This is a genomic window from uncultured Cohaesibacter sp., assembly GCF_963556055.3.
GTDB lineage: Bacteria > Pseudomonadota > Alphaproteobacteria > Rhizobiales > Cohaesibacteraceae > Cohaesibacter.
Genome location: NZ_CAUVYE020000002.1, coordinates 57,672 through 115,342, shown reverse-complemented (window position 1 = coordinate 115,342; position 57,671 = coordinate 57,672). Strand labels below are relative to the sequence as shown.

Sequence of the window (57,671 nt, the reverse complement as noted above, 5' to 3'; positions counted from 1 at the left end):
ATCTTGTAATCTGTGAGCTTATGGTCTTGTCTTGATTGACATCTGCTGCGGATTCAAAAAGCTGTTACTCAGCAGGTTTGATCCTTGACGGCAGTGCCAATTCGGGTTGCATGACTATCGGCTTTGCCGAATCATTCGCTACCTTATTTTGGAGCGGAGGCCTATATAATTTATAGTACAGTTTTGTGACATTGGCTAACTTTATCGAGGGCAGCCTGAACCGTTTTCACCAGCGATAGAGGATCAATCGGCTTCACAATAAAGTCTGAAAAACCGCGTGAGAGGCAGCTTTCTCTGGTTTCTGGCAACGCATCTGCGGTGAAAGCCAACTTTGGGATGAGCCGTTCATGTTGGCTGTCGATGTCCTGCATTTTGTCAAACAGATCCAGCCCATCCATGTCCGGCATGTGAAGATCAACAAGGGCCAGATCAAACAGATGGTCGCAGCGATAAAGGCCCAGAGCCTCCTTGCCCGATGGTGCCACAGCGACGGACATGCCGGCTTTCTCCAGCGCAGAACGGGCAAGCAGAATATTGATCTCATTGTCCTCGACAAGCAGGATTCGGACTTGTTCCGCTTCCGTATTGTTTTCGGGATGAACGGAGCCGTTGTCTTTTGGACAAGCGTCTTGCTCGGACTGGGAGGAGGTTTCCGAAGCGGGGGATGACAAAGTGGGGGGTGTCAGGGCTTCTGAGCCTTTTGTCCGAAGATCGGGATGACCAAGCAGGGCTTGCCTCAGTGAGATCTGTCGCACCGGTTTGACCAGATAGGCGTTGATCCCGCTGTTGCGCATTTGCGGAATGACCCCCCGCTCACCCGGCTCGAGCAGGACGATGCGGCTGCGAGGTTGCGGGCGGGTGAGACGGCCTCCCTGAAGCGGATCAAAACTGGCGATGATCTTCATCGCCTTGTCAGGCTCTGCCCCATTGATAAGCAGATGGTCGGGACAGATTGTCTGTCCGGTTTCCTCCCATTGCCCAAGCGTGAAGCTGTAAAAGGCGACGCCCCAATCCTTGCAATAGGAAAAAAGCGCTCGACGGTCAGCTTCCGTCAAGTCGATACCGACCAGAACCGTGCCTTTAAGGCGCTTTGCAAAATCGTCTCCATGAAGGGGCGCATCAAGGGCCTTGCCGTCCGCATCATCAAGCCAGGAGGCCGGTATTCTGAGGGAAAAGGTAGAGCCCTTTCCCGGCACGCTTTTCAGAAGAATATCCCCCTCCATCATGCGGGCCAGACGCCGCGAGATGGCAAGGCCAAGCCCGGATCCTTCATGCTGTCTTGTCCGGGTGGTGTCAGCCTGCTCGAACTCCTCGAACAGCCGGGACTGAATGGCTTCTTCAATGCCCGGTCCGGTATCCCGAACAGACAGAAGCACGATGGCCGCTTCACCTTCCTGTAAGGGCTCCTCGCAGTGCAAGGCCAGATTGATGGCTCCTTCGGCGGTGAACTTGATCGCATTGCCAACCAGGTTGACAAGGATCTGGCGCACCCGGGCCGGATCGATCAACAGCTTGGCAGGCATGTCAGGGCTGACCCATGAGGCAATGGACAGCCCCTTGTCCTGAGCGTCCGGGGCAAGCAATTCGACCACCTCTTCCATGAGGCGGATGGGCGATGTCCATTCATGGGAAAGGGTCAGTTTTCCCGCTTCGATGCGTGAAAGGTCCAGAACATCATTGACCAGTGCCAGCAAAGCCGTACCAGACTGGCGCAAGGCATTGGTGTAATTGGCTTGCTCATCTGACAGGGCCGTGGACTGAAGCAGATTGGCCATGCCGATAATGCCGTTGAGTGGCGTGCGCATCTCATGGCTGATCGTTGCCAGAAAGCGCGACTTGGCCTCGCTTGCCGCTTCCATCTGCTTGAAGGCGGTGACATCGCGGGCGATCACCAGCCGCATTTCCTTTTCCTTCTGCACCGAGCGCACCAGAGTTTCCGTCCAGCGGAACCAGCGCGGCCCGATCAGGGTGTCAATTTCCCGTTCCCACAAAGGATCGATACCGGGACTATTGCCCTCTGAGGCATCGCTTTCCTGTAGCGTGTCGTTCGGAGCAAAGGGAGAGCGGAGATCGGTCCGGTCGAAATAGGTTGCGAACGGATCATTGCAATAAAGGATCCGGTCTGCGTCATCCAGATGCAGGATGATGTCGCCCTGACGATTGAGCAAGGCCTGATATTTCTGCTCTGTTTCACGCAATTCCCAATTCTGATCCAGCAGGCTTTCGCACGCCATGTCCAGTTGCTGCATTTGGGCGCTGAGCTCAGCTTCCTTTTCGCTGGCCATCACAGGATCGGTGAAGTAGCCCGTTGCAAGCCTTGTGAAAAGAGCACCCGACAAAAGCCACAAGAGCGCACCAATGACGACCCAGACCCCTTGCATGGTCAGGCTGAAGGCACCGAGCGCAAAGCCTAGAAAGGCAATCGGCGCAACAACCGCGTTGCCGTTGCGTCTGAAAAAACCCGATGAATTTTGAGGCTTTTCTTCTTGCTGCATAGAATTATCCGAACATCCGTTTCTTTCTTCTACCACAAGGCTGTGACCAAATTCTTGCCCTCACTGTGATTAATGATTGCAATCCGCATTTGCTCGCATAATGTGAGACTGAGAATCAAGATTTAATCGATGGACTGATCGGAGGATGTGATGAGCATTATGACCCGTATTGAAATAGCTGCCCATGGCGGACCGGAACAAATGGTGCTTGTTGAAAGGGAGATCCCCGCGCTCAAGCCTGGCCAATTGCTTGTGCGTCATGAGGCAATCGGCATCAATTTCATCGACACCTATAACCGCACCGGGCTCTATCCGCTTCCCTTGCCTTCAGGATTGGGCAAGGAAGGCGCCGGGCTGGTGGAAGCGGTTGGTGACGGGGTTACCCGCTTCAATATTGGCGACAGGGTAGCCTACTGCTCCGGCCCGAACGGATCCTATGCCAGTCACAATGTGATCGAGGCGGATACGGCTCTGCTTCTTCCAACGACGATTTCTTCGAAACAGGCCGCGGCTTCCATGCTCAAGGGTCTGACCGTGCAATATCTCATCAGGCAGCTTCATCCGGTCAAGGCGGGGGAAACCGTGCTCTTCCATGCGGCTGCCGGAGGTGTTGGCCAGATCGCAGTGCAATGGCTCAAATATCTCGGAGCCACGGTGATCGGCACGGTTGGTTCAGAGGAAAAGGCCGAACTGGTCAAGGCTCTGGGCTGTGACCACGTTATCAACTATCGCACAGAGACCGTTTCCGAGCGGGTCATGGAAATCACCAAGGGAGCAAAGGTGCCCGTGGTATATGACAGTGTCGGCAAGGCAACCTTTGAAGACAGCCTCGATTGTCTTGCTCCGCGTGGGCTGATGGTCAGCTTTGGCAACGCCTCCGGGCCCGTCGAGGGGGTCAATCTTGGAATTCTGGCAACCAAAGGGTCTTTGATGGTAACCCGCCCCACTCTGGCTCATTTTACACCAAATCGCGAGGAACTGGAAAAAGCGGGTAACGATCTTTTCTCGGTGCTCGCTTCCGGTGGTGTCAAACTGGCGAACCCGACCGAATATGCCCTGGCCGATGCTCCAAAGGCTCACAGCGACCTCGAAGCGCGCAAGACGCAAGGGTCCCTCATCCTCATTCCGTGACGGAAGCTTGCCGGACGCAGCGCTTTTTGATGATGAAAAGCAAGCGCTGCGTCCGCTGCCTGTCATGTGTGCCTCATCAAGTGAGGAAATCCATAGAACGACAGATCATTACAATTAGAGACTGTGTGATTACACGAATTGCACGTCCTTGTCTTACTTGTGCCGATCAGGATGATTACGTTTATTTCCATAAGCCAGTCGACATATGAGGAGAGAGACAATGGCAAGCAAACGTCTGTTCGCATCCGTAATCATCGCCGCCGGCATTCTTGCCGGTCCCGTCAATGCCGCTTCCACTCTGCCAGAACCGGTTCAGGAAGCCTTGGTCACCGCTTTGGAAGATGAATATCACGCCGAAGCCTTTTACGACGCCGTGATGGAGAAATTCGGCAGCGTGCGGCCCTTCTCGAATATCATCAGGGCTGAACAGCTGCATCAACAGGCCCTTATCACAATCATGAAACAATATGGCATGGACATTCCGGCCAATAGCCAGCTCAATTCGGCCGAAATCAGGGCGGCAGTGCCTGCAACCCTGCCTGAAGCATGCAGCATCGGAGTGAAGGCTGAAATCGACAATGCCGGCCTTTATACCGAAAAGCTGATGCCGGCGGTCAAGGATTATGCGGATATCACTCTTGTCTTCAAAAATCTCAGCGACGCATCCCAGCTCAAGCATTTGCCGGCATTCCAGCGCTGTGCCGGTTGAGTTGCATAAGAAAAGGGGCCGTTTCCCGGCCCCTTCATGACTGCTCGGACAGAGCGGAGGAATCAGAAATCTTGCCGATCGCGACCCTTGAAGCGATCTGACTCCTTTATGGAATTTTTCACCATTTTGCCGAAAGCCCTCGAGCGACGGCGGTTTTCCGCGATCGTTTCGGTATTGCGACTGTCTTCCGCCTCAAGCTTGCGCCACCGCTCGACGCGCTCCTTCTCAAGCTCGCCAGTTTCAATCGCTGCCAGGATCGCACATCCCGGCTCGGTTTCATGACGACAGTCGCGAAATTTGCACTGGGTCGCCAGTGCGACGATGTCATCAAATACCTGCTCGATGCCTGTGCTTTTTTCGTGCAGTCGCAAGGCCCGGATACCGGGTGTGTCCACGAGCCATGCGCCATTGATCGTTTGGTGCAGGGAACGGTAGGTCGTGGTGTGCCGCCCCTTGGAATCATCCTCGCGAATATCCCGCGTTGCATCCTCGCGCCCTGTGAGAGCGTTGAGCAGGGTGGTCTTGCCCACCCCGGACGAGCCAACCATGGCAATCGTCTGACCCTTGCCAAAGAATGTTGAAAGGCGCTCGCTGGCGCCGGGGTCCTTGGCATCAATCCCCAAAACATCAAGGCCGGGCAGCAGGCGGGCAGCCCGATCGATATAGCTTTGCGGATCCGCGCAAAGATCAACCTTGGTGATCAGGATAACCGGGGTCACATCCGCGTCTTTGGCCAATGCCAGAAAACGCTCAAGCCGTGCGAGGTTGAAGTCATCATTGCATGAGGTGACAATGAACAGGATATCGACATTGCAGGCGATGATCTGCTCGGACACATCGGTTCCCGCCGCCCGGCGCTTGAGCTCGGATTTAGGGTCGAGCCGCCGCACGATCTGATCGGTATGGTCTGCGATGACCCAATCACCGACACCAAAGGTGGAGGTTGAAACCTTGTGCGGTGTGCGCAAGGGGCGCGTTCCCTTCTCATTCAGGCCCATCACGATGGAGCGTTGAATTTCGGAAACGCGAAACGGGGTGTAGGCATCAAGCTCGTCGAGCGCGAGCTGACCCATGAAATAGGAATTGAATCCGAGATCGGACAGGGTAAGGCCAGCCTTTTTGCTTGGCGCTTTACCTAAGAAATCTTCGAAAGACGTCATTGTCTTGCCTTTTGGACACACTCAAACGGCGGCGCTCACCTTTCGGCAAGCCCGTTGACCCAGGCAAGAGACGAGAGCCTTGGCTCAATCACTCATCGCCCGGAGAATAGTCATGACACTCATAAATACCCTCCTTTCGTGCAATCTGGTTTGTTCCATCACGATGGGCACACCATAACCGAGTTAGCGGCGCTTGTCATGGCTTGATGAGATAAGGAGCACCAAGTTGCCGGATCTGCTGCCAAACCAACACGCATTGCGGCAAGTTTATACAAGGCATGGAAGGATAATCGGAGGCGGACTTTGCAAGCGATCTGCAAAGACAGTCGTCAGGCATCAGGCGCCCAGTCCTCAGGGGCCCAGTCCTCAGGGGCCAGCTCGAAGCCTTCAAAGCGGAAGCCGGGAGCCACCATGCAACTCACCAGAGTCCATGCACCCAAAGATTTGGCCGATTGCCACGCCATGCAGGGAACAATGCCATGGGGGTGTTCGCCAGACAGAATGTCCGGGCCGAGCCGGGTGTGAGAGATCGTCCCGTCCCCATCAGAAATGCTGAGCTGAAGCGGAGCACCAGCCTGCCAGAACCAGGCTTCAACCGCATCCACTCTGTGCCAGTGGGAAACCTCACCCGCCTCAAGCAGAAAATAAATGACCGTGGAGCAGGCCCGCCCATCGCTGGATCGGGTGTCGCGAAAGGTCTCGACAAAATGTCCGCCCTCGGGATGGGGTTCCATCCCGAGGGCGTCGATAATGGCCTTGACCTTGACCGGATCAGATGTCGAGGTTGGCGACATTGAGCGCATTGTCCTGAATGAAGTGGCGGCGCGGTTCGACATCATCGCCCATCAGCTTGGCAAAGATATCGTCCGCGTCATCGGCTTCTTGTACGCGCACTTGCAAAAGTGTGCGTGCTTCGGGATCGAGCGTCGTTTCCCACAGCTGGTCGGCATTCATCTCGCCAAGACCTTTATAGCGCTGCATGGAAATGCCTTTGCGACCAAGTGCATAGACTTCGCCGAGCAGCGAGATCGGGCCGTAGATGGTATAGTCCTTTTCCCGTCGACGCATGATGGTGCCATAGTCGAAATTCTCTTTGATATCCTCACCAAGCTTGTTGAGCTTGATCGCATCGGCGGAATTCAGGAGTGCTAGATCAAGCAGAGCCACTTCCTTGACCCCGCGCACGGTTCGCTCGAAGAGGTAGGACCCGTCTTCCTTGACGTGACCTTCCCAGCCACGTTCCGTTTCCTCGGCCATCCGGTCGAGGCGACGCGAAACTCTGGCGAGCGCTTCCACTTCCGTCTTTTCATTCTCTTTGACCGAAGGTGCGAACAAGCCGCTAATTGCAGCTTGCTCGATAACGGAGCGGTTGTAGCGCGAATGCAGGCTTTCAAGCGCTGTCGAGAAGGTCCGGGATTCATCCAGAAGGGCGCGCAGGTCAAGTCCGGCCCGCTCGATACCCGATCCGGTTGTCAGAACCGCTTCCTCGATACCGGTATTGATCAGATAGTCCTCAAAGGCGCGCTCATCCTTGAGATATTGTTCGGACTGGCCGCGTTTGACCTTGTAGAGTGGCGGCTGGGCAATATACAGATGTCCCTGCTCCACCAGTTCCGGCATTTGCCGGAAGAAGAAGGTGAGCAACAGGGTACGGATATGGGCGCCGTCGACGTCAGCATCGGTCATGATGATGATCTTGTGATAGCGCAGTTTTTCAGGATTGAATTCATCCTTGCCGATGCCTGTTCCGAGCGCGGTGATCAATGTTCCAATTTCCTGGCTCGAGAGCATGCGGTCGAAGCGGGCACGCTCCACATTGAGGATTTTGCCGCGCAAGGGAAGAATAGCCTGATTGGAGCGATGCCGGCCTTGTTTGGCCGAGCCACCAGCGGAATCGCCCTCCACCAGGAACAGTTCGGCCTTGGCCGGATCCCGCTCCTGACAATCGGCAAGCTTGCCCGGCAAGGACGCAATATCAAGCGCTCCCTTGCGGCGGGTCAATTCACGCGCCTTGCGTGCGGCTTCGCGGGCTGCGGCAGCTTCCACAACCTTTGAAACAATCATCTTGCCTTCATTGGGATTTTCTTCCAGCCACTCATTGAGGGCCGTGTTGAGAAGATTTTCGACAACCGGGCGAACTTCCGAGGAGACCAGCTTGTCCTTGGTCTGAGACGAGAATTTCGGATCCGGAACCTTCACGGAAAGAACACATGTCAGGCCTTCACGGCAATCATCTCCGGACGGATTGACCTTCTCACGTTTCAGGAGCCCGGAGCTTTCAGCATAGGATGTGACCTGACGGGTAAGGGCTGCGCGGAAACCGGCCAGATGGGTGCCGCCGTCGCGCTGCGGAATGTTGTTGGTGAAGCACAGCACATTTTCATGATAGCTGTCGTTCCACCAAAGAGCAGCCTCGACGGTAATGCCGTCCTTCTCGGCCGAAACATAGATCGGCTTTTCGATCATCGGCTTCTTGGCCCTGTCGAGCCAGCGCACAAAGGCCTCAAGGCCGCCCTCATAGAGCATTTCCTCGGAAACCTTGTCCGGTCCGCGATTGTCATTGAGCAGAATGCGCACGCCCGAATTGAGGAAAGCCAGCTCACGCAAGCGATGCTCAAGGGTCGCAAAACTAAACTCGATATGGGTAAAGGTCTCAGGGCTTGGAGTGAAAGTGACCTCCGATCCCTTCCTGCCGTTCGCCGGGCCAAGCACCTTGAGCGGCCCGGTTGCGTTGCCATGTTCAAACTCGATGAGATGTTCTTTGTCATCGCGCCAGATACGCAAGACGAGCTTGGTCGACAGGGCATTGACAACAGAAACCCCAACGCCATGCAGGCCACCGGAAACCTTGTAACTGTTCTGGTCGAACTTGCCGCCTGCATGCAGCTGGGTCATGATGACTTCCGCAGCCGACACACCCTCTTCGGCATGGATGTCCGTGGGAATGCCGCGACCATTGTCTGTCACGGTAACCGACCCGTCCACATTCAGCGTCACGGTGACAAGATCGGCATATCCTGCGAGCGCCTCGTCAATGGCATTGTCCACCACCTCATAGACCATGTGATGCAGACCCGACCCGTCATCGGTGTCCCCGATATACATGCCGGGACGTTTCCGCACGGCGTCCAGACCTTTCAGGACCTTGATGGAATCGGCGCCATATTCTGCGTCTGCATTGTGAGGTTTATTGTCATTGTCGCTCATGCGAATCAGTCATCCTTCAGCTACGGCCAACCCCACATTTATACGAGCTTTTTCGCCCTTTTCAACAGCAACCCGCTCCCTTGAGGGGTGATCTGTCCCTGCCTCTGTGGAGAGTTTGGAGAGAATGGGAAATGGTGGGGAATTCCCGATAGAAATGCATCAATTTTGTGCGCTTGCGAGCTTTTCCTGTTCTGCGCGCACATAGGCCAGGATCATGGCAATCTCGGTCTGGGAAAGGGTCTTGATCGGCTCCATTGGCCCATAGGTCCATTGTTTTTGCTCTGCCCCGTAAACCACAGCCTGGATAAAGGCCTGATCGGACAGGCTGTCCTTGTGATAAATGGCGTCTGTCAGAGCCGGGCCGAAACTCGTGCTTCGCCCATTGACCCCATGGCAGCTCAAGCAATTGGCGTTGTATAATCGCAAGCCCTCACGCCGGATCTGCTGGCCATCAAGGCTACCCATCAGCACCGCCTTGTCAGGATCGGAAAAGAAGGAGCGGTTGAAGATCATCAGCAATAGAATCGCAATCGAAACAAGCATGAAGAGCAGGCTGTTTCTGGATTTCGCAAAGGGAAGGCGCCTCTTGCGTTTTGCCATGATCAACCCGAGCCTCCCTTGCCTTGTTCGATATGGGTAATGGTACCACAATCAACATGGAAGCGCTGAGCCCGTTCTCCCAATGGTTTAAAAACGGTATCATCGGTCCCTGTGACGAAGGCCTGACATCCCAGCCGATCCAGCAAATCAAACAGAGCAAGACGGCGGGTCTCATCAAGATGGGCCGCGACCTCGTCAAGCAGAACCAGTGGCGTTCGGCCCCGCCTTTCCGCCACCAGATAGGCATGGGCAAGCACGATGGCAAGCAGCAGGGCTTTCTGCTCGCCCGTCGAACATTTGGCCGCAGGCATGTCCTTTAGCTCATACCGTACGATGAGGTCCGAGCGATGGGGCCCGATCAGGGTCCTCCCCGCAGCCCTGTCACCGGATCGTGATTGGGACAAGAGCATGCGATAATGCTCCTCGCCCTCAATGGCCGGTCTGGAGAAGGCTTCCTGTTCCAGAATGCCATCGAGATCCAGAACCGCGACGGGAAAGGCCGAGCCGGTCTCCGCTCCATAGAGCGCTCGCAAGGATCGATTCAGAAGCGAAATCAATTCGGCTCGCGCTGTGGCAATCGCCGAGCCAAACTCGGCCATTTGCAGTTCGATGCCATCCAGCCAGACATGTTGGTTGGGTGCCTCCTCCAGAAGACGATTGCGTTGCCGCATGGCTTTTTCAAACGCATTGACCCGTGTGCCGTGGCTCTTGTCGATGGCCAGCACCATGCGGTCAAGCCATTTTCGGCGCTCCGATGCAGCGCCAATGAAGAGGCTGTCCATTTGCGGTGTAAGCCAGAGAACTGAAACATGATCAGACAAGCTTTCAGCCGATTTTGCCGCCGCTCCATTGATCCGGATCCGTCGCTGCAACGTGCCGTCGACACCTGGCTGCAAACCTGTTCCCAGCCTTGTCTCCCCCAAGGGTGTGTCGAGCGTTGCGGAAACGGCCCAACTGCCCGGGCCATGCTCTCGTCCGATTTCAGGATAAGCCACGCGCCGCAAGCCTCGTCCGGGTGACAGAAAGGACAAGGCTTCGAGCAGATTGGTCTTGCCCGAGCCGTTCGCTCCGGTCAAAACCACATGATGGCCTGCAAGGGACAGGGACAACGAGGAGTAATTGCGAAAATCTGTGAGAGTAACCATCGAAATCGAAACCCTGTCGATGGGCCGCTCATGAGCCGCCACAGTCTCCGGACAGGATGCCTCGTTCGTCAAAATCATCTCTCCTTGTCTGTCTTTGCCATGGGGACCATAAGGCTGAGGGGTGGCTGGGAAGCCATGACGCGAATCCCTGAAAAGTGCCTTTCAAAAACAATAAGGCATTTCAAGATGAAATGCCTTACCTTTGTTTCAATTGATCAAAGAACGAAAAAGAGCGCTCTCGCCCTAGACGCGCATCGGCATCAGGACATAAAGCGTGTTGTTGTCGCCGTCGTCCTGAATAAGGGTAGGCGAACCGGAATCCGCAAGCCGGAACTGGGCGCTTTGGCTTTCGAGCTGGTTTGTGATGTCCAGCAGATAGCGGGCGTTGAAACCGATTTCCATTGGCTCGGCGTCATACTCGACAGACAATTCATCGGTTGCGGTTCCCGAATCCGGGTTGGAAACCGAAAGGATCAGACTGTTCGGCTCAAGGCTCAGTTTGACAGCCCGACCCCGCTCGTTCGATACGGTCGACACGCGATCAACGGCCTGAGCAAATATCGCATTCTCGATTTTCATGACCCGGTCATTGTTTTTCGGGATCACTTTTTCATAATCGGGGAATGTGCCATCGATCAGCTTCGAGGTCAGAACCACAGGCCCGATTGTTAGGCGGATCTTGGTGTCCGAGAGTTCAACCGCGATATTGGCCTCTGGATCCTCGATCAGCTTTTGCACCTCAGATACGGTCTTGCGCGGCACGATGACACCGGGCATGCCCGCAGCACCGATGGGCGCGGTCAATTGTGCCTGCGCCAGCCTGTGGCCATCAGTTGCCACAGCGCGCAGCAAAGTCATGCCGTCGGTCTCGACGCTGTGCAAATAGATGCCGTTGAGATAGTAGCGGGTTTCCTCGGTTGAAATCGCGAACTGGGTGTGATCAATCAGGCGTTTGAGATCCAGCGCCGGAATCTTGAAGCTGTGCGAAAACTCACCGGCGGTGATATCGGGGAAATCCGTCACGGGAAGAATCTGCAAGGTGAAATGCGACCGACCTGCGCTGATCGCAAGGGCGGTCTGCTCTTCGTTGGTCGTCAAGGTGACTTCCGACCCGTCAGGCAGCTTGCGCACGATATCATAGAGCATATGGGCTGGCACAGTGGTTGCACCACCTACCTCGACCATGGCGGGCGCGGTTTCCAGCACTTCCAGATCCAGGTCCGTTGCCTTGAATACCAGATCACCACCCTCAGCCCGAAGCAACACGTTGGACAGGATCGGAATGGTATTGCGCCGTTCCACAACCCGATGGACATGGTTCAGAGACTTCAGCAGGGTTGCCCGTTCGAGAGTGACTTTCATATCCCAATTTCCCTAACTTCACTACAAAGATCGTACGCGCCCAGCCTGTGGCCGAATGCTTGGCCGACCAAAAATGGTGGGGACGCAACTTTGACCCGTCTGGATGAATATGGCAAGGGGATCGTTCCGAAAATGGCACGATCCCCTCATATTTCTTCCAGTTTTCAGCAGCAAAAGGCCGCTATCCTTAAACCGTATGGCTAACGCGACCGCTATTCGGCGATATTGCGTTTCAGCATTTCGATTTCCTGTTGCAACCCGTTGTCCGAAGCCGCCAATTCCTCGATCTTGCGCACTGCATGCAGAACCGTGGTGTGATCGCGGCCTCCGAAACGACGCCCGATTTCCGGCAGGGAGCGCGGAGTCAGCATCTTGGAAAGATACATCGCGATCTGGCGTGGACGAACGATGGTGCGTGTGCGACGAGAAGACAGGAGATCCGAACGCGACACATTGTAATGCTTGGAGACGACCCGTTGGATGTCTTCGATGCGGATACGCCGCGGCTCCTTGGAGCGGACCAAGTCCTTGAGCGCCTGCTCGGCCATTTCAATGGAAATGGGGGCACCGGTCAGCTGGTTGTGAGCCATCAGACGGTTGAAAGCGCCATCAAGATCGCGGCCATTGGACCGGATGATGCCAGCCACATGGTCGAGAACCAGCTCCGGAATGGTCAGGTTCGGATCCCGACGCGCAGCTTGAGAGGCGCGATCGGCCAGAATGGAGCGGCGCAGTTCTTTTTCCAAAGGCTGCAATTCGCTGACAAGACCGCCTGCAAGGCGCGAGCGAACGCGTTCATCAAGGCTTTCCAGCTCAACCGGCGGACGGTCAGCAGCAACGACAACCTGCCGCGCCCCGTCAATGAGACTGTTGAGCGTATGGCAGAATTCCTGCTGGATCGACTTGCCTTGCAGGAATTGCAGATCGTCGATCAGCAAAATGTCGATATCGCGCAAGGTATCCTTGAAATCGAGCGCAGACTGGCTCTTGAGCGCCTGAACGAAGCTATACATGAAGCGTTCGGCGGTCAGATAGAGAACCTTGGCCGAGGAATTGGATTTCTTGGCTTCCCAGGCAATGGCTTGCAGCAGATGGGTTTTGCCGAGGCCGACAGAGGCATGCAGAAACAGCGGATTGAAGGAAACCGGCTGTCCGGGCTGCGCCATCGCGACCTGTTTTGCCGCTGCATGAGCCAGAGTGTTTGACTGGCCAACAACGAATGTTTCGAACGTAAGACGGGGATCAAGCGGCGAGCCGCCAAGCTGATCCTGGTCGTGGCTCATGGCAATGGTTGCAGCAGGGCGGGTAAACCCGCTGTCCTTGTCGACCACATCGGCCGGTTTGGACTGCACCTTGCTCTGGGCAGGTTTGGGACGAACCGCACCGCGCACGTAAAGATCGATGCGCCGGATCAGTTCACTTTCCTCACGCCAGAGCGCCATCAGCAAGTCGCCATAATGGGACTGGATCCAGGATTTCAAAAATCGGGTAGAGACGGAAAGAATGACAAGACCATTCTGTTCATCTTCGAATTCGACACTGGCGAACCAGCTTGAAAAAAACGTCTTCACCAAGTTCCGCGCGCAATCTCTTTTTGACGCGATCCCATTGTTCTTTGCCCACTTTCACCGAAGGCTCCTCTTTTGGGGAGTCAGCCCCAGGAAAAGCCTGATGAGCCGCCGCACCCACCTTCATCTCAACATTTCCCTTTGTGGCCGTCTGCTGTATTGTCATATTGTTTTTCTAGCCTATTAGCCGCCAAAAACAGCTTTTTCCTTGATAAGTCGCAATTTTGGCGAGTTTTATCTCGCTTCCCTGCATACGACCAGATTGAAATATCAATCCCGAACGACCGAGCCTGGCAATTCGGAAATGTCTTAGCTATCGCCTCAAAACTGCTTCCAGGGTAGACCGGCATGCTTCCATCCGTTGCAACTGGCCCGATGCAACTGGTCATCCAGATCGCCCTCAAATCCTGAAGCGATATTGTAGCAAGGCCCCGACCATATCCTTGTCATCTCGATCGCCGCATGTCGGGAGCGAGCCCCGGAGCGACACAGAAAAAACAAGGCACGATCATTTGCTACATTACGGTCTTCAAGCTCCTTTTTCAGCCGCTTACCAAAGTCGGCCTGCCCCTGCATCGAGGGGTAGGAAAGCCATTCGACCAATAATACTTCCCGTTGCGGGTCATCAAATGTCGGTACCCCGACATAATTCCATTCCGCATGGGTACGCACGTCAATGAGTACCGCTGTGGGATCCTTTGACATCTCTTGCCAGGCTTCCAGCACATCAATGTCACCTGCATAGGATTCCAATTCACTCAAGGACAAACTCTCCTTCTCGGGTGACAATCAAGGCCACCAGATGAAGCTACAAAATATCTTAATCCGTGGGCGCATGTGCAAGGGCTCATCAGAACAAAAGCACAGTCGCATAAGGGCCCGGCGAGCCGTATCTGCCACCTTGCTGCCCACAAGTCCGCCCGGCCCGTACGCGCCGGTTACGAAGTGCAGATCAGGTCTCTTCAGGTTGCTTGCATTGCTTTCAAAAACGCCTGTCCGTTTTTCTCATTCTTTGCAACCACGTCCCTGCAAGAGCGGAGAATACACAGCCCCGTACATGGGTGCAAGATCGATAACCGCAGATTCTTGGCTCGCCAAGCGATCAAAAAAATTCTTCCATTTTGGTAAAAAGTTACTTGACCGGGTTATCTCCTTGCGACTCCTCAGATTCTGTCACCAAACGTTTATATTATGCAAAAGAGTCCCAGCCGATTTTTTTTTATCGCTTGAGATCTTGACCCCGGAGAGAATCGCATTTCGAAAATTTGGAAAAACCAGAATGTTTGTAAGATATTGAAAAACAATGATTTTTCAAATTGTGATCAAAAGGGGAACAAGATTTGCTCCGCCGATTCTCTCTATCCGTATTAGTGACAGTTATATGACGGCCGAACCGGTTGGCCCAAAAAAACCCGGCTTGGCCGGGCTTTTCATGAAAGGGCAATGTCCGATCTAGGCGGCAATTTCCTTGACGCGTTTGCTCAGACGGGAAATTTTGCGAGAAGCGGTGTTTTTATGGAAGACACCCTTTGCAACAGCGCGCATCAGTTCGGACTGAGCTTTACGCAGGGCGTCGGAAGCAGCGGACTGATCACCGGATTCAATCGCTTCTTCAACGAAACGCAGATATGTGCGAACGCGTGTGCGGCGTGCTTTGTTGATCGCGGTTTTACGTGCAATTTTACGGGTTGCCTTTTTGGCAGAAACTGTATTGGCCATGGAGCCTATCCTTGTTTTCCATGCAGACCGCTCTGGTCTGCTCATGCCGCTACATCACATCAGCCCTCAATACTGAACAGGCCAGGAAGGACGAGCAGCCAACCTAACAAAACGGGGTTGCGTTTTGCTTTCTCGAAGTGTCGGTCTGTCTTGTCGCCGTGAAAGGCGCATGGACCACACCGACAGCAAAAGGCGGCACATGACGAGCCGCCTATTGAACCGGCCTTATAGTCAAACTTGACAGAGGCGTCAATAGAAATGAGTCGCAAAACCGGTTACACCTTGCAGGACGAAAGGCATTTTCATCTTGACGGGCAGGCTCTGTCAGCGCCTGTCCGCTTCGGAGACCGAAAGCCGCATGTCCTTGAGGAATTCCCCCAGACTTTCCGTGATGAACTGCACATGGCTCGTTTCCTCTGCACCCGCTTCCCAATTTTCGTGAAAAACGTCGCGCGTGTGGCTTGGAACAACCAGAATGGTCTTCATGCCGAGCTCATGAGGGATCTTGAGATTTCGCGGCAGGTCCTCGAACATGGCGGCCCTTCGGGGGGCAAGACCGGTCTGCGCCAGAAGCTTGTCATAAGGTGCCCGGTTGGGCTTGGGATCAAGATCCGCCCAGACGATATCGAATATGTCGTGAAATAGCCCGGTTATGCCGAGGCGTGCAGCAACCTTTTCCGCATGATCCTGTGTCCCGTTGGTAAGGATGTAGCGCTTGCCGGGAAGCTGACGAATACCTTCGGCCAACAGGGGATCGGGCGGAACCCTGCTATGGTCGATGTCATGGACGAATTCAAGAAAGTCATCCGGCTGGATATGATGCTCGACCATCAGACCACGCATGGTCGTGCCATACTTGATATAATAATCGTGCCTTAACTGAGAGGCTTTCTCGGTCTCAAGATCCAGCAGACGGGAGACAAATTCATTCATCTTGACTTCCATCTGCTTGAACAGATCGACGTGACGCGGGTAAAGCGTATTGTCCAGATCGAAAATCCAGCAGTCAACGTCTGAAAACTCACTCAGAGGGGGTTTGCCATAAAGCAAATCGGATTGCATTCGGGGCTCCGGTTGTCATTGGATCATACGGCCTTGAAGGGACCGAAGAACAGGCGGGTCACGATGTCATGAACCGCGCGGCGGGTCAGGATCGCCATAATGTGAGGGATCATACAAAGCCCGACAAGAGGTGCATAAGGCACGTTTGGTTGTTTTTCAAACGAAAAAGACTGGATTTTTGCGGTTTGTCAGGTTCCTCGACAAGACTTCCTTCCAAGACCCGATTTCTTTGTAGAGGCGAAAACACTTGTCAATTCTGCTGGTTCGGGCGATTAGTTGGGTACGGCCTTGTTCTCGCTAACTTGGAAAACCCGATTATGGACAAGACCCGAACCTTGGAAAACAGAGCGTGTGCGTATGGTCATCGAACCTGATGAGACGAACAAGGCGGTATCCTCAGCCGCACCTGAATCCGACGAAATGCAGCCTGCGCGATCTCTTGAGAGGCCTCGGGATCGCGCACCGGCCTTCGGCTTGTCGCTTAAACTTCTCATCCTCACTCTTTTGTTTGTCATGTTGAGCGAGATTCTGATCTTTGTCCCTTCCATTTCGAAATTTCGCCATGACTGGTTGACCCGTAAGCTGGAGTTGACCGAGGTCGCTGCGCGTATCTATACCAAGTCACCGAGCCACCTCATGAATCAGGAGCTTGCGGAGGACCTGCTCAAACGCCTCAAGATCAATACCCTTGCCTTGCGAACCGACACCCAGCGCCGGATGCTTGCGATGATGGAAGCGCCCGGCGAGATTGAGCGTGATGATGATATCGAGGCCATGAACCCGTTTCAGAAAATCTCTGCCGCTTTCGATACCCTGATCTGGGGTGAGGGGCGCTACATCAGGATCGTCGGCCAGACCGCAGACGATCAGGGCATGATAGAGCTGGTTTTCAAGGAAACCGATCTGCGTCGGGACATGGTTGCCTATTCGATCAACATCCTGCTTCTCTCCCTTGTCATTTCAATCATGACCGCCAGTCTGGTCTATCTTTCGCTGAGGGCTTTGCTGGTGCGCCCGATCCTGCATCTTCTTGACAATATGGCGACCTTTTCATCCGACCCCGAAGATGGCGGGGCGGTGATCAGGCCCTCGGAGCGCCGGGATGAAATCGGCATGACAGAGCGGCGGCTGGCCGAAATGGAAACGATCCTTGCCCAGAACCTGCAAAGGCAGCGGCGACTGGCAGAGCTTGGCATGGCGGTTTCCAAGATCAATCACGATCTGCGCAATATCATCGCTTCCGCCCAGCTCTTTTCCGACAGACTGGCTTTGCTCGAGGACCCGACAGTGCAACGGGTGGTGCCCAAGCTGATGAGTGCGCTTGACAGGGCGGTTGATTATTCACGCAGTGTCATGTCCTACGGCAAGGCCCAGGAAGCGCCACCGGACAAGCGTCTTTTGAAGCTGCATCAATTGGGGCAGGAAGTGCATGATTTTCTGGGACTGCCCGAAAGTGCACGCATAGAGTTTCTCAATCAGGTTCCGCAGGATTTCGAGATCTATGCTGATCCCGGACAGTTGTTCAGGGTGCTTTTCAATCTTTGCCGAAACGCTGCCGATGTCATGCAGCTGGGCGCGGAAATGTCCGTCATCAGCCGTATCGAACTCAGGGCAAGGGAGGAAAATGGCAAGGTGGTGATCGAAATCTCCGACACTGGGCCAGGTGTTCCCGCCGCAGCCAGAAAAAATCTCTTCAGGCCCTTTCAGGGCTCTGCCCGCAAGGGCGGTACCGGTTTGGGGCTGGCCATTTCTGCAGAAATCATAAAGGCGCATGGCGGTTCGATCCGATTGCTGGATCGTGCACCCGGTGCTCATTTTGAAATCCGCTTGCCCAAAAACTGATGGCCGGTTCCAATTATGGAAAAGTCGGGGCGCATGGTGCGCCCCGACGTCTGATCCTCTCAAGAGACATCTCTGCCTAGAGTTCTTTTTTGGAGAAATACCAGTCAATGGTTTCATAGCCTTCGGAGGCACGGCTTTCTGCCCCGGCCACGGTCGATGGCGGGGGAACGATAACCTTGTCACCTGGCTGCCAGCCTTCCGGTGTGGCGACGCCGTTGGCATCCGAGGTCTGCATTGCAGCGAGCAGACGGACGAATTCCGGAATGGAGCGACCATTGGACATTGGGTAATAGACCATGGCGCGAAGAATGCCTTTCGGATCGATGAAGAAGGTGGAGCGAACGGCAGATGTATCGCCAGCGCCCGGATGGATCATGCCATAGGCCTTGGCAACGGACATCGAAATGTCGTCGATGATCGGGAACTGGATATCAACCCCCCAGTTTTCCTTGATGCTGCGAACCCACGCAATGTGAGAATGCACGCTGTCGATAGACAGGCCCAGAAGCTCGCAATTCATCTCCTGGAACTGGTCATAGGCGTTGGCAAAGGCCATGAACTCGGTCGAGCAAACAGGCGTGAAGTCAGCCGGGTGCGAAAACAGGATCAGCCATTTGCCTTCATAGTCGGCAAGGGTCTTGATGCCAGCTGTTGTTTTGGCGGTGAAATCCGGGGCTTTCTCATTCAGGCGCGGCAGGGCAGGGGCGGCGACAACTTCAATATCAGTCATGATGAACTCCTTGGTCATAAGATTTTGGTTGTTTTCGAAGTTGACGCCACTCTAGCAATTATTTAGTTATTAGAGAAATGAGTAATTTTTGATAAATTAATCGGAAAAATCGATCACTGACATGCTGCCCTCTCTGCGCCAATTGACCTTCCTTGTTGCCCTGTCCGACGAGCTGCATTTTTCCAACGCGGCCAAGAGGTGCAATGTCACCCAGTCGACACTGAGTGCGGGATTGAAGGAGCTGGAAACGATACTTGGAGTAACCCTGGCCGAACGATCAAAGCGGTCTGTCATCATGACTCCGATTGGTCGCAAGATCGCAGATCGATCCCGGCGCCTGCTTGCCGAGGCAGAGGAGTTGGTCGAGATGGCAAACATGGAATCGGATGCCATGGCAGGCGATCTGCATTTGGGGGTCATTCCCACCATAGGCCCGTTCTTGCTTCCCAGATTGCGCCCGATTCTGCGAGATGTATATCCACGCCTGAGGCTCTATTTGCGCGAGGAATTGACAGAACAGCTGCTTGAAGGCCTCAAACATGGCCGTTTGGATGTCGCACTTGTTGCCTTGCCTCATGACGTCGCAGATTTCGAGTCTCTTGAGTTGTTCGAAGATGGCTATCATCTCGTCGCCCCACCGGATCATGTAATGAGCGAGCGGGAGATTGTGGACGGAGCTTTTCTCAAGGGAGAGTCGCTGATGCTGCTGGAAAGAGGCCATTGCCTGCAACAGCATGCCCTGTCGGCCTTTCCGGGATTGCTCAACAAGGACTCCGAATTTGACGCTACCAGTTTGCCCACATTGCTGGCGATGGTAGAAGAGGGATTGGGTTCGACCCTGATTCCGGATATGGCGATCGATGCAGGCCTGACACGCGGGCACGAAGTGGTCAAGGTTCCCTTGCCTTCGTCTCTGCCGCGCAAGATCACGCTGGTCTGGCGCAAGACCTCGACGCGCAAGGAGGATTTCAGAGCCCTGGGCAATCTGATAATCGAGGCAAGGCAAAGCCTGTTCAAGCAAGCCATGAAAGCGAGGCAACGATGACGCGGGATGAATTTGACGCCTATTGCGGTGCCATGAAGGGCACCACCCATGTGATCCAGTGGGGAGATGCTTCCGTCTGGAAAGTCGGCGACAAGATTTTTGCGATTTGCAGTACAGAGGATTGCGAAACAGGTTCGGCCCGTTTCAGTTTCAAATGTTCGGACATGGCGTATGAAATTCTGACCGGCGAGCCAGGCTTCATCCCGGCGCCCTATCTGGCGCGGGCCAAATGGGTCCAGTTGCAATCACCAGACGCGATGAGCGATGCTGATCTCAAGCTTCATCTTGATGCAGCGTATGAGATCATCGCCAGAAAGCTGACAAGGAAGGTGAAGGCTGAGTTGGGGCTCGATTTTTGAGGGCGATGAAAGACAAACACGGCTGAATGCCAGAAGGAATAAAAAATCTGCCCTTAACGCAGAAAAGAGCCCAGAATAACAATAGCGTGAAATACTTTATGCATGTCGCCCATTGCAAATGAAACAATCAAGAACTTAAGCAACACATGTTCAATATGCCGTATTTTCTGACCAATGTGACCAACTCAGATAACAATTCTGAAACGGAATTCTGCGTCAGAAGCGAGCGGAACCATAAAAATTGGTTTGCTTGAAAGCTGTGATCTTTCATCAGAAAAAACTGTTCTTTTTGCAAATCCCGACCACATCACCCTCTTGACCCTGCTAACAGCTTTTGCCACACTTGCCCTCGTAAACCTTTCGGCGCTGAGCGCGGTCATCCAGGTTGATCCAATGATTGTTTTCATGGATCAGGAGGAGGGCAACCGCGGCGCACAGCCCGGACGTTCACACTGAACATGGTTTCAAACAGTAACCCGGGCTGATCAGACCGGAGCTGTTTTATGAAGACCATAATCGAACCCTTCCGTATCAAATCCGTAGAACCCATTCGCATGACCACGCGCGCCGAGCGCGAGGCAAGGCTCAAGGCTGCCGACTATAACCTGTTCGCGCTCAAGTCAGAGGATGTCATCATCGATCTTCTGACCGACTCAGGCACCGGCGCCATGAGTTCGGAACAATGGGCCGCCGTGATGCGCGGCGATGAAAGCTATGCCGGATCACCGTCCTATTATCGCTTCAAGGATAGCGTGCAGGACCTGATGCCGTTCGAGCATATCATTCCGACCCATCAGGGTCGTGCGGCCGAAGCGATCCTTGTGTCCATCTTTGGGGGCGCGGGAAAGACTGTCCCCTCCAACACCCATTTTGACACCACGCGGGGTAATATCGAGGCAAGTGGTGCCGAGGCGTTCGATCTGGTGATCGATGAAGGCAAGGACCCTGCATCCCTGCATCCCTTCAAGGGCAATATGGATCTCGCAAAGCTCGAAGCCTTCCTCGAGCAACATGGTGACAGCGTTCCCATGGTGATGATCACCATCACCAACAATGCTGGCGGTGGTCAGCCGGTTAGCCTTGCCAATATCAGGGCCGTTGCTGAATTGGCGCACAAATATGGCAAACCTTTCATTATTGATGGCTGTCGGTTCTCGGAAAATGCCTGGTTCATCAAGCTGCGGGAAGAGGGTCAGCAGAACCGACCCATCAGGGACATCGTGAGAGATTGTTTCTCGGTGGCCGACGGCATGACCATGAGCGCCAAGAAGGATGCCTTTGGTAATATTGGCGGCTGGATCGCCTTCAATGACGATTCGTTTGCGGAACAAGCCCGTGTTCGCCTCATCCAGACCGAAGGCTTCCCGACCTATGGCGGGCTTGCCGGACGCGATCTTGAGGCTCTGGCGCAAGGGCTGCATGAAATCATCGACGAGGATTATCTGCGCTATCGCATCCGCACCAACGAATATATCATCGAAAAACTCGATGCACTTGGTATTCCGGTTGTCAAACCGGCTGGTGGTCACGCGGTTTTCGTTGATGCGAAAGGCTGGCTGCCTCACATTGATCCGTTGAAATATCCCGCCCATACCGTAGCCTGCAAGCTCTATGAAATTGGCGGTATCCGCTCCTGTGAAATCGGTTCGGTGATGTTTGGCCGCCAGACCGACGGCTCGGAAAAACCGGCGGCCATGGAACTGGTGCGCCTTGCATTCCCGCGCCGGACCTATACCCAATCCCACGCTGATTACGTGGTGGAAGCCTTTGAACAACTGGCAGCTGAGAAGGATCAGCTCAAGGGGTTCAGGATCATCAGGGAACCAAAACTGATGCGGCATTTCACCTGTAGCTTCGCACCTCTGGACGACTAATCTCCGACTGGGTTCTCCAGATTGTGCGAAGGCGCGCCAGCCCACTTTGCTGGCGCGCCTTTTCCTTTTTGCCAACCGGCAGTGCCCTGATTGCTGGCTCTGACGACCACCAGGCGGCAAGCGTGCCATTATTCGTCCGAAAATGGACTTTTACGCTTTTTCTCTGCTGCGCGCATGACATAGCTGATCACCACGGCGACAGCCGTGAACAGATGTTCGGGTACATAATCATCAAGCTCCACCTGCGACAGGGCTTCGGCGAGAGCCGGATCGCCTTCCACCACGACCCCATGCTCGCGGGCAAGCTCGATGATCCGTTCCGCCGTTTCCCCTCGGCCCTTGGCGGTAACACGAGGAGCGAGGTCCGTGCCCTGATCATATTGCAGAGCGACCGCCAGTTTGGATGTGTCATCAGAAGGGGGTGAGGATTGTGTCATAAGGTTCGATCCAGATGTCCCTGAAAGACTGGCATGAAAGCGCGGCGGACAATGTCGGCTTCACTTTGTTTGCTATTGACGATCAGCCCTTCGAGCGAAAGCCCCACCTCTTCGAGCATGCTTTGCAGCATTGGAGCGGATTGTTTGAAAAAGGCAAGTGTTTCCTGTCGCTCGGCAGAAAGGGTGAGACTGATTTTTTCCTCCCGCAATCGGATTCCAGCATCAACCGCGCCGACAGGAGCAGCATCAAGCGCGAAATTCACGGACCAGTTTGCGCCCCGCTTGCGCTTCTTGCCGTCCTTTTCCTGCGCCTCCTCGTCCTCGTCTTCGAGCTCCTGCTGGATCGTCATCTGGATCATGGCAGTGCCATTGGCAAGGGCGACCGGTACCTCGGCATGCATGACCGGCAAGCCATGGCTGGTGTGAGGGCTGTTCTCCGGAGAGGACGAGCGCAAGGAAGCGATTTGCGACAAGGTGGCTCTGGCGAGGGCCGCCTCGACATTCCGGCGTATCTGCGACAAGGCCGCTTCGTCACTGTCCGAGGGCAGAATTGTCGAAGGCCTTGCATCCTGTCCTTGCAGGGGCGCGCCCCGCAAAGGGGGCTGATCACTGGCACTTTGCTGGCTCGTCGGGGTTTGGCTCGCCTTGCTCTCGGGCAGCATCGCTTGCAAAAGGGTCAATGTCGCCTTGAAATTGGTCGCGATGAGCGCGTCGGCTGTTTCGCCTTGGGAATTGCCCATGAGGCCCAGCGAAGCGAAAATCTGACGCAAGGCGTCACCTGCCTGTTTGGAGTTGTCCGTGCCCTCGGTGGGGAGCTGGAATCCCATGACCCAACGCATGACCGTCTCGACATCCTTGGATATCTCGGGGCGCTGGCCAGCCTCCATTTGCCCCAGAAAGGACTGCAAATTGGCAAAGAGGTCGGTCATGGAGCCTTGTTGGCTCATCGTATTGCGTTGCAGGGAGACCAGATTGTCCAGAGGCGTACTCGTACCGCTCGATCCCGTTGTCTGAGCTCTATCCGTGCTTTGCGCGCTTGCCGTATAGACGTTGGGCGTCTCGGCCTTGATGGCTTTGTCTTTGCCTGCGCTATCTGCCTTGTTCAGAAGGACGACCGATTGCTGGGCCTGAATGCCCGGCATATTCTGGGAGGTTGCACCAGGGGCAGGGGCGTTTGGCGCAGCTTGCGGCACGGATGGAGAGCTTGCCTGCTGAGACGAGACCTGTGAGCCCTGCGTAACCGCCCGCTCCCCTCCGCTTGTCTCCGTCATCGCACCGGTGGTCCTTGTCATATTGGCCGAGGTTGGGCTCTGCCATATCCGGCCATTTTGCCCGCTCGCGGTTGTTTGCGCTGCTCCATCCGTCATCACCTGAGCCGGTGCGCCCGAAGGGGTCTGGGATGCTGGCCGGGTCGATGACTGCGCAGCGGCTTGCGGCACCGGGCCCGCAGCTTGTGACGTCGGTTGCGCAAGCGATCCGTTACCGCTATTGGCTCCCGCGGCGAGAGACGTGGATTGTCCGGCCTGCGCTGTCGGAGCATTGGGTCCATTGGCCGTTTCGTTGACCGCCGGGGCTTGGGTGACAGGTTGTGCCGACATTTGCATGTTGGCCTGCCCGTTTTGCCCGGGTCCCTGAAGCGTTGATTGTCCAATGGGTCCGCCACCACCGCCAGAACCCGTTGGGGCAGGGGAAACGGTCTGCCCACTTTGCCCGACTTGCGCATTGCTTGAACTTTGACTTGCACTTTGTGCCCCGGCCTCTGCGCCGACTTGTGTTGGCATGCCGGAGGTGGACTGACTTGCGAGCTGCGATCCTGCTGTCCCGGATGTCTGTTGCGCTGGTTGCGTGCCGCCTGGCAAGACGGTCCGGGGGAGCGCTTCGCCGCCGGTGTTGCCGGAAGGAAGAGAACCGGAGTTCACCTGAACAAAGGTCGGGATGCCTTGTCCCGATTGCCCCGCGCTGGGCGTTTGCCCTTGCGGGCTCGTGGCCCCTTGCGTTGCCTGCTGTGCCGGGCTCGTTCCTCTTTGCGTGTAGGTTTGCGGGGCTGGCTCTGCACTTCCCCTTGTCACCGGTGTCTCACTGCCTGAGCTTTGGGTGGCTATGGAAACCTGACTTTGGGGGCTGGCTTCGGTGCCCGGATGTGCCGTCATCGGCCGGATGATCAATTGCGGACCGCTATCGCCCTGTGTCATTTGCAGAATGACCGAACCGCCCGCGGTCAGTTTCGCGGCGGCTTCCGGGCTCGCCTGTAGGTCAAGCGACTGCCCTGCAACACTGAGCTGAAGCACGGCCTCGCCCGTTGGCTTGCTCGTGATGCTTTTCAGCATGGCTCCGATCTGCGAACCGCTCTGCAAGGTCTTCAGTAGCGAGCTTGTCGCAGTGTTTTGAGCGTTGGAAACAAGAAGACCTGAAATGTCCAGGGCCATCGGCAAAGCCTTTTTCAACACAATGATTGGGTCAGGGAAGGCTAACAGATTCACCGAAAGAAGGAAACTGAACCGGACACATCAAACCCATTCCGCAAAGGGAGGCTAAAGGTGCGGCAAGATCGAACAAATATGATCACTGAGCGTTGTAACCGCCAGAGAGGCCCGCTGTTCGGCAACCTCGAGCGTGATCCCGATGGCGGGCAAGGGCGGAAGGGCATCACCGATGATGCACAAGTCCTGCGGCACCGCGCTTCTGGTCAATACGCTGATCGCGTGACCCGAACGGGCAATCGCCAGCAGTCCGGCAAGGCTGTTGCTGGCATAGGCGACCCGGTAGCGGCGACTGATCGCCTCCATCGCACTTGACGCCGCGCGATAGTCAAGCGTGGCCGGAGAGGACAGGGCAAGAGGGAGAATCGGAGCCGAAAGGATTGCGGGATCAGCATCATTGGCCACCCACACGAGCTGTTCGCGACGGATGACGCCTTCCGCTTCCGGCGAGGGCAGGGAAACCAGAGCCATGTCGAGCATGCGTTGCTGCAATTGTGGTCTGAGATCATTGGAGGGCGCACAGACAAGTCTGAGATCGATATCGGGATAGGTGGCGCAAAAGCTGCCGAGCAATTGCGGTAGAAACGCACTGGCGTAATCCTCCGTGCAGCCAAGGCTGACGGTGCCCCGAAGCGCCGAACCGCTCATATCCATGACCATTTCATCATGTTGGGCCAACAGGGCCTCCGCATGCACCACCAGCCGCTCACCCACTGTTGTCAGGCGCACGCCTGCCCCGGTCCTGTGAAACAGTCTTTTGCCCAACTGCTCTTCGAGCCGTTGCATTTGCATGCTGAGCGCTGATTGGGTGCGCCCCACCTGCTGTGAGGCAAGGCTGATCGAGCCGGTTTGCGCGACGATAACGAAATTTTTGAGCAAGGCGAGGTCGAGTGTCTGCATGGCATCAGTTCCATTGATATCTGAGTTAAACAATATCAATTTGCCTGAATATGCAAGGATTGATATGGCTGGAAAAAACACACCAGAGAGAAACACCATGTCATTGAATGATGAAGCTGCTTTTTGGGATCGCGCGAACAGGCACCTGGTTCGCTATGGATCCGCATTTGAAAACCTGATCATTGAACGGGCCGAAGGCAATTATGTCTATGATGCCGATGGCCGCGCGATCCTGGATTTCACCTCCGGTCAGATGAGCGCCCTGCTCGGCCATTCCCATCCGGACATCGTGGCAACCGTCAATGAGCAGATGACAAAGGTGGCCCATCTTTTCAGTGGCATGCTGTCCCGCCCGGTCGTTGATCTGGCGACACGACTGGCAGATCTGGCTCCGGACCTTGATCGGGTGATGCTGCTCACCACTGGTGCTGAATCCAACGAAGCGGCCATTCGCATGGCCAAGCTGGTCACTGGTGGTCACGAAGTGGTTGCCTTCGCCCAGAGCTGGCATGGCATGACCGGAGCAGCGGCTTCGGCCACCTATAGTGCGGGTCGATTCGGTTACGGTCCGGCCGCCGTCGGGTCTTTCGTCATCCCTGCCCCGGATGCCTATCGTCCGCGCTTTACCAATGCCGATGGATCGTTGGACTGGCAAACCGAACTGGACGATGCCTTCAAACTGATCGATTGCCAGACATCGGGCAAGCTGGCCGCTTTCATCGCCGAGCCGATCCTCTCCAGTGGCGGCATTATCGAACTGCCCCTTGGCTATCTGGCGGCGTTGAAGAAAAAATGCGAAGAGCGCGGCATGCTGCTCATCCTTGACGAGGCGCAGACCGGTGTCGGCCGAACCGGCACCATGTTTGCCTTCCAGCGCGATGGAGTCACCCCCGATATCATGACCCTGTCAAAGACCCTCGGGGCCGGGTTACCTCTGGCGGCCATCATGACCAGTAGCGAGATCGAGCAGACAGCCTATGAACGGGGCTATCTGTTCTACACAACCCATGTCTCCGATCCCCTGCCCGCCGCCATCGGCAACACGGTGCTTGATGTCGTCGCCAGAGACAATCTCATGCAACAGGCCGCCCAGCGTGGGGCGCAATTGCGCGACGGTCTGCTCGCTCTGCAAAAGGAGTATGATTGCATTGGCGATGTGCGTGGTCGTGGCCTTCTCATCGGCCTTGAGGTCGTCAAGGACCGGGAGACCAAGGCACCCGGCTACGAGCTTGGCACCCGTATCATGGAAGAGGCCATGCAACGGGGCCTCAGCATGAATGTGGTCAAGCTGCGAGGAATGGGCGGTGTGTTCCGCATCGCCCCGCCGCTGACCGTATCCACTGAAGAGATCGATCGCGCATTGAACATCATTTCCGATTCGATGGCGGCTGCCACGAAATAGCGCGAACGAGGCGAACAAAGCTGGCTGACATGAAAGAAGGGGATCTCAAGCCTCGATCATGTCAGTCACAACGCGCTTGAGAAGCTCCAGATCCTCGGGCCTCGACAGGCGGTGATCTCCGTCCTTGACCAGCGTCAGCCTGACGTCATCCCGCGCCAGCCGTGCCACCAGATCCACCGACATTTGCCAAGGTACCGTTATGTCCCCCACTCCTTGCAGGATATGCACCGGGCATCCGGTTTCGATGAGGCTGTCGCCGAACAGATGCTGTTTCCCATCCTCGATCAATTGCAAGGCAATACCTGTCGGGTGGCCGTAATCGCTGGGCCGTTTCACAAAGCCATTCTTTTTAATTTCTGCCCTGATGTCGTCATCGAATGCATCCCACATCAGGACTTGCGTGAGATCTATCGCCGGAGCGATCAGGATAAGACCGCTGATGCGGCTGTTTTCAATGCCCACTTTCTCGATATGGGCCTTTGTCATCAACAAGGCCAGCCAACCGCCCATGGAGGAACCAACGACGATTTGTGGTCCGGTCGTCATTTGATCAAACAGAACCTGGCTCTCCTCAAGCCATTTCGAAATGGTTCCGTCGAGAAAGTCCCCTCCCGAAACGCCATGTCCCGAATAGTCATAGCGGAGATAGGCCTGACCGCGTTCCTCAGAAAATCCATCAAGGGCAAGGGCCTTCTCCCCTTCCATGTTGGAGTTGAAGCCACCCATCCAGAACAGTCCCGGCAGATCATTTGCGGTGGCAGGGCGTTGTTTGAAGGCGATTTCGCGGGGATCATCGGACTTTCCGACACGGATGGTTTGCTTTTCAGAGGCAGGCATTGTTATCTCTCCAGCAAGGAATCACATTTGGCTCGCTGTATTTTGGACAGTGGCTGTTACGATCTATTAGCGCGGTGGATCACATGAAAAAAGCCCCAACAATCCTTCAGGTCCTTCCCTGGCTCGATTCCGGTGGTGTCGAGCGCGGAACGGTGGATATCGCCGAAGCGATTGTTGACGCAGGAGGGCGGGCGCTTGTGGCGGCGGAACCGGGGCGTTTGAATGATCATCTCGCAAAGGTTGGTGGCCAATTGCTGCCTCTTGCCGGGCGCAGCAAAAACCCGCTGACGATCCTTCACCGTAACGCCAAAATCATCGAAGCGATGGTCAGGGACAATGGGGTTGATCTGGTTCATGCCCGGTCTCGTGCCCCGGCCTGGAGCGCCATGCTTGCTGCCCGACGCGTCGGGGTGCCTTTCGTCACCACCTATCATGGTGCCTATAGCCAAAAGGGCCGCCTCAAGGCTTTCTACAATTCCGTCATGGCCAAGGGAGATTGCGTTATCGCCAATTCCCATTACACGGCTCGCCTCATCGAGGCACGGAATCCGGAGGCCAAAAGCCGCATTGTGACCATCCATCGCGGGGTCGATATGGATCAATTCGATTCGGATGCGATTTTTTCTGATCGGCTGGATACGCTTCGTACACGATGGGGGTTTGATGACCGTCCGGTTATTCTCCTTCCCTCGCGCCTGACGCGCTGGAAAGGGCAGAGTTTCATCCTGCCTGTCATGGGCGCGCTGAAAAAAGCCATGGGGCCGACGTTCCATTTGCTGTTGATCGGCGATGAACAGGGACGAGAAGCCTATGTGGCCGAGCTGGATCAATTGATCCACGAGCATGATCTGAAAGGCTGTGTTTCCCGCGTCGGCCATTGCGCTGATATGCCTGCCGCCTATGCGCTGGCCGATCTGGTGATCGTGCCAAGTCAGGATGCGGAGACCTTTGGCCGGTCAGCGGCGGAAAGCTTGGCTATGGGTGTGCCGACCCTGGTCGGTGATCTTGGTGCCCAGCCCGAGGTTGTTGCCTCGCCAGAAGGCGTGCCGGAGACAGACTGGATTGCGCGCGTCCTGCGTCATGACGACAAAGAGGGGTGGCAGACGGCCATTGCCCAGATGCTGGCGATGGAGAAAGCCCATAAAAAGGCAATGACCCCGATTGCGCGCGCGCATATCGAGGCCAACTTTTCGCTTCAATCCATGGGCCAGCAGACTCTGACCGTTTATGACAAGCTTATCGGCTCTTCTTTGGCCGCAGATAGATGAACCAGTAAATCAGGCCGACCAGCACGCCGCCGCCGATGATATTGCCGATGGTGACCGGGATCAGGTTGTTGAGGACGAAATGCCCCCAGGTCAGATCCGCAAAGTCAGCCGCAGTGGTTCCAGTCGCAGTCCAGAAGTCGGGGCCGGCGAAGGTCTTGGTCATGATGGCCATCGGGATCTGGAACATGTTGGCCACGCAGTGCTCGAACCCGGAGGCGACAAACATCGCAACCGGCAGCGTGACGGCCAGCAGCTTGTCGGTCACCGAACGGCCGCTATAGGACATCCAGACACCGAGACAGACCATCACATTGCACATGATGCCAAGCGCGATGGCCTGGAAGAAGCCGTGATGCAACTTGTGCTGGGCAATCTGCATATAGTGGATGCCAAGCGAGCCATTTCCCTGTTCGTAATGTTGGGCGATCTGCATGATGGCGACAAGGCCGATCGCGCCGACGAAGTTGCCCACATAGACAATGCCCCAGTTTTTGAACAGCTGTCCCCAGGAGATTTTCCCGCTCGCCTTGGCGACAACAGTCAGCACCGTACTGGTAAACAGGTCACCACCATTGATGACTACGAGCATCAGACCCAATGAGAAGGCCAGCCCGCCAATGAACTTGTTGGCTCCCCAGCCAATATCACCATTGCCGTTGGTCACGACCGTATAAAAAATGAAGGCTATGCCGATGAAGGCACCGGCTGTGAGCGCGAGCGTGAAGGTGATGAGGGGATCTTTGGTGGCTTTGGCAACACCCACATCCTCGGCTTTCTGGGCCATGGCGGCAGGCATAAGGGCGTCAAATTGTTGATCGGACATGGAACAAACTTCTCTGCTCTTTTTAGAATCGACACGGTGCAACAGGGCGCACATTATGAGTTGACTGGCTCTTTATCATACTAAGGTCGTATGGTGTTGATCTTTGTCATCTTTCGTTATGCAAATATTGCATGGCAGCATCAAGCCTCTTAACATAAATTCAAGGGCTGGCCCTCTATTTTGTTCCACGTACGACTTGCTTGTGAAAAGGGGAGAGTTTTCTGCCGTTTATCCCGGGCTCTCGCCCTTGGCAGGGCTTGAAAGCAAGGACAACCTGCGTCATATGTATGAGATGCCATTGTTGCAATATCAAAGGAGACTACGACCATTCGCCGCCCATCCAGAGCGCAAGCGCCCCGCGAAACGGGACCGCGCATTAATAATCAAATCCGAATTGACCAAGTGCAGCTCATCGATGATGAGGGAAACAACCATGGGTCTGTGCCCACCAGACAGGCCATGGATATGGCCGCTGAGGCAGGTTTGGATCTGGTAGAGATTTCACCGAATGCCGAGCCGCCAGTCTGCAAGATCATGGACTATGGCCGCTTCAAGTATCAGGCTCAGAAAAAAGCAGCCGAAGCACGCAAGAAACAGAAAGTCGTCGAAGTCAAGGAAGTCAAAATGCGTCCCGGCATCGATACCCATGACTATGAAGTGAAATTGCGCAGCGCCCACAGATTTATCGAAAGCGGTGACAAGGTGAAATTCACGTTGCGGTTTCGCGGTCGTGAAATGGCCCACCAGAATTTGGGAATGGAATTGCTTCAGAAGATCAAGGGCGAAATGGCAGAACTGACCAAGGTCGAGGCAGAGCCAAGACTGGAAGGCCGCCAGATGGTCATGATCCTCGCACCCAAATAGGCATTGCATTTAGCGAATTTGCAAAGACTTCAAAAACCCCGGTTCAAGCGAGCCGGGGTTTTGTTGTTTTTTGTGAGGGGGGGGTGACGAAGGTCTGATGATATATGGGCATTCAGAAACGTGAATGTGCTTATTAAGACCGTTTACGACATAATCCGATGAGAAAGAGAAAATTTGAAGAGTTGAATTGAACGCCACCCGCATCCCCATCCCCTGCCGTGACGACCTCTCTCTCGGCGAATCTGGCATGCACGGGCTGCTTTGCCGGTTATCTTCTGCCAGATTCTTTTGCCTTTCCTCTTGATTCCCGCTCGCCACATCGGTATAAACCGCCAGTCTCGTCTCGCCCGGCTGAAATATAGGGCTGCCGTGGGGAGGCCGAATGCTCAATTCCGGACAGATCGCCAAGGCTCATCGAGAGGCAAGGCGCTGGCTGAGAGCAAATTCAAGAAAAACAGTCCGCCAAGGACTATCAGGAGAGCAAAATGCCCAAGCTGAAGACAAAATCTGGCGCCAAGAAGCGCTTCAAGGTGACCGGATCAGGCAAGGTCGTATCTGCACAGGCTGGCAAGCAGCATGGCATGATCAAACGCACCACCAAATTCATCCGCAAAGCCCGTGGCACAACCACTCTCAGCGAGCAGGATGCAAAAATCGTCAAGCAGTTTCTGCCTTACAAATAAGCGCAGTCTTGAGACGCATTCTGAATTAAGGAGATAGAGATATGTCACGTGTAAAACGCGGTGTTACCGCTCACGCCCGTCACAAAAAGACCCTCAAGGCTGCCAAAGGCTATTATGGCGCCCGTCGGTCCACGATCCGCATTGCCAAGCAGGCCGTTGAAAAAGCCGGTCAGTACGCATACCGCGACCGCAAGGCGAAAAAACGCAATTTCCGTTCGCTCTGGATCCAGCGCATCAACGCCGCTGTCCGCGAACATGGCATGACCTACGGACGATTTATCGACGGCCTCAACAAGGCTGGCATCGAAATCGACCGCAAGGTTCTCTCGGATATGGCAATCCATCAGCCAGAAGCATTCGCTGCGCTGGTCGAGAAAGCCAAATCTACCGCTGCTGCTGCCTGATCGTTTCCCCGACAATGGGGAGACGTGTTGAGGCCGAAAATCTTGCATCCCGTATTTTCGGGGTGCGTGGCTTTTCGTATCGGCGCAACAACATTTTCAAAAAGTGAAAACCCGCGTCGAGCATTCGAGGCGGGTTTTTTATTCTCATTCGGTGACAATTGACGGGGGATAAGCCCTTTATTGCGCCGGTCAATCTGTTACAACGCACATTAACATCAAGCGATCGCCCAAAACGGAATGGTTATGTCGGAACTTGAAACACTGGAGCAGGAGATTACCACCGCGATTGAAGCGGCGGCAAATCAGACTGCATTGGAAGAAGTCCGCGTCTCGGCCCTTGGCAAAAAGGGAAAGATTTCGGACCTGATGAAAACACTGGGCAAGATGAGCCCGGAAGAGCGCAAGCAAATGGGCCCCGCCCTCAACGGCCTCAAGGCTCGTGTTGGCGATGCGATCTCGACGCGCATGGAATTGCTCAAGGAACAGGCGCTCAATGAACGTCTGATCAGCGAGACGGTGGATGTGACGCTTCCCACGCGTCCAGGGGCCACCTTTGAAGGGCGTGTTCACCCAATCGCTCAGGTCACGGACGAATTGACGGCGATTTTCGCCGATATGGGATTTGCAGTGGCCGAAGGCCCGGACATCGAGACCGATTTTTACAATTTCACCGCGCTGAATTTCCCTCCCGATCATCCGGCGCGGCTTGAACATGACACTTTCTTCCTGCCAGAAAAGGAAGATGGCTCGCAAATGGTACTCAGAACCCATACCTCCCCGGTTCAGATCCGTACCATGACAAGCCAGGAACCGCCGATCCGTGTTATTTGTCCCGGCCGCACCTATCGTTGTGACAGCGACCAGACACACACCCCGATGTTCCATCAGGTCGAAGGTCTTGTCATCGAAGAAGGGGCCCATATGGGGCATCTGAAATGGATTCTCGAAGAATTCTGCAAAGCCTTCTTTGAAGTGGACAGCGTCAAGATGCGCTTCCGCGCATCGCACTTCCCTTTCACCGAGCCATCCATGGAAGTGGATATCGGCTGCCAGCGCGTCGGCAATGAATTGCGCATCGGTGAAGGCGACGATTGGCTCGAAATTCTGGGCTGCGGCATGGTCCATCCCAATGTGCTGCGCAATTGCGATCTCGATCCCGACAAATATACCGGCTATGCCTGGGGCATGGGGATCGACCGCATCGCCATGCTGAAATATGGCATGCCGGACTTGCGCGCCTTCTTTGGCGGCGACAAGCGTTGGCTCGATCATTATGGCTTCCGCCCCCTTGATATTCCCGGACTTGTAGGAGGGCTTTCCTCATGAAATTCACCCTGTCCTGGCTGAAGGATTATCTCGAGACAGACGCAACGCTCGAGGAGATTCTCGAAAAGCTCACCATCATCGGCCTTGAAGTGGAAGAGGTCATTGACGGAGCCGAGCTGCTCAAAGACTTCACCGTGGCCTATGTCGAGGAAGCCGTGCAGCATCCCGACGCGGACCGTTTGCGGGTCTGCAAGGTCAACACTGGCAAGGAAGTGCTCCAGATCGTGTGTGGTGCGCCCAATGCCCGCGCTGGCATCAAGGTGGTTCTGGCCCAGAACGGATCTGTCATTCCCGCAAATGGCATGGTGCTCAAACCAACTAAAATTCGCGGTGTCGAATCCAACGGCATGATGTGCTCCGAGCGCGAGATGGGTATTTCCGACGAGCATGACGGTATCATAGAGTTGCCTGAAGATGCACCGATCGGCGAACCCTTTGCCCCCGTTCTCGGTCTTGATGATCCGGTGATTGATATCGCCATCACGCCCAACCGCGGTGACGCGCTGGGGGTTTATGGTGTTGCCCGCGACCTTGCAGGTGCCGGTATCGGCACGCTCAAGGAGCATCATCCCAAGGAAATCAAGGGCACGTTCGAAAGCCCCATCAAGGTGTTCTTGAAGGAAGAGGGCGACAATCCCATCTGCCCGATTTTCACCGGTGTCTATATCAAGGGCGTCAAGAATTGCCCGAGCCCGGACTGGCTGCAAAAGCGTCTGCGTGCCATTGGTCTCAGACCCATCAGCGCACTTGTCGATATCACCAACTATATCTCCTATGACCGCGGTCGGCCCTTGCATGTCTATGATGCTGACAAGGTGAAAGGCGACATTCATGCCCGTCTTGGCAAACCGGGCGAGAAAATGATCGCCCTTGATGGCAAGGAATATGAGATCGCCGAAGGAACCGAAATCTGCGTCATCGCAGACGATTCGGGTCCGATTGGATTCGGTGGCGTAATGGGTGGCGAGACCACGGGCTCTCAGTTGGACACGACCAATGTATTCGTGGAATGTGCCTGGTTTGACCCAATCAAAACCGCACGCGCCGGACGTGCGCTTGGCATTCAGTCCGACGCGCGCTATCGCTTCGAGCGGACCTGCGACCCGGCCTTTGTCATTCCCGGTGGCTATATGGCTGCCCAGATGGTGATGGATCTGTGCGGTGGCGAACCGTCTGAAATGGTGGTTGCCGGTGAAGCTCCGATCAAGGACAAGATCATCGACTTCCCGATCTCCGAGGTCAAGCGCCTCACGGGGCTCGATGTTCCCGACATTGAGATCAAGACCGTCTTGAAGCGTCTCGGCTTCTGGACTTCCGGTACGGGTCACGACCTCAAGGTTGCAGTTCCGACTTTCCGTCCCGATGTTCATGGCAAGGCCGACATCGTTGAGGAGGTTGCTCGCATCGTTGGCGTAGACCGTGTTCCAAATACCCCACTGCCACGCCTCAATGCGGTGACCCAACCACCATTGACGGATCGTCAGAAACGCATTCGCAATGCGCGTCGTCAGCTTGCCGCTCGTGGTATGGTTGAGGCGGTGACATGGTCCTTCGTTGAAAAGGCGCAGGCAGAACTCTTCGGTGGTGGCAAGCCGGAACTGGCTCTGACCAACCCGATTTCCGCAGATCTGTCAGACATGCGCCCGAGCCTGCTGCCCGGCCTCCTGCTGGCAGCTCAGCGCAATGTGGACCGCGGTGCCAATGATCTTGCATTGTTCGAAGTGGGCCAGATCTTCCTAGGCGACAAGCCCGAGGAACAGTTCACCCATGCAACGGGCATTCGTCGCGGAGCGGTTCAGATTGTTGGAACCGGTCGCCACTGGCGTGATGCTGCCAAGCCGTCGGACGTCTTTGATGCCCGGGCCGATGCCTTGGCCGTGCTCGAGGCCATGGGGCTCGACAGCTCCAAGCTTCAGATTGTTGCCGGTGGGCCCGACTGGTACCATCCGGGGCGGTCTGGCAAAATCCAGCTGGGTCCGAAAATCGTCATCGGTACCTTCGGTGAGCTGCATCCCAAAGTGCTCCAGGCTCTGGATGTCGACGGACCGGTCTGTGCATTCGAGATCACCATCGAAAATGCACCGGATCCGAAGAAGAAACCGACCAAGTCGCGTCCGGCTCTCATTCTGTCCGATCTGCAACCTCTGCGCCGCGACTTCGCGTTCGTTGTCGATGCGTCGGTCACCGCAGCCACGATCCTCAAGGCAGCAAGCAGTGCGGACAAGAAACTGATCACCGCGGTCAATCTGTTTGACGTCTATGAAGGAGAGCATATCGAGAAAGGCAAGAAATCGGTTGCCCTCGAAGTCACCCTTCAGCCCAAGGACAAGACGCTGACCGACGAGGATATCGAAGCGATCTCAACCAAGATTGTTGCCAGTGTCGTCAAGGCTACTGGCGGCGAGCTGCGCGGTTGATTTTCTGAAAACAAAATCCCGCGTTCTTCGGGGAGCGCGGGATTTTTTTATCCTGAAATGAGAAAACAGGCCATGAGGTAGCATGATCGAGCTTCACGAAAAATACGGAACCATCACTGATGCCTACTCTCTGGGAGATTCTCCGGAACTGGCGGAAGAATTGCTGGCGCTTGTCATTTCGGGCAGGAAAACAGCGTCTTGCGATGCGCTTGCCTTGCTTGAGAAGGAGAATATCCCGCTGCCTAAAGTGGGCGATATCTACGTCATTCTTGACAGCGCAGATCAACCGGCTGCCGTGATCGAAACCATCGATGTTTTCTTGTGCCGGTTTGATGAAGTGGATGTGGAGTTCGCCCGACAGGAGGGGGAAGGCGATCTTTCCTATGACTATTGGCGCGATGGACACAAAGCCTATTTTGAGCGCAACGGTGTCTTCGCTCCCGACATGAAGTTGGTCTGCGAGCGATATCGCCTGCTTGAGGTGCTCGACAGGGTATGACTGTCGAACGCGGGCAAGTGAAGCGCACGGCCCTGTTTCCTGTATAAAGCTTTCTGAAGCTTTTGCCTTGGTACAAAGAATCGAAGATCCTGTTTCTCCAGCCAACGGAGACAGCAGCATGCACAGCCCCTTCACCATCAGGACAGACAATGACAGCCCGGAATTGAGTGAAGAGGATCGCCGGTTTCTGCTCGGCAGAATGATTGCCGATGATGATCACTTGATGGAACTGCTAAGGGCACTGCGCGAACTGAACCTGCCCGACTGGCGTCTGGTTTCCGGTGCCATCTATCAAACCGTCTGGAACTGTCTCACCGGACGCCCCCGGGGGCATGGCATCAAGGACTATGACATCGCCTATTTCGATGACAGGGATTTGTCCTATGACGCTGAAGACGCGGTAATCAAAAGGGTCGACAAGGCTCTGCCAAGCTGGCAAGGCCGGATCGAGGTGCGTAATCAGGCTCGGGTCCATCTCTGGTATCCGGAGCGCTTTGGCGGGGCCTATCCGCAACTGTCCTCTACCGATCAGAGCCTTGAAAACTACATGTGCACCACACACGCTGTGGCGGTGCGGCTTGAAGCGGATGACACTCTTTCGATCGCAGCACCTTTCGGGCTTTCAGATATTTTTTCCCTGACCATCCGGCCATGCCACACTTTGGCGACCAATCGCCAGCTCTACGGCGAGAAAGCAAAGCGCATGCTTGGAAACTGGCCGGAACTGAGCGTTCTGCACTGGGAAACCGGGGAGCCGGTAAGACCGGACGAAATCTGAAGCGCTTGCGTGTTGATCGAGTTCGGCGCGTGCCGATCCTCGGTCTCAAGCCCTACCCATGCACCAGTCCATCCAGATCGACCCCGTGATATTCCTTGGTCTGGTCAAGGACAACATGGCTGGCAATCTGCATCTTGCCGCCGACCTGAACCAGCAGGTCTTCAGTAACTGCATGATAGCGTTGAATATCGGTGCAGACAAAGCGGACAAGATAGTCAAACGAACCGCTCAGCTTGAGGCACTCGACAACATCGGGCAGCTCGGCAATCGCTTTCTCGAAGGTGGAAAAGATCGAATGATCGTGATCCCTGATGGTGATGGTTGCCATCACGGTGACATGGCGGCACAGGGCCTCGAGATTGATCAGGCCCAGATAACCGCTGATCAAACCGATATCCTCAAGCCGCTTGACCCGTTGCAGACAGGGGCTTGGGGAAAGCCCGACAATTTCCGAGAGGGCTTTGTTTGTGATGCGGGCATTCTTCTGAAGCTCATCAAGGATATGCAGGTCAATCCGGTCGAGCTTGGAGCTTTTGCGCGGCAATATCTTAAATCCCTTGATAAGAGGAAAAAGCGAAATATTGTTCTGTAATGGCTTGGGTTTTTACAGCATTTTGCGGAATTTGCAAATGAAGTCAGCGTGATAATGTGGCAAACAATATTGGCTAATCCACTTAATTTTTCGTGCATGGGCGGCTGCTTTTGTTTCCTCTGCGCAATCGAGCCAATTTGCTTGAGGAAATACAAACACTTGCAACGCTTCTGCTCTTGCGTCGGTTGTAGCCTCGTGCAAGCATGCAGGCGAAAAAAAACAATAACAATATTTCTTTCTTTCATTCAGTCGGAGGACATTTTTCTATGGAAAGTAAAGGATCCATAAATCGCCGCTCAGTGTTAACCGGTCTTGCTGTCGGTGGTGCCGCGACCCTTGCAACTCCTGCAATCGTCAGAGCTCAGGATGGTATCGTGTGGAATATGCCAATGTCTTGGCCAAAACAGTTGCCAGGCGTTGGTATGAATGGAGTGCGCTTTGCCGAGCGCGTTGGCAAGATGTCAGGCGGTCGCCTGACGATCAAGGTCTTTGGTGGCGGCGAGTTGGTGCCTCCGCTCGAAGTGTTTGATGCGGTTTCTTCAGGCACGGCTGAAATCGGCCATGCCACCTCCTATTACTGGCAGGGCAAGGACAAGGCCTTCCATTTCTATACCGGTGTTCCGTTTGGCTTCACCCAGATCGAACATGCCGCATGGCTGGAGTTCGGCGGTGGTCAGCAGCTTTGGGAAAAGCTTTGCGAACCGTTCGGAGTTGTGCCGTTCTATGCTGGCGCATCGGGCACTCAGGCAGGCGGCTGGTTTGCCAAGGAGCTCAAGACCCTTGATGACCTCAAAGGCCTGAAAATGCGCATCGCCGGACTTGGTGGTGAAGTATTGCGCCGTCTTGGCGTCTCTGTTGTCATGATGCCTGCGACGGACATTTTCTCCGCCCTTCAGTCTGGCACGATTGATGCCGCCGAATGGGTCGGCCCATGGAACGATCTGTCCTTCGGTCTCTATAAGGTTGTCAAAAACTATTATATGCCTGCCTTCCATGAGCCAGGTGCCGGTCTTGAAGTGATTGTGAACAAGGAAAAACTGATGAGCTTGCCGGAAGATCTGCGCGAGATCATCAAACAGGCTGCCAAGGCGACCTCGCTGGACACCATGGCGGACTATCAGTATCACAATGCCATTTCGCTGCGCCCGCTTCTGGCAAAAGATGGTGTCAAATTGCGCAAGCTGCCTGATGACATGATGATGGCCATGGCAAAGGAATCCAAGGCTGTTCTCGAGGAAATCGGTCAGACCTCTCCGCTGGCTGGTGAAATCTATGACAGCTTCCTCAAGTTCCGCGAAATCTCCAACGAATATATCATGGACGCGGAATGGGAAATTCTTCGCCTTCGTGCCAAGGCGATGGAAGAAGGAATGCTGTAACTGCTGATCCCGTTTCCCCTCTCATACGTGGAAACTGTATAAACCCGGCCTTGTTTGGTCGGGTTTTTGCATTTCTGACTGGATTTTTTCCTTCCTTCGTGAGAAAGGCTGAAAAACTCTCTTCTCCGATCATGAGAGCACGGGTATAAGCGCTGCTATGAGCAAAGAAACATTTAAAAAAATACGCAACTTTTCCATCATCGCCCATATCGATCATGGAAAGTCGACACTCGCCGACCGGCTGATCCAGGTCACTGGCGGCTTGAGTGAACGCGAAATGTCCGAACAGGTGCTCGATAGCATGGAGATCGAGAAAGAGCGCGGCATTACCATCAAGGCACAGACCGTGTCCTTGAAGTATCTGGCTGACGACGGGGAAACCTATACGCTCAATCTCATGGACACGCCGGGCCATGTCGACTTTGCCTATGAAGTCAGTCGCTCGCTTGCTGCCTGTGAGGGATCTCTTCTGGTGGTCGATGCCTCGCAAGGTGTAGAAGCCCAGACGTTGGCCAATGTCTATCAGGCCATCGACAATGATCACGAGATCGTGCCAATCCTCAACAAGATCGATCTGCCCGCCGCAGAACCTGAACGGGTGCGCGCCCAGATCGAAGACGTGATCGGCATTGACGCCTCTGATGCGATTGAGGCAAGCGCCAAATCCGGCATTGGCATCAAGGAAACTCTGGAGGCGATTGTCAAGCGACTGCCCGCCCCTGAAGGCGATCTGTCTGCTCCGCTCAAGGCAATGCTGGTTGACAGCTACTATGACGTCTATCTGGGTGTCGTCGTGATTGTCCGGATCATCGATGGAGAGCTCAAGAAAGGCGAGCGCATTCGCATGCTCGGCACCAACGCCAGTTATGATGTTGATCGCATTGGCATCTTCACACCCAAAATGACTGACGTGCCCGTGCTGGGTCCCGGTGAGGTCGGCTTTCTGATCGCCTCTATCAAGGAAGTGGCCGACACGCGCGTCGGTGATACCATCACCCATGTCAAGCGTCCTTGCGATGCACCTCTGGAGGGCTTCCGCCCCGCCCAGCCCGTTGTTTTCTGCGGTCTTTTCCCCGTTGATGCCAATGACTTTGAAGACCTGCGCTCGGCCATGGGCAAATTGCGTCTCAATGATGCGAGCTTCTCTTTCGAGATGGAAACCTCTGCGGCTCTTGGCTTCGGCTTCCGTTGTGGCTTCCTTGGTCTTTTGCACCTCGAGATCATTCAGGAGCGGCTCAGTCGTGAGTTTGATCTGGATCTCATCGCCACGGCTCCAAGCGTTGTCTACGAAATCGAAATGACCAACGGCGAGCAGATTACGCTGCACAATCCCGCAGACATGCCTGATGTGGTCCGCATCCGGGAAATTCGCGAGCCCTGGATCAAGGCCAACATCATGACGCCAGATGAATATCTGGGTGCGATCCTGAAGCTTTGTCAGGAGCGCCGCGGTGTGCAGACCGACCTTTCCTATGTTGGTTCCCGTGCGATGGTGCAATATGATCTGCCGCTCAACGAGGTGGTCTTTGATTTCTATGATCGCCTGAAGTCGATCTCCAAAGGCTATGCCAGCTTTGATTATCAGCTTGCCGACTATCGTGCCGGTGATCTGGTCAAGATGTCGATTCTCGTCAATGAGGAGCCGGTGGATGCGCTATCGGTGCTTGTGCATCGCAGTCAGGCGGAAATGCGCGGCAGGTCCATGTGCGAAAAGCTCAAGGATCTCATTCCGCGTCACATGTTCAAGATCCCGATTCAGGCCGCTATCGGCGGTCGTGTCATCGCCCGCGAAACCATTTCGGCCATGCGCAAGGATGTGACCGCAAAATGCTATGGTGGGGATGCCACCCGAAAGAGAAAGCTTCTGGAGAAACAGAAGGCCGGCAAGAAGAAAATGCGTCAGTTCGGCAAGGTCGAGATTCCGCAGGAAGCCTTTATCGCAGCGTTGAAAATGGACAGCTAAGACCAGTCCGGATCACGGGGGGAGGGAGCCACAGCTCTGGCCGGTGGCGCGTTCCCGTCGACGTCTTTTGGGCTGTGATTGCTGTGCTTTGCGACATGAAAGACGGCTTTGGTTCGGAAGCGAGACAAAGCTCGCTTTTGGGCTCGAGCGTCAAGACCAGTGCCATCGGCTGACTGGATTCAAGCAGGGTGTGAAGACGGGGAAAGGCAACCATCAGCGCAGAAGCTGACGCCAGGCACCTGACAGCAGACACAGCTCAAACAGCGCGGGATCTGTTATTGGCCTCATTCTGTCTTTCCTGAGAGCAAGCCACCGTCACTGAATTTCGGCCATTGCCTTTCGAATGATAGAGAGCGGCATCGGCCCGCTTCAGCAATGCGTCCACATCATCGCCCTGAAGACGCTCGGCCACGCCAAAACTGGACGTGATCGAAATCTTGTGCCCATTGACTATGATCGGTGTTTGTTCGATCTGCTGCCTGATCCGGTTGGCAATTCTTGCAGCGGTTCGCAAGCTGCATCTGTCTATGATGATGGCAAATTCTTCTCCTCCAAGGCGGCCAAGCAGATAGCCGCTTGAGGATGCAATCCGCGCAACAGTTCTGATCACCTGATCGCCAGCGTCATGGCCATAGTGATCGTTGACAGATTTGAAATGGTCGATGTCGAACATGATGGCGGCGACGGGGTGGCCCTTCTTTGCACGGGCCATGCAGCGATGGCTCTTTTCAAAAAAGGCGCGTCTGTTCAGAAGATCGGTAAGCGGATCATGATTGGCCATCTGCACCAGCTGATTCTGAAGCATCGTGACCCGTTCGGCGACACGCAACCGCGCGAGCAGGATTTCTTCTTGCACCGGCTTATGCAGAAAGTCATCGGCTCCGCTGTCCAGAGCTTCGATGAGAATTTCGGCGTCGCTTTGTTCGGAAATGGCAATGACGAACATCGCCTTGCGCTGTGCGGCAAAAATACGGGAGTGCCAGCAGATCTCCAATCCCGAGCCATCACGCAAATTGAGCGAAACGATGATGACATCAATGTCCAGGGTTGCCTCGATGAAGGTCAGGGCTTCGGTGCTTTGATCAAAGGAGAAAACGGTTTCCTTCTTCCGCTCCAGAATGGCGCGGAGGTCCTCGCAAGTCTCACAATTATCCTCGATCAAAACGACTTTCATGGGAACGTTGCTAATTCCTGAGCTTCATTGCGTTTTTGCAAACCAAATTGCCTACAGTCCTTGCCTTCCGTGAGGCTGCGTCGATTCCCTGTTTGACGTCCCATTCATGGGCTCATTCAAACAGGACATTCATGTATAAAAAGACTGGTTTGTAACTGCCTTAAAAACCGGAATAGTCTTAAGATATGGGTAAAGTCTTGCTCATTCATGAAAAAAAGGAGCGCTCAAGCGCTCCTTTTCTGCATTTCTGCCAATGGCTCTACAGAAGTGCTTTGGCACCGCCTGCGATTTTGACCTTGATGCCTTGGGTCAATGCCTGCGCGGCAAAGGCCTTCAGGACATGCGCGATCCTGTCTTCAGCCACATAGGCAACCGTCACATGGTTGGACTGGTGGCCTGCCATCAGATCATCGCGACTGACACCGTCGAGAACGGCATTCATCAAAGGCCATTCAGGTGTTGTCGCCTGTAGACGGCGGTTGAACTCTGCTTCCGGCAGCTCATAGGCCGTCCCGGTTCCGATATGAAGGATCACGCCTGTTCCCTCATAATGGGCCCGAGCCCAGACAAACCGGCCAGCCTTGCACTGCCCGCCGATGGTCGATCCACCAAGCGGGAAATACATCGGCGGCTGACGATAGCCTTTTGCTCCGGCAACGCCGCCCTTGAGATGCTCGAACGGAACAGAGCCGGAGATTTCGAAGTCCCAATAGAAGGTGCCTTCATATTCGCTGCCCCAGCGGACATCATGCAATGTGGTCTCTGAAGGCAAACCAAGCGCTTCCAGAAGACGGAACAGCATGGCCTGCGGGATCGCTGTTCCCATATCCACTTCGTTGACGCAGGGGATCGGTTTGCCTTCGCAAATGATCGAGCCGTCTTCGTCGGGGATCGGGAACCGTTCGCTTGATCCGATTGCGCCTTCCGCAAAGTCGGATGCCGGACAGCAGTCCTTGAGGCCCTGCTGATATTGTACGCCAACCGCAGCGAGGCCGAATCGCTTGAAGATACGCGCCATGGCGATCATCATTGCGCATTGTTCCAGAACCTGGGCCCGGGTCAGCTCGCTTGCTTCATCCTCGCCCCACTGGAACTGCATGCCGCGGTCTTCATAGAATTTGAGGCAGGCTTCCCGCAGCTCCTGCGGAACCTTCTTCATTTCCACAAGCAGGGCCGATTGCGAGAAGGATTCCAGCGGCATGCCGATATCCGTAAGGGCCTTGACCGGGAAAAAGCCATTCATCATGCCCATGCAGAACGGGTCATGAAGACCGAGAATCGCCTTGTGCTTGAGGATGTGATTGCCAACGGCAATCCCGTCTTTCCCGGCTTCGCTTTTCATCACCGCGTGGCTGGCATCGATATCCGCCAGATAGCTCAGATCATGCTCAAGCTTGCCCTCTTTGAGCCATGTGGCAAGACCTTGCTTGAAGAAGTCGTCTTCACATTTCTCCGACCAGAGACGTGAATAGGAAGTCCCAAGCGAGGTAAGGGATCCGGCCATGCACAGCATGCCCACAAGACCAGGCCAGGTGCCGTCAAAGTTGGCCATCAAAAGGATTGGCCCGCGATGATGAGCCAGAGAAGGCGCAATGTGGTGAGAATATTGCCATGCCGTCAGCAGAACGATGACCGGAGCGTCCGGATCGATCCGCGCAAACAGCTCCGAGCCTTCCTTTTGCGAGGAAATGAATCCGTGGCCTCTTGCTTCATCATAAGGGTGGGCCCTGATCATCTTGTAGCCCTGTGCGGCCAGTTCCTTTTCCAGCAAGACGGAAAAGTCCTGATAGGTCGGCCAGCAAGTCACGTTGGCACTTTCGCGCAAATCCGCGTTGGTTACCACCAGGACTTCATTGGCGCCAGCCGAAATGACCGGCGCCTCTTGAGGTAAGTTCAACATGTTTTTCTTTCCCTTTTGATCGCTCATGCCGACCAGTGTGCCATCAGCTGTTCATGCTGCTGGTGATTGTCGTAAAGAGCGAGATAGACCTTGAATTTTGCGTCATGGAACTTTGCTTTGGACGGGTCGGCCTTGACCGATTGTCCTGACCGAACAAGGGCCGCACTGGCCTGTTCGATCGTCGAGAAGTCGCCACTGGCGACCGCTCCGAGAATGGCGGCGCCAAGCGTGACCACATCCTCTTCGCTTGCCATCTGGATATCTCGACCTGTGATGTCGGCATATTCGCGCAGCCAAATCGGGTTTTTCGTCGCCCCGCCGCAGACATAGAGCGTATCGATGCTATGACCCGCCTTGCTCATCTCTTCGATGATATGGCGCGTGCCATAGGCAACGGCCTGCAAGGTGGCGAGGTAAAGCCGCGCAAGAGCATCTCGTCCGGTTTCAAGCGTCAGGCCCGATACGACACCGCGGGCGTGCGGGTTGGCGCGCGGAGAGCGGTTGCCGTGGTGATCACCCAACACATGAAGCGCACGAGTGGGGAACGGGTCGCGGCTTTCAAGATCGAGCACCCACTCATTAAGCAGCGCAATCGGGTGTTTGCCATCTGCCTTGGCTTCTGCCTCGAGATCCGGCCAGGCTTCGCTTTGGCGAATGGTCCATTCAACCAGTGCACCCGCAGCACTCTGACCGCCTTCGCCGAGCCAATAGCCCGGAATCATCGCTCCGAAATAGGGTCCCCAGACACCGGGTACCATCACCGGATTGTGATTGACAACCATATGGCAGTTGGATGTTCCCGAAATGAGCGCCAGTCCTCCTTGTGGCTTGGCCCCGACAAGGGCAAGACCACCGGCATGGGCATCGATGATACCGCTGGCAATGGTAACACCCTCATGCAGTCCCAACTGCTCGGCGGCCTCCGCATTCAGCTTGGCAACAGCTGCGCCAAGCGGCTTGATATCTGCGGGCACCTTGCCGAACAGATCCTCAAGCCCCACTGCGGCGAGCATGTCCTCGGGGAATCGCTCTTCGTGGGCAAGATAGTTCCATTTGCACGTCAGGGTGCAGATGCTGGCAACATCCTCATTGGTGCAGCGCCAGACAAGATAGTCTGCAAGATCAAAGAAGCGCCAGATCTTGCCATATCTGTCAGGATAGGTCTTTTTGAGCCAGAGGATCTTGGGCAGTTCCATCTCGATGGAAACTTCTCCTCCGACATATTTCAGGGCGTCATTTTTGGTCGCGTTGATGCTTGCGGTTTCGGCGTCGGCTCTATGGTCCATCCACATGATGATGTCACGGTCCGGATCATTTTCTTCGGCAACCGAGATAGAGCTGCCGTCTTCAGAAACTGCGACAAGCGAACAGGTCGCATCGATACCGATGGAGCGGATAGCGGACACGTCCACTCCTGCCTTTTCAACGGCTTCCTTTGTGGCTGAACAAATCTGATGCCAAATATCGCTGGAAGACTGTTCCACGAAATTTGCTTTTGGATGAAACTGTTTGATTGCACGGGTGGCAAAGGCCAGGCGGGTACCGTTTGCATCATAAACCCCGGTCCGGGTGCTCGCCGAACCGACATCAATCCCGAGATAATAAGAGTGTTCCATTTTCCTCCAACGCCTTCTGGATAAAAAGGCGCCCTTCTACGACAGGCCCTCAGGCCTGGTCTGACTGGTTTACAATTTTGAGCGCATGGGTCCCCGACCCGAGTTCGAACGCGTTTCCTTTCTCGGATGTCAAATCGGGTGGCAAAACCACTTGCGCAGTGACGTTTGGCGCAAGAGTAACGGTCCACAGAATATGACCGTTGTCATAGCGCCAATGGCTCTCTATCCGGCCACTTTGCGCGTCATAAGATGCATTGAGCCATCCAATACGGGGGTCGAAAACCGGCCTTATGAGGAGCTTGCGAAAGCCCGGAGCCGTCTCTTCCCAATCGAACCCCGCCAGGCGCGACCATATCCATTCGCCAACCGCGCCATACGCATAGTGATTGAAGGAATTCATGGCGGTGCTCTGGAAGCCTTTTTCCTCTGTCCAGCCATCCCAGCGTTCCCAAATCGTGGTTGCCCCATGCTTGATGGAGAACCCCCAGCTTGGATAACTGTCCTTGAGCAATAAATCGACCGCCAGTGAAGCGGCGCCATGATCCGATAAAACCGGACACAGGTGTCTTACACCCAAAAAGCCGGTCTGCAAATGCCCATCGGCGGCCTTTATCAGCTTCACAAGCCGGTCTGTGGCAATTGGTTCGAGATTTGCTGGCAGGATTTTGAAATCAAGGGCCAATAAATAGGCTGTCTGCGTATCACCCTTGAGCGTGCCCTCCGGCTGCCAGAAGGTCTTTGCAAAGATATCCCGCAAGCGTGCCGCCAAGCGCTGCCAAGGTTCATTGTTCCTGCCAATCACACGAGCAATCTTGCCCATCAGGTCTGCCAAATGAATCCAGTAGGCGCTGTTGAGCAGATCCCTGTTGGTTTCCGGGCCGATGCTCAGCCAGTCGCCATAATTGTTGTTGACCTGATTGCAGCGAATACCGCCCGGATTGTGGCTTTCGATATAAGTCATCCAGGCGCAGAAGGGCTCCCAGCAGCGTTCCAGCATCGCCCTGTCGCCATAGCGTAAATAATGATGCCAGGCCATGATGATCGGCGCATCACCCCATGCCGGGGCTCCGGGCTGTGGCGTTAGCCGATAGGGGTTGAGTGGCTTGGTCGGGGCGACATCGGGAAAGGCGCCTTCAGGCGACTGTCCGTCTATCAGGTCTTCCATCCATTTGTTGAGGAAGGCCGAAACATCCATGAAATAGCCAGCGGTTTTCCAGAAAACCTGCGCATCGGCGCTCCAGCCATAGCGCTCGTCCCGTTGCGGGCAATCGGTCGGAACCGAAAGGAAATTGTCCCGCTGGCTCCAGAAGATGTTGGACAGGAGCTGATTGACCATCGGGTGGCCGGTTTCAATGCTCCCGCAAACGGGTGTGTTGGTCTGGATGGCAATTGCAGCGAGGCGGGGCGGTCTGTTGTTCCCCCCCTCGATGGTCAATTCGACATATTGAAAGCCATGGAAGGTGAAGCGTGGGCGAAAGGTCTCGATGCCTGCTCCGCGCGCGATATAAATGTCTTCCGAAACTGCATAACGCAGATTGGCGGTATAAAGCGCACCCGTGTCATCAAGGCGCTCGCCATGCCGCAAAGTGAAGCGCGTGCCTTCATCCGCTTCGATGGTGAGTTCCACATAGCCCGCGAGATTGTGACCGAAATCATAAATGAAGCTGTTTTCCCCAACCGTCTTGATCGATTCGGGATCGAGACGAGCCACTTCTCTCGCCGGTTGACAGCGGGATGCATCAAGGTGTGGACAACCGGGCTCGGGGATGATTTCTTCGACCGGCTGCCACATAACCGTGGAGAGGCCTGCCACACACCAGTCATCCAGGCTCAGGCGGGCATCATACATCTCGCCAGCTAGAAAATCGGAATAGCAGATCGGTCCCTGACGGGTCACCCAACTGCCATCGGAGAAAAAACGCTCCACCCGGCCATCGGCATATTCCAGATGTAACTGGCAGATAAGGGCCGGGCGTCCGCCATAATGATTGCCAGCCCGGCGCTGATTGTGACCGACGCGCCCGCTATACCAGCCTTCGCCGATGATTGCGCCCAGGCAATTGGCTCCCGCCTTGAGATGTGCGCTCACGTCGTGGCATTGATATTCGACCCGCTTGTGATAATCGGTCCAGCCCGGCGCCATGACATCGGATCCGATCCGCGTCCCGTTGATATAGAATTCATAAAGCCCCAGAGCGGAAAGATAGACAGTGGCGCGTACCGGTTGGCTTTCAAGGGTAATCTCCTTGCGCAAATAGTCGGCAGGACGCGCCTGAAAGCGATTGTCATAAAGATTGTCCTGGGGAATGTCGCGCCCGGCGGGCAGCACAAAATAACGACCGATCCATGATGCGTCCCAGTCGTCGCGACCAAGGCCTGTCATCACTCTTGCAGGAGCCGCAAAGTCGGATACGGAGCCGTTTTCATCCCAGATCTGGACGCTCCACCAGAAGGTGAGGTCCGCAGGCAGGCGCGCGCCGCCCCATTTGACGAAGTCCGGGCAGCCATCCTGTTTGCCACTGTCCCAGAGCGAGCCGATTCCGCCTTTCACATCCTCTTGGCCTTGCGATGCCACAAGACGCCAGGCAACAGCCTTTCCCTTGGCCTTGGCCATATCGCTCCATTCGAGAGCCCAGCTGAAAATCGGTTTATCGGTATTGAGGCCGAGGGCCTCTTCCAGATGTTGGCAATGAAGCCGAATGGGCCGGATGCTGCAAGAATGGGCGTTCAAACTCATTGTATCTAGATTTCTGTCGCCCTTTGGCGAGCGTGGGAAATGTGGATATCCATCGCCTCAATGGCAGCCACAGGATCACGTTTGGCAATTGCATCGATGATGGCCAGATGATCTGTGAATGTGTGAGGCAACAACAATTCGGTCAGGCTGATGCGATCATGGCGAATAAGGCGGATGCGGATCGAATTGATATTGTAGGAATGGATGAGGATTTCATTGTTGGTCTGGCGGATAAGAACGTTGTGGAAATCGGTATCAATCTGCTGACCGCGCTGCAAAACTTCCTCAGTCACACCTTTTTCCACAGCTTCCACAATGTCGAGATGCAGCTTGCGCTGTTCATCAAGGACACTGTCCGGCAACGTTTTCACCGCATGCAAAACCGCTTCGCGCTCCAGTGCTGCACGCATCTGGAAAGCGTCGCGAATCATTGGCAGATCAATGGCGGTGATCTGAATTCCCCGCTGAGGAACAACGGTAACCAGTCCCTCAGCTTCAAGCCTCGGTAACAGCTCCCGCAATGCCCCGATGGACAGATTGAGAAGTTTGACCAGGTCTTTTTGGCTGACCAACTGGCCGGATTTCAGCTCGCCGTCAAACAAGGCTGCCTGAAAGAGTTCATAGGCCATTTGTTTAACGCTTTGAGAAGCATCCGACTTGTTGGCCAGTGCAGGATCCGCCATCAATTTAACCTCTTTCCTGCTCAGGCCACCAGGGTTTCGGCGTCGCTGAGCTCCATTTTAATTTTCGACATCTTGTCCGAGGAGAGCGGCTTCAAAGGAGGAACGACGCGAGCGAAAGCGGGATCGTCATAACGCTCTGCCATGATTGCCTTGAGAACAGTCAGACCGCCATTACCATCCACAGCTTCAATGCGCTTCGTTGCCCGTTTGATGAACCCTTCGGAGACTCCACCAAGATATAGTTGCACGCAGTCCTTTGCAAACGGGTTCGTCATTCCGCCAATCATTCCGGCCCCGCCAGCATCTACCATCTGACGCAGAATGGCATCGCTGCCAGTAAAGACCGAAAGTTGGGGAAAAACTTCGATAAGGGGCAGGCCAGAGTTCAGATCACCGGTGGAATCCTTGATTCCGATGACAAGCTTGCCCAGCCGAGCGAGCACTGCCTGGACCTGTTCGACCGTGAAGGTGATGCCACTGAAATGTGGAAAGTTGTAAAGGACAATCTCCAACCCCGGATTTCCGGCGCGTTTGACCAGTGCTTCATAATAGTCCGCAACCCCTTCGACACCGGCCTCGCGGTAGAAAAAGGGCGGGATGATGAGGGCGGCGCGGCATTTCAGCTTGGCAACCTCGGCATACATCGTTGCTGCGTCATCGAGGGAGGCGGTCATAATGCCAGGAATTTGCCGGGACATGTCCAAGCCCAAATCCTTGAGAGCATTGAGAGCCTCCAGTTTCTGGCGAACAGAAAAGGAAGCGCCTTCGCCAGTGGTTCCGAATACGGAGGTGAATGCACAGCCATCGGCCAGCAGCTGATCGCAATGATGTTTCAGCAACGGCACGTGGATGTCAAAGGCCTCGTGTAGCGGGGTTATGGCGGCGCCGACAACGCCTTTCAGATCGGTACCATTCAACATGAGACTGATTTCCTTGCAGTCAAATTAATAATTAGATCAATCGCATTATACCTCATTTGATAACTGATACAATAAGTGTTACTATCAACTGGCAAGAAGCAATTTCTTGCATTAGTCTCGTAACCGGAGTTAGTCCTATTCCGTCTTGCTTTGGACAAGCATGGCCGATTAAACTTTTGATTTATTGGGAGGAAGACCATGAAATCATACAGTCTCGCAGCCGCTCTTCTGTGCTGCTCGTTCCTGGCTGCACCAGCAGTTGCTCAAGACAAAATCGTGATCAAATACACAACAGCATCCGTTCCATCCGACCTGCATACCAAAGCAATGCACGTGTTCAAGGATGAACTTGAAAAAGAAATGCCAGGTGTTTTTGACGTTCAGATTTATGACTCGGGTTCTCTGTTCGGTCAGGGTGCCGACCTGGATGCACTTCAGCGCGGTAACGCGGAAATGACCTATCTGTCATTCCAGCTGATCGCTGACAGCCTGCCACAATATAGTGTTCTGACCGCTGGTTACCTGTTCCAGAATGCAGACCATTATCGCACCTTCCTCAATTCCGATCTCGGTGAGGAATTGCAGAAATCCGTTTCTGAAGAAATGGACGTGAAACTGCTCGATACCTGCTATCTGGGTACACGTCAGTTGAACCTGCGCGATGTGAAAGACGTCAAGACACCTGATGATCTCAAAGGTGTGAAACTGCGCATGCCTGGTTCCGATGCATGGTTGTTCCTCGGCAAGGCACTGGGTGCAAACCCGACCCCGCTTCCGTTTGGCGAAGTCTATCTGGGCCTTCAGACCGGTACCATCGATGCACAGGACAACCCGCTTCCAACTGTTGAAGCAGCAAAATTCTATGAAGTGACCAAACAGATCACGCTCACCAACCATCTGGTTGATGGCCTGAATATTGCGATCAACAACGAAACCTGGGACAAACTGGATGCGGACCAGCAGGCAGCGGTCAAAAAGTCAGCTGAAGTTTCCTGCGATTTCAACAATGCCGAGCGTTACAAAGAAGAAGCCCGCCTTGTTGATTTCTTCAAGGAAAAAGGTCTTGTCGTAACCACGCCTGACGTTGACGCTTTCCGCAAACATGTGCAGGACTACTATTTCAGTTCCGATCGCTCTAAAGACTGGCCGGAAGGCTGGGTAGAGAAAATCAACGCAATGGCTAAATAAGGAGCTATTGACTATGCCCGGCTCATCGTCCGAGGCAAATCTGATCCGCGTCGGCCGCCTGCTCAAGCGGCTGGCCGACGCAATCGGTGTGCTTCTCTTTTTAACGGCCTTCAGTGGCTTCATCCTTCAGATTTTCTATCGCTATGTGATGAACGCGCCTCTTCTCTGGACAGAAGAAGTGACCATGATCGCTTTTATCTGGACGGTCTTCTGGGCTGCCGCATTCATGACGCCAATAAAAGAGCATGTGTCTTTTGATGTGGTCTATGAAGTCGTATCAGAAGAAAAGCGTCGCATCTTCAATCTCATCTCGATGGCATTTCTGATTGTCGCCTTCATTGTGCTGATCCCATACACCTGGGATTACCTTGAATTCCTGACGCGGAAGAAAAGTGCTGTTCTGCGCTTGCCGATGTATCCCATTTACGGATGCTACATTCTCTTCCTTATCGGGTTCACAATTCAAGCCATCCACCGTGTCTGGTCGCTCTTGGGCAAAGACTGGCGAGATTACATCTAGAGCGTATTCCGTTTTATCCCCTCACGATGGAACGCAAAGAATTCGCGCCCTAACAAATGGATAGAGCCTGTCAAGAAAATCAATAAACGCGGCACGCTCTAGGAAAATTTAGGCAAACGAATATGGAATTCCTTTCCGACTATGCTCTACTGATCATGATCATTCTCATGGTTGGTATTACAATCACGGGTCTGCCTCTCGGGATCGCGATGATTGTCTCCAGTATTTTCTATCTGCTGCTGGCTGGCCGGGATGTTGGTCTGGCCGCCGAGAATGTGCTTAATGGCGTCTATGGCAACTTTGTTGCGCTGGCTGTCCCCCTCTTCATCTTTGCCGCCAACATCATGAATGCCGGCAAGGTCTCAGACAGGATATTAACCTTCGCCCTTGCACTGGTTGGGCGGGTGCATGGCGGTCTTGCTCAGGTCAATATCATGACCTCGCTGATCTTTTCCGGCATGAGCGGGTCTGCGATTTCCGACGTCGCAGGCGTTGGCAAGGTTATCACCGACATGATGACCAAGGAAAATCGCTACCCACGCGGGTTTGCGGGCGCGCTGACTGCGACTTCCGCAGTGGTCGGGCCGATTTTTCCTCCTTCGATCCCGGTGGTCTTCTATTCCCTCATTTCCTCGACCTCTGTGGGTGTGTTGTTCCTGGGTGGCGTTGTTCCTGCCTTCATGGTTTGCACGACACTTGGCATCGCGGTTTACATCATGGCCAAATTGCGCGGCTTCCCGGTTGAAGAAGCGATCCCCTTGCGCACATTTCCAATGATTTTTCTGCGTGCCTTTCCAGCTCTCCTGATGCCGGTCATCCTGCTGGGCGGAATTTATTCCGGTGCATTCACCCCGACCGAAGCAGCCGCAGTCTCGGCCTTCTATGCCTTGTTGCTGGCCGCATTTGCCTATCGGGTTCTTGGCTTGAAGGAATTCTGGCAAGTGGTGGTTTCCACCGTCAAAACCACAGCGGTCGTTACCATCGTGCTTTGCGGTGCCTACATCTTCAACTATGTGGTGACCGTTGAACAGGTCCCTCAGGCGGTCTTCAACTTCTTTGACGAAATGAACCTCAATCGCGTTCAGTTCCTGTTGATGTTGAACGTGCTGTTCCTGATTTTGGGTTGTTTCCTAGACTGCTCAACCATCCTGCTCGTGGTGACGCCGCTCTTCATTCCGACGGCTGTTGCCCTCGGTATCGACCTGCACCATCTGGGTATCGTGCTGGTCTTCAACATGATGATCGGTCTGGTGACCCCGCCATACGGAATTCTGCTCTTCATCATCAAGGCGCTCAACGGTATCCCGCTTGGCGAAATGATCCGTGAAACCTGGATCTTCCTCGCTCTGCTGATCTCCTTGTTGTTGTTGTTGACCTTCATTCCCGAACTGGTTCTTTGGCTGCCGCGATATTCCGGCATGCTGAACTGATCAGACATCGGTAACAGGCAATCAAACCAGCAAGCCCGGGTCATCATGTCCCGGGCTTTTTTGTCATCGTCAAAGCGCGAGGCAGCAAAGGCAGCGGCCTGCTAGCCTTCAACGAAAGTTCGGATCAAGGCCAATCCCTGTTCCAGAGTTCTCGCTGCCTCGGTTGGGCTTGCAGCTTCCACATAGCAGCGCATTTCAGGAGCATTGCCGGAGGGTCGAAAATGGATGATGCGGCCGTCCTCAAGCGTGACGCGCAATCCGTCCAGATCACGTGTGGATTGGACTTTGCCCATGGAAGACAGAAACCGCGAAAGGTTTTGCTCGCTTGCACGCAGATGTCGCACAAGAGCATGGCCCTGCTCTTGCGAAATCTGCTGAACGCGTCCGGAATCCGTGACGGGAAGGGAGAAGCTGGCCGCAAGGGATGACAGGCTTTTTCCGCTCTGACGCGTCGAGAAAAGCACCGCCAGTATGGGTAGAATACTGTCTCTGGTCGGCAACGGTGCCAGCATGCCTTGAGCCAGAGGGAAAGCCGAGGCGGTCAGAAAGCCGCCATTGGCCTCAAACCCGACAACACCGGTCCGGCCTTCCCGGATCGCGTCCCTCATGCCTGCAATGACAAAAGGTGAGCCAACCCGTGTGCGGACAATGCTTGCGCCCCCCTCTCTCTCAAGGCCCGAATTGCTGGTTACCGGCGTCACGATGACGTCCGCCTTGAGAAAACGCGCAGTGATCAGGCCCAACAGGTCCCCGCGCAATGGGGTGCCGTGCTCGCTGGCAACAAGCGGTCTGTCCGCATCGCCATCGGCAGAGACGATGGCATCAAGACGATGGTCACGGCACCAGCCTTCAAGGCGCGTGACCATATCCGGCGGCAGGGCTTCGGTATCAAGGGCCACAAACGTCGCGGCTCGCTCGAGCGGGACGATATCGGCCCCATATCCGGCGAGTATTTCCCTCAAGAGATCGCACCCGACCGTTGAATGCTCATATAGCCCGATCCGAAGCCCCGAAAGTGCGTTGTCTGGCAGCAAGCTCATCGCACGATCGAGAAAGGCGCGATGGGCAGCGCCGCCATCACACGCCGCCCTTGCCGTTTCAGGCAAGATGGTGCCGGCAAGCCTGTCCGCAAGGGCAGACATCTCCTGTTCGTCCTGTTTGGAAATTTCCCCATCAGGCAGATAGAATTTGATGCCGTTCAGATCTTCCGGGATATGGGAGCCAGTGATCATCAGGGCCGCGGACTTTTTCAACATGGCATGGTGAGCAAGGGCCGGGGTCGGGATGGCGCCACAGAAAACCGGCATGAAGCCTGCATTTGAGATGGCACCAATGCACAGCGCCGCGATGTCCGGACTGGAGGGGCGCAAGTCCTCGGCCAGAAAGATCGGATCGCCTCTGGAAGCCAGTTGTCTTTGCCGGAGCATTTCACAGAAGGCCGCAACATATAGGGATGTTGTCTGGCCACAGAGTTCTTTTGCTGGCCCGCGCAATCCACTGGTTCCAAACCGGACTGTCATCTCGAATCCTGTACTTTTGGTATTCCCGTCAGGATTGTACAGCCAAAAATGAATTTGTGCTGATGTCTCAATCTTTCGGCAACAAAAAATTTACAACCTCAACCTAAAGTTTCCGACATGCAATCCTTGCCGTTAGTCAAAGTGATATCGCGGCTAAATGTCCGCATATATTGGGAAAACTGTCAAATATCGGTAGAGTGTATACTGATAAGCTGGGCTTGATGAGAAAATCGGGCAAACCGGAACAAAGGCAATCAAGCGCAAGGTCGGCTTTTTGAACAATCTGCTTCTGGCGGCATCAAGGCATTCTCGCGCCTATGGCTTGCAAGCAAGACACTCGGACTGAAAGAAGGTTTCGATGATAACCCCTATTCTGTTATGTGGCGGATCCGGAAAGCGTCTTTGGCCCCTGTCGCGCAAGAGCTATCCCAAACAGTTCATTCATCTCGATGGAGATGAAACCATGTTTCAGGCTTCGGCAAACCGCTTTATCGGTGAGGGTTTCCACAAGCCGGTTATTGTCACCAATTCCGATTTTCGCTTCATCGTCGTCGAGCAGCTGCTGGAGGTCGGGATTGATCCCGGTCCGATTCTGATAGAGCCGGAGCGTCGGAATACGGCTCCTGCGGTTTTGGCTGCGGCCATGTTTCTTGCCCGCAAGGATCCAGACAGCCTGTTGCTTGTCGCTCCGACCGATCATGTCGTCCCCGATGCAGAAGCCTTTCGTGCCGCAGTCAAATTCGGACAGCAAGCCGCGCGCGACGGCCAGTTGGTGACATTTGGCATCAAGCCGACCCACCCCGAAACAGGATATGGCTATCTGGAATTCTCCACGGCACCGCAAGGTGAGGATCTGCAACTGCTGCCGCTCAAGCAATTTGTCGAGAAACCAGAGCTCCAAAGCGCAACCGAGATGGTCGCATCGGGTAACTTTCTCTGGAATGCCGGGATTTTTCTCTTTTCTGCCAGGGCCATTATCAAAGCTTTCGAAACCCATGCCCCTGAGCTTGTCGAACCGGTTTCAAATTCTGTCAACAACGCCGAAGAGGATCTTGGCTTCCTGCGGTTGGCCGCCGACAGCTGGAGCAGGGCCGAAGAAATATCGATTGACTATGCCGTCATGGAAAAGGCGGGTAATCTGGCAGTCGTCCCCTTCGCCTCGGACTGGTCAGATCTGGGCGGTTGGGACGGGGTATGGCGCCAAAGCAACAAGGATGAGAAAGGCGTCTCCACTTTCGGCTCTGCCACGGCCATCGATTGCAACAATTGCCTGATATGGTCCGAGGATCGAGATCTGGAGGTAGTCGCGATTGGTCTTGAAAATGTCATCACGATCGCAATGCCCGATGCCGTTCTGGTCATTGATGCCTCACGGGCCCAGGATGTCCGAAAAGCGGTTGATGCCCTGAAATCCAAGAAATCAAGTCAGGCCGAAGCCTTTGCAGGCGATCCTCGCCAATGGGGATGGTTTGAAAGCCCGTTGCTCAAAGGTCTCGACACCCTGTAGCCAAGCCAATACCGAATGATGCCCCGTGCCATGAGGCGTGCGGTCCGGGTTCACAGTCGTGCGTCCACGCATCTTGCCTCTTGCCCATTGCTCAGCGCGGTCCAGATCCCGCCATGCGTGTGTTGGGTGCTCGAGAAACCGTTGAAACGGAACAAGTCGATGGTGGGGCAGGGAAGATCGCCCACCCGGTATGGACGTCTTCTTGCTTTGATCCGCCTTGATTGAGGACGATTGGCCTATAAATAGACCTTTCTCAAAGCGTCGGTCACCTTGGAAGAGGGCAGGCTGTCGACGATGAACACGAGCGCCGATCTGCTTTCCCCTTCAGGCCATCGTTTCAAGGCGACGGGAGCATGCATCAGATCCTGAACGCCCTGAATGAGCGTAGGGGTTTCCTCCCCTTCGAATTGGACAAGGCCCTTGAAGCGCAGCAGCTTCTCGCCGTAACAACTGCCAAGACCTTCCAGTGCAGCCAGAAGCGGTTTGCGTGCAGGAGGGCGCTGAAAGGGGACCATGAAAGTCTGTATGCCAACGCCATCCTGATGGTCATGATGATGATGGTCATGATTGCAATCATCAAATTGCCCGTCATCGTCATGGCAATGTGCGTGTTCGTGCTCGTGATTGTGATGATGCTCATGCTCGTGATCATGCTCGTGGTCATGGTCATGGGTCTCATCCTCTCCGACCAAACCGAGGTGAGCCGACTGCCCGGCATGGATGTCGCGCCTGTTGCCACCTGTCAGAAGATTTGCCAGATCATTCTCTTCCTCACCAGATCCCAACACCAGCCCCGGATCTATTTCTCCGGCGACCGAAACAAGGTGATCAGCGCCGGGGTTGACATTGGCAAGCTTGCGCTCGAGTGCGTCTTTTTTCGCGGGCCCCGCCAGATCGCTCTTGCTGATCAGCAGACAATCGGCCATAGCCACCTGATGCAGGCACTCGCGTTGGGACTCCATGGTCCTGATGCCATTCACGCAATCCACCACTGTAACAACCCGGCCAAGACGATAGCTTTCCAGTAACAGCGGGTCTGTCATCAGGATCTGCATGATGGGGGCGGGATCGGCAAGCCCGGTGGTCTCCAGTATCACATGATCAAACGGGGGCAGGACTTCGGCGTCACGCTGGGCGGCCAGATCCAGCAGGGTAACAGCCAATTCGCCTCTGAGCGTACAACACACGCATCCCGATTTGAGAAGCACCACCTCATCGGTGAGATTTTCGATCAACAGATGGTCTATGCCAACCTCGCCATATTCATTGATCAGCACAAGACTGTTCTTGAAGGCGGGATCCTGGAGAATTCGATTGAGAATGGTGGTTTTGCCGGCTCCCAGAAAGCCGGTTATGATGGTGACCGGGATTGTCTCGGCGACATTGGCTTCGGAATCGGATATTGCGGGTATCATT

Annotated in this window: 47 protein-coding genes and 1 pseudogene; 22 read left to right on the top strand and 26 right to left on the bottom strand. The window is 54.9% G+C overall.

Features of this window, described 5'->3' with window-relative positions; all coding sequences use genetic code 11:
- Window positions 1–170 precede the first annotated feature (170 nt).
- Entirely contained in the window at window positions 171–2,495 is a 2,325-nt protein-coding gene (locus tag ACHZB8_RS00615) for an ATP-binding protein (protein WP_316857974.1), read from the bottom strand.
- Between the two features lie 159 nt (window positions 2,496–2,654).
- On the opposite strand from ACHZB8_RS00615, the gene ACHZB8_RS00610 reads away from it, so the two are divergent.
- On the top strand, window positions 2,655–3,626 hold the full coding sequence (locus ACHZB8_RS00610) for a quinone oxidoreductase family protein (protein WP_394706059.1): 972 nt from the start codon (window positions 2,655–2,657) through the stop codon (window positions 3,624–3,626).
- Window positions 3,627–3,846: 220 nt separating this feature from the next.
- The gene (locus ACHZB8_RS00605; RefSeq protein WP_316857971.1) at window positions 3,847–4,335 is read left to right on the top strand and encodes a DUF2202 domain-containing protein; all 489 of its coding nucleotides are present in this window, start codon (window positions 3,847–3,849) and stop codon (window positions 4,333–4,335) included.
- A 62-nt stretch (window positions 4,336–4,397) separates the two neighbouring features.
- Here ACHZB8_RS00605 and rsgA read toward each other — a convergent pair whose 3' ends face one another.
- The 10 genes and pseudogenes from rsgA to ACHZB8_RS00555 all read right to left on the bottom strand — a co-directional run bounded on the left by rsgA (window position 4,398) and on the right by ACHZB8_RS00555 (window position 16,158).
- The gene (gene rsgA / locus ACHZB8_RS00600) at window positions 4,398–5,495 is read right to left on the bottom strand and encodes a ribosome small subunit-dependent GTPase A (RefSeq protein WP_316857969.1); all 1,098 of its coding nucleotides are present in this window, start codon (window positions 5,493–5,495) and stop codon (window positions 4,398–4,400) included.
- 329 nt (window positions 5,496–5,824) lie between these two features.
- Window positions 5,825–6,289 carry a cupin domain-containing protein gene (locus ACHZB8_RS00595; RefSeq protein ID WP_316857968.1) on the bottom strand — a complete coding sequence of 155 codons (465 nt, stop codon included), beginning with the start codon at window positions 6,287–6,289 and terminating at the stop codon, window positions 5,825–5,827.
- The gene (gyrB, locus tag ACHZB8_RS00590) at window positions 6,267–8,702 is read right to left on the bottom strand and encodes a DNA topoisomerase (ATP-hydrolyzing) subunit B (RefSeq protein ID WP_316857966.1); all 2,436 of its coding nucleotides are present in this window, start codon (window positions 8,700–8,702) and stop codon (window positions 6,267–6,269) included. Before gyrB ends, ACHZB8_RS00595 begins: the two co-directional genes overlap by 23 nt.
- 159 nt (window positions 8,703–8,861) lie before the next feature.
- A complete protein-coding gene (locus ACHZB8_RS00585) occupies window positions 8,862–9,302 on the bottom strand; it encodes a cytochrome c (RefSeq protein ID WP_316857964.1) in 441 nt (146 codons plus the stop codon).
- Window positions 9,303–9,304: 2 nt separating this feature from the next.
- Window positions 9,305–10,519: a DNA replication/repair protein RecF gene (gene recF / locus ACHZB8_RS00580; protein ID WP_316857963.1), complete on the bottom strand. Its 1,215-nt coding sequence runs from the start codon at window positions 10,517–10,519 to the stop codon at window positions 9,305–9,307.
- A gap of 171 nt (window positions 10,520–10,690) precedes the next feature.
- On the bottom strand, window positions 10,691–11,809 hold the full coding sequence (dnaN, locus tag ACHZB8_RS00575; RefSeq protein WP_316857962.1) for a DNA polymerase III subunit beta: 1,119 nt from the start codon (window positions 11,807–11,809) through the stop codon (window positions 10,691–10,693).
- A gap of 212 nt (window positions 11,810–12,021) precedes the next feature.
- Window positions 12,022–13,543 (bottom strand): annotated as a pseudogene (dnaA, locus tag ACHZB8_RS00570) (chromosomal replication initiator protein DnaA).
- A 155-nt stretch (window positions 13,544–13,698) separates the two neighbouring features.
- Window positions 13,699–14,139 carry a rhodanese-like domain-containing protein gene (locus ACHZB8_RS00565; RefSeq protein ID WP_316857961.1) on the bottom strand — a complete coding sequence of 147 codons (441 nt, stop codon included), beginning with the start codon at window positions 14,137–14,139 and terminating at the stop codon, window positions 13,699–13,701.
- Window positions 14,140–14,829: 690 nt separating this feature from the next.
- Window positions 14,830–15,096: a 30S ribosomal protein S20 gene (gene rpsT, locus ACHZB8_RS00560; protein ID WP_316857960.1), complete on the bottom strand. Its 267-nt coding sequence runs from the start codon at window positions 15,094–15,096 to the stop codon at window positions 14,830–14,832.
- 324 nt (window positions 15,097–15,420) lie between these two features.
- Entirely contained in the window at window positions 15,421–16,158 is a 738-nt protein-coding gene (locus tag ACHZB8_RS00555; RefSeq protein WP_316857959.1) for a pyrimidine 5'-nucleotidase, read from the bottom strand.
- A 357-nt stretch (window positions 16,159–16,515) separates the two neighbouring features.
- Here ACHZB8_RS00555 and ACHZB8_RS00550 point away from each other — a divergent pair, with 357 nt between their 5' ends.
- Window positions 16,516–18,000: a HAMP domain-containing sensor histidine kinase gene (locus ACHZB8_RS00550; protein ID WP_316857958.1), complete on the top strand. Its 1,485-nt coding sequence runs from the start codon at window positions 16,516–16,518 to the stop codon at window positions 17,998–18,000.
- A 76-nt stretch (window positions 18,001–18,076) separates the two neighbouring features.
- Here the strand turns inward: ACHZB8_RS00550 and ACHZB8_RS00545 are convergent, their stop codons facing one another.
- A complete protein-coding gene (locus ACHZB8_RS00545; RefSeq protein ID WP_316857957.1) occupies window positions 18,077–18,730 on the bottom strand; it encodes a peroxiredoxin in 654 nt (217 codons plus the stop codon).
- 121 nt (window positions 18,731–18,851) lie between these two features.
- On the opposite strand from ACHZB8_RS00545, the gene ACHZB8_RS00540 reads away from it, so the two are divergent.
- The 4 genes from ACHZB8_RS00540 (at window position 18,852) to ACHZB8_RS00525 (ending at window position 22,008) form a co-directional block, all read left to right on the top strand.
- Window positions 18,852–19,775, top strand: coding sequence for a LysR substrate-binding domain-containing protein (locus ACHZB8_RS00540; RefSeq protein WP_316857956.1), 924 nt, complete (start codon window positions 18,852–18,854; stop codon window positions 19,773–19,775).
- Window positions 19,772–20,134 (top strand): MmcQ/YjbR family DNA-binding protein, encoded by a 363-nt coding sequence (locus ACHZB8_RS00535; RefSeq protein ID WP_316857955.1) that lies wholly within the window; start codon window positions 19,772–19,774, stop codon window positions 20,132–20,134. Before ACHZB8_RS00540 ends, ACHZB8_RS00535 begins: the two co-directional genes overlap by 4 nt.
- A gap of 246 nt (window positions 20,135–20,380) precedes the next feature.
- A complete protein-coding gene (locus ACHZB8_RS00530; protein ID WP_316857954.1) occupies window positions 20,381–20,590 on the top strand; it encodes a hypothetical protein in 210 nt (69 codons plus the stop codon).
- 47 nt (window positions 20,591–20,637) lie between these two features.
- Window positions 20,638–22,008, top strand: a complete 1,371-nt coding sequence (locus ACHZB8_RS00525) for a tryptophanase (RefSeq protein WP_316857952.1) — start codon at window positions 20,638–20,640, stop codon at window positions 22,006–22,008.
- Between the two features lie 128 nt (window positions 22,009–22,136).
- Here the strand turns inward: ACHZB8_RS00525 and ACHZB8_RS00520 are convergent, their stop codons facing one another.
- From ACHZB8_RS00520 to ACHZB8_RS00510, 3 genes are all read right to left on the bottom strand, one after another.
- Window positions 22,137–22,445, bottom strand: coding sequence for an EscU/YscU/HrcU family type III secretion system export apparatus switch protein (locus tag ACHZB8_RS00520; protein WP_316857951.1), 309 nt, complete (start codon window positions 22,443–22,445; stop codon window positions 22,137–22,139).
- Entirely contained in the window at window positions 22,442–24,871 is a 2,430-nt protein-coding gene (locus ACHZB8_RS00515; protein ID WP_316857949.1) for a flagellar hook-length control protein FliK, read from the bottom strand. The genes ACHZB8_RS00520 and ACHZB8_RS00515 overlap by 4 nt, the downstream gene beginning before the upstream one ends.
- A gap of 105 nt (window positions 24,872–24,976) precedes the next feature.
- On the bottom strand, window positions 24,977–25,825 hold the full coding sequence (locus ACHZB8_RS00510; protein WP_316857948.1) for a LysR family transcriptional regulator: 849 nt from the start codon (window positions 25,823–25,825) through the stop codon (window positions 24,977–24,979).
- Between the two features lie 97 nt (window positions 25,826–25,922).
- Between ACHZB8_RS00510 and ACHZB8_RS00505 the strand changes: the two genes are divergently transcribed.
- A complete protein-coding gene (locus ACHZB8_RS00505; protein ID WP_316857947.1) occupies window positions 25,923–27,227 on the top strand; it encodes an aspartate aminotransferase family protein in 1,305 nt (434 codons plus the stop codon).
- A 45-nt stretch (window positions 27,228–27,272) separates the two neighbouring features.
- On the opposite strand, the gene ACHZB8_RS00500 is transcribed toward ACHZB8_RS00505, so the two are convergent.
- Entirely contained in the window at window positions 27,273–28,064 is a 792-nt protein-coding gene (locus ACHZB8_RS00500) for an alpha/beta hydrolase (protein WP_316857944.1), read from the bottom strand.
- 83 nt (window positions 28,065–28,147) lie between these two features.
- On the opposite strand from ACHZB8_RS00500, the gene ACHZB8_RS00495 reads away from it, so the two are divergent.
- A complete protein-coding gene (locus tag ACHZB8_RS00495) occupies window positions 28,148–29,332 on the top strand; it encodes a glycosyltransferase family 4 protein (RefSeq protein ID WP_316857943.1) in 1,185 nt (394 codons plus the stop codon).
- On the opposite strand, the gene focA is transcribed toward ACHZB8_RS00495, so the two are convergent.
- Complete coding sequence (gene focA, locus ACHZB8_RS00490) at window positions 29,301–30,155, bottom strand: formate transporter FocA (RefSeq protein WP_316857942.1); 855 nt, start codon at window positions 30,153–30,155, stop codon at window positions 29,301–29,303. The genes ACHZB8_RS00495 and focA overlap by 32 nt on opposite strands.
- Window positions 30,156–30,482: 327 nt before the next feature.
- On the opposite strand from focA, the gene infC reads away from it, so the two are divergent.
- The 7 genes from infC (at window position 30,483) to ACHZB8_RS00455 (ending at window position 37,126) form a co-directional block, all read left to right on the top strand.
- Window positions 30,483–31,019, top strand: a complete 537-nt coding sequence (gene infC / locus ACHZB8_RS00485; protein WP_316857980.1) for a translation initiation factor IF-3 — start codon at window positions 30,483–30,485, stop codon at window positions 31,017–31,019.
- Between the two features lie 485 nt (window positions 31,020–31,504).
- Window positions 31,505–31,702 (top strand): 50S ribosomal protein L35, encoded by a 198-nt coding sequence (gene rpmI / locus ACHZB8_RS00480; RefSeq protein WP_316857941.1) that lies wholly within the window; start codon window positions 31,505–31,507, stop codon window positions 31,700–31,702.
- A gap of 41 nt (window positions 31,703–31,743) precedes the next feature.
- A complete protein-coding gene (gene rplT, locus ACHZB8_RS00475) occupies window positions 31,744–32,106 on the top strand; it encodes a 50S ribosomal protein L20 (RefSeq protein ID WP_316857940.1) in 363 nt (120 codons plus the stop codon).
- A 243-nt stretch (window positions 32,107–32,349) separates the two neighbouring features.
- A complete protein-coding gene (gene pheS, locus ACHZB8_RS00470) occupies window positions 32,350–33,432 on the top strand; it encodes a phenylalanine--tRNA ligase subunit alpha (RefSeq protein ID WP_316857938.1) in 1,083 nt (360 codons plus the stop codon).
- The gene (gene pheT / locus ACHZB8_RS00465; protein WP_316857937.1) at window positions 33,429–35,849 is read left to right on the top strand and encodes a phenylalanine--tRNA ligase subunit beta; all 2,421 of its coding nucleotides are present in this window, start codon (window positions 33,429–33,431) and stop codon (window positions 35,847–35,849) included. Before pheS ends, pheT begins: the two co-directional genes overlap by 4 nt.
- Before the next feature lie 82 nt (window positions 35,850–35,931).
- Entirely contained in the window at window positions 35,932–36,348 is a 417-nt protein-coding gene (locus ACHZB8_RS00460; protein ID WP_316857936.1) for an ASCH domain-containing protein, read from the top strand.
- A gap of 67 nt (window positions 36,349–36,415) precedes the next feature.
- The gene (locus ACHZB8_RS00455) at window positions 36,416–37,126 is read left to right on the top strand and encodes a nucleotidyltransferase family protein (RefSeq protein WP_316857935.1); all 711 of its coding nucleotides are present in this window, start codon (window positions 36,416–36,418) and stop codon (window positions 37,124–37,126) included.
- Window positions 37,127–37,178: 52 nt separating this feature from the next.
- Here the strand turns inward: ACHZB8_RS00455 and ACHZB8_RS00450 are convergent, their stop codons facing one another.
- Window positions 37,179–37,670 carry an Lrp/AsnC family transcriptional regulator gene (locus ACHZB8_RS00450; RefSeq protein WP_316857934.1) on the bottom strand — a complete coding sequence of 164 codons (492 nt, stop codon included), beginning with the start codon at window positions 37,668–37,670 and terminating at the stop codon, window positions 37,179–37,181.
- 314 nt (window positions 37,671–37,984) lie between these two features.
- On the opposite strand from ACHZB8_RS00450, the gene ACHZB8_RS00445 reads away from it, so the two are divergent.
- Both ACHZB8_RS00445 and lepA read left to right on the top strand, forming a co-directional pair.
- On the top strand, window positions 37,985–39,097 hold the full coding sequence (locus ACHZB8_RS00445) for a TRAP transporter substrate-binding protein (RefSeq protein ID WP_316857932.1): 1,113 nt from the start codon (window positions 37,985–37,987) through the stop codon (window positions 39,095–39,097).
- A gap of 157 nt (window positions 39,098–39,254) precedes the next feature.
- Window positions 39,255–41,060: a translation elongation factor 4 gene (gene lepA / locus ACHZB8_RS00440; protein WP_316857930.1), complete on the top strand. Its 1,806-nt coding sequence runs from the start codon at window positions 39,255–39,257 to the stop codon at window positions 41,058–41,060.
- 256 nt (window positions 41,061–41,316) lie between these two features.
- Here the strand turns inward: lepA and ACHZB8_RS00435 are convergent, their stop codons facing one another.
- The 6 genes from ACHZB8_RS00435 to ACHZB8_RS00410 all read right to left on the bottom strand — a co-directional run bounded on the left by ACHZB8_RS00435 (window position 41,317) and on the right by ACHZB8_RS00410 (window position 50,090).
- On the bottom strand, window positions 41,317–42,234 hold the full coding sequence (locus tag ACHZB8_RS00435) for a diguanylate cyclase (RefSeq protein WP_316857929.1): 918 nt from the start codon (window positions 42,232–42,234) through the stop codon (window positions 41,317–41,319).
- A gap of 259 nt (window positions 42,235–42,493) precedes the next feature.
- A complete protein-coding gene (locus tag ACHZB8_RS00430) occupies window positions 42,494–44,134 on the bottom strand; it encodes a signal transduction protein (RefSeq protein WP_316857928.1) in 1,641 nt (546 codons plus the stop codon).
- A gap of 23 nt (window positions 44,135–44,157) precedes the next feature.
- Complete coding sequence (locus ACHZB8_RS00425) at window positions 44,158–45,750, bottom strand: FGGY-family carbohydrate kinase (protein WP_316857927.1); 1,593 nt, start codon at window positions 45,748–45,750, stop codon at window positions 44,158–44,160.
- Between the two features lie 49 nt (window positions 45,751–45,799).
- Window positions 45,800–48,487 (bottom strand): family 78 glycoside hydrolase catalytic domain, encoded by a 2,688-nt coding sequence (locus ACHZB8_RS00420; RefSeq protein WP_316857925.1) that lies wholly within the window; start codon window positions 48,485–48,487, stop codon window positions 45,800–45,802.
- A gap of 5 nt (window positions 48,488–48,492) precedes the next feature.
- On the bottom strand, window positions 48,493–49,170 hold the full coding sequence (locus ACHZB8_RS00415) for a GntR family transcriptional regulator (protein ID WP_316857924.1): 678 nt from the start codon (window positions 49,168–49,170) through the stop codon (window positions 48,493–48,495).
- Window positions 49,171–49,190: 20 nt separating this feature from the next.
- The gene (locus tag ACHZB8_RS00410) at window positions 49,191–50,090 is read right to left on the bottom strand and encodes a dihydrodipicolinate synthase family protein (RefSeq protein ID WP_316857923.1); all 900 of its coding nucleotides are present in this window, start codon (window positions 50,088–50,090) and stop codon (window positions 49,191–49,193) included.
- A 198-nt stretch (window positions 50,091–50,288) separates the two neighbouring features.
- Here ACHZB8_RS00410 and ACHZB8_RS00405 point away from each other — a divergent pair, with 198 nt between their 5' ends.
- The 3 genes from ACHZB8_RS00405 (at window position 50,289) to ACHZB8_RS00395 (ending at window position 53,228) form a co-directional block, all read left to right on the top strand.
- A complete protein-coding gene (locus tag ACHZB8_RS00405) occupies window positions 50,289–51,278 on the top strand; it encodes a sialic acid TRAP transporter substrate-binding protein SiaP (protein ID WP_316857922.1) in 990 nt (329 codons plus the stop codon).
- 13 nt (window positions 51,279–51,291) lie between these two features.
- A complete protein-coding gene (locus ACHZB8_RS00400; RefSeq protein WP_316857920.1) occupies window positions 51,292–51,798 on the top strand; it encodes a TRAP transporter small permease in 507 nt (168 codons plus the stop codon).
- A 122-nt stretch (window positions 51,799–51,920) separates the two neighbouring features.
- Window positions 51,921–53,228: a TRAP transporter large permease gene (locus ACHZB8_RS00395; protein ID WP_316857918.1), complete on the top strand. Its 1,308-nt coding sequence runs from the start codon at window positions 51,921–51,923 to the stop codon at window positions 53,226–53,228.
- Between the two features lie 101 nt (window positions 53,229–53,329).
- On the opposite strand, the gene ACHZB8_RS00390 is transcribed toward ACHZB8_RS00395, so the two are convergent.
- Window positions 53,330–54,748: a phosphomannomutase gene (locus ACHZB8_RS00390; protein ID WP_316857917.1), complete on the bottom strand. Its 1,419-nt coding sequence runs from the start codon at window positions 54,746–54,748 to the stop codon at window positions 53,330–53,332.
- A gap of 358 nt (window positions 54,749–55,106) precedes the next feature.
- Between ACHZB8_RS00390 and ACHZB8_RS00385 the strand changes: the two genes are divergently transcribed.
- Entirely contained in the window at window positions 55,107–56,255 is a 1,149-nt protein-coding gene (locus ACHZB8_RS00385; protein ID WP_316857916.1) for a mannose-1-phosphate guanylyltransferase/mannose-6-phosphate isomerase, read from the top strand.
- A 236-nt stretch (window positions 56,256–56,491) separates the two neighbouring features.
- On the opposite strand, the gene ACHZB8_RS00380 is transcribed toward ACHZB8_RS00385, so the two are convergent.
- Window positions 56,492–57,670, bottom strand: coding sequence for a GTP-binding protein (locus ACHZB8_RS00380; protein ID WP_316857915.1), 1,179 nt, complete (start codon window positions 57,668–57,670; stop codon window positions 56,492–56,494).
- Window position 57,671: the final 1 nt, after the last annotated feature.

Excerpts from the sequence above, each read along its gene's own strand:
- ACHZB8_RS00615 (WP_316857974.1), bottom strand. The coding sequence starts at position 2,495 with ATGCAGCAAGAAGAAAAGCCTCAAAATTCATCGGGTTTTTTCAGACGC.
- ACHZB8_RS00610 (WP_394706059.1), top strand. The coding sequence starts at position 2,655 with ATGACCCGTATTGAAATAGCTGCCCATGGCGGACCGGAACAAATGGTG.
- ACHZB8_RS00605 (WP_316857971.1), top strand. The coding sequence starts at position 3,847 with ATGGCAAGCAAACGTCTGTTCGCATCCGTAATCATCGCCGCCGGCATT.
- rsgA (WP_316857969.1), bottom strand. The coding sequence starts at position 5,495 with ATGACGTCTTTCGAAGATTTCTTAGGTAAAGCGCCAAGCAAAAAGGCT.
- ACHZB8_RS00595 (WP_316857968.1), bottom strand. The coding sequence starts at position 6,289 with ATGTCGCCAACCTCGACATCTGATCCGGTCAAGGTCAAGGCCATTATC.
- gyrB (WP_316857966.1), bottom strand. The coding sequence starts at position 8,702 with ATGAGCGACAATGACAATAAACCTCACAATGCAGACGCAGAATATGGC.
- ACHZB8_RS00585 (WP_316857964.1), bottom strand. The coding sequence starts at position 9,302 with ATGGCAAAACGCAAGAGGCGCCTTCCCTTTGCGAAATCCAGAAACAGC.
- dnaN (WP_316857962.1), bottom strand. The coding sequence starts at position 11,809 with ATGAAAGTCACTCTCGAACGGGCAACCCTGCTGAAGTCTCTGAACCAT.
- rpsT (WP_316857960.1), bottom strand. The coding sequence starts at position 15,096 with ATGGCCAATACAGTTTCTGCCAAAAAGGCAACCCGTAAAATTGCACGT.
- ACHZB8_RS00555 (WP_316857959.1), bottom strand. The coding sequence starts at position 16,158 with ATGCAATCCGATTTGCTTTATGGCAAACCCCCTCTGAGTGAGTTTTCA.
- ACHZB8_RS00550 (WP_316857958.1), top strand. The coding sequence starts at position 16,516 with ATGGTCATCGAACCTGATGAGACGAACAAGGCGGTATCCTCAGCCGCA.
- ACHZB8_RS00545 (WP_316857957.1), bottom strand. The coding sequence starts at position 18,730 with ATGACTGATATTGAAGTTGTCGCCGCCCCTGCCCTGCCGCGCCTGAAT.
- ACHZB8_RS00540 (WP_316857956.1), top strand. The coding sequence starts at position 18,852 with ATGCTGCCCTCTCTGCGCCAATTGACCTTCCTTGTTGCCCTGTCCGAC.
- ACHZB8_RS00535 (WP_316857955.1), top strand. The coding sequence starts at position 19,772 with ATGACGCGGGATGAATTTGACGCCTATTGCGGTGCCATGAAGGGCACC.
- ACHZB8_RS00525 (WP_316857952.1), top strand. The coding sequence starts at position 20,638 with ATGAAGACCATAATCGAACCCTTCCGTATCAAATCCGTAGAACCCATT.
- ACHZB8_RS00520 (WP_316857951.1), bottom strand. The coding sequence starts at position 22,445 with ATGACACAATCCTCACCCCCTTCTGATGACACATCCAAACTGGCGGTC.
- ACHZB8_RS00515 (WP_316857949.1), bottom strand. The coding sequence starts at position 24,871 with ATGGCCCTGGACATTTCAGGTCTTCTTGTTTCCAACGCTCAAAACACT.
- ACHZB8_RS00510 (WP_316857948.1), bottom strand. The coding sequence starts at position 25,825 with ATGCAGACACTCGACCTCGCCTTGCTCAAAAATTTCGTTATCGTCGCG.
- ACHZB8_RS00505 (WP_316857947.1), top strand. The coding sequence starts at position 25,923 with ATGTCATTGAATGATGAAGCTGCTTTTTGGGATCGCGCGAACAGGCAC.
- ACHZB8_RS00500 (WP_316857944.1), bottom strand. The coding sequence starts at position 28,064 with ATGCCTGCCTCTGAAAAGCAAACCATCCGTGTCGGAAAGTCCGATGAT.
- ACHZB8_RS00495 (WP_316857943.1), top strand. The coding sequence starts at position 28,148 with ATGAAAAAAGCCCCAACAATCCTTCAGGTCCTTCCCTGGCTCGATTCC.
- focA (WP_316857942.1), bottom strand. The coding sequence starts at position 30,155 with ATGTCCGATCAACAATTTGACGCCCTTATGCCTGCCGCCATGGCCCAG.
- rpmI (WP_316857941.1), top strand. The coding sequence starts at position 31,505 with ATGCCCAAGCTGAAGACAAAATCTGGCGCCAAGAAGCGCTTCAAGGTG.
- rplT (WP_316857940.1), top strand. The coding sequence starts at position 31,744 with ATGTCACGTGTAAAACGCGGTGTTACCGCTCACGCCCGTCACAAAAAG.
- pheS (WP_316857938.1), top strand. The coding sequence starts at position 32,350 with ATGTCGGAACTTGAAACACTGGAGCAGGAGATTACCACCGCGATTGAA.
- pheT (WP_316857937.1), top strand. The coding sequence starts at position 33,429 with ATGAAATTCACCCTGTCCTGGCTGAAGGATTATCTCGAGACAGACGCA.
- ACHZB8_RS00460 (WP_316857936.1), top strand. The coding sequence starts at position 35,932 with ATGATCGAGCTTCACGAAAAATACGGAACCATCACTGATGCCTACTCT.
- ACHZB8_RS00445 (WP_316857932.1), top strand. The coding sequence starts at position 37,985 with ATGGAAAGTAAAGGATCCATAAATCGCCGCTCAGTGTTAACCGGTCTT.
- lepA (WP_316857930.1), top strand. The coding sequence starts at position 39,255 with ATGAGCAAAGAAACATTTAAAAAAATACGCAACTTTTCCATCATCGCC.
- ACHZB8_RS00435 (WP_316857929.1), bottom strand. The coding sequence starts at position 42,234 with ATGAAAGTCGTTTTGATCGAGGATAATTGTGAGACTTGCGAGGACCTC.
- ACHZB8_RS00430 (WP_316857928.1), bottom strand. The coding sequence starts at position 44,134 with ATGTTGAACTTACCTCAAGAGGCGCCGGTCATTTCGGCTGGCGCCAAT.
- ACHZB8_RS00425 (WP_316857927.1), bottom strand. The coding sequence starts at position 45,750 with ATGGAACACTCTTATTATCTCGGGATTGATGTCGGTTCGGCGAGCACC.
- ACHZB8_RS00420 (WP_316857925.1), bottom strand. The coding sequence starts at position 48,487 with ATGAGTTTGAACGCCCATTCTTGCAGCATCCGGCCCATTCGGCTTCAT.
- ACHZB8_RS00415 (WP_316857924.1), bottom strand. The coding sequence starts at position 49,170 with ATGGCGGATCCTGCACTGGCCAACAAGTCGGATGCTTCTCAAAGCGTT.
- ACHZB8_RS00410 (WP_316857923.1), bottom strand. The coding sequence starts at position 50,090 with ATGTTGAATGGTACCGATCTGAAAGGCGTTGTCGGCGCCGCCATAACC.
- ACHZB8_RS00405 (WP_316857922.1), top strand. The coding sequence starts at position 50,289 with ATGAAATCATACAGTCTCGCAGCCGCTCTTCTGTGCTGCTCGTTCCTG.
- ACHZB8_RS00400 (WP_316857920.1), top strand. The coding sequence starts at position 51,292 with ATGCCCGGCTCATCGTCCGAGGCAAATCTGATCCGCGTCGGCCGCCTG.
- ACHZB8_RS00395 (WP_316857918.1), top strand. The coding sequence starts at position 51,921 with ATGGAATTCCTTTCCGACTATGCTCTACTGATCATGATCATTCTCATG.
- ACHZB8_RS00390 (WP_316857917.1), bottom strand. The coding sequence starts at position 54,748 with ATGACAGTCCGGTTTGGAACCAGTGGATTGCGCGGGCCAGCAAAAGAA.
- ACHZB8_RS00385 (WP_316857916.1), top strand. The coding sequence starts at position 55,107 with ATGATAACCCCTATTCTGTTATGTGGCGGATCCGGAAAGCGTCTTTGG.
- ACHZB8_RS00380 (WP_316857915.1), bottom strand. The coding sequence starts at position 57,670 with ATGATACCCGCAATATCCGATTCCGAAGCCAATGTCGCCGAGACAATC.